The sequence below is a fragment of the Pseudomonas sp. SMN11 genome, assembly GCF_052041945.1.
In the GTDB taxonomy this organism is placed as follows: domain Bacteria; phylum Pseudomonadota; class Gammaproteobacteria; order Pseudomonadales; family Pseudomonadaceae; genus Aquipseudomonas.
In genome coordinates this window covers 57672-113168 of record NZ_JBKGGW010000016.1, presented here as the reverse complement: position 1 = coordinate 113168, position 55497 = coordinate 57672, and the positions used below count along the sequence as shown (strand labels likewise).

Annotated in this window: 53 protein-coding genes (1 of these 53 cut by a window edge); 37 read left to right on the top strand and 16 right to left on the bottom strand. The window is 64.7% G+C overall.

Features of this window, described 5'->3' with window-relative positions:
* Nucleotides 1–35: 35 nt before the first annotated feature.
* Nucleotides 36–1889 (bottom strand): sigma-54-dependent Fis family transcriptional regulator, encoded by a 1854-nt coding sequence (locus tag ACLEJU_RS15745; protein WP_435424816.1) that lies wholly within the window; start codon nucleotides 1887–1889, stop codon nucleotides 36–38.
* Nucleotides 1890–2168: 279 nt separating this feature from the next.
* Here ACLEJU_RS15745 and ACLEJU_RS15740 point away from each other — a divergent pair, with 279 nt between their 5' ends.
* From ACLEJU_RS15740 to ACLEJU_RS15685, 12 genes are all read left to right on the top strand, one after another.
* The gene (locus ACLEJU_RS15740; protein WP_435424817.1) at nucleotides 2169–3224 is read left to right on the top strand and encodes an NAD(+)/NADH kinase; all 1056 of its coding nucleotides are present in this window, start codon (nucleotides 2169–2171) and stop codon (nucleotides 3222–3224) included.
* 22 nt (nucleotides 3225–3246) lie between these two features.
* Nucleotides 3247–4224 carry a thiamine pyrophosphate-dependent dehydrogenase E1 component subunit alpha gene (locus ACLEJU_RS15735; protein WP_435424818.1) on the top strand — a complete coding sequence of 326 codons (978 nt, stop codon included), beginning with the start codon at nucleotides 3247–3249 and terminating at the stop codon, nucleotides 4222–4224.
* Between the two features lie 32 nt (nucleotides 4225–4256).
* The gene (locus ACLEJU_RS15730) at nucleotides 4257–5279 is read left to right on the top strand and encodes an alpha-ketoacid dehydrogenase subunit beta (RefSeq protein ID WP_435424819.1); all 1023 of its coding nucleotides are present in this window, start codon (nucleotides 4257–4259) and stop codon (nucleotides 5277–5279) included.
* Nucleotides 5276–6382 carry an acetoin dehydrogenase dihydrolipoyllysine-residue acetyltransferase subunit gene (locus ACLEJU_RS15725; RefSeq protein WP_435424820.1) on the top strand — a complete coding sequence of 369 codons (1107 nt, stop codon included), beginning with the start codon at nucleotides 5276–5278 and terminating at the stop codon, nucleotides 6380–6382. The genes ACLEJU_RS15730 and ACLEJU_RS15725 overlap by 4 nt, the downstream gene beginning before the upstream one ends.
* A 220-nt stretch (nucleotides 6383–6602) precedes the next feature.
* Nucleotides 6603–7481, top strand: a complete 879-nt coding sequence (prmA, locus tag ACLEJU_RS15720; protein WP_435424821.1) for a 50S ribosomal protein L11 methyltransferase — start codon at nucleotides 6603–6605, stop codon at nucleotides 7479–7481.
* Nucleotides 7482–7523: 42 nt separating this feature from the next.
* Nucleotides 7524–8843 carry a DUF3426 domain-containing protein gene (locus tag ACLEJU_RS15715; protein ID WP_435424822.1) on the top strand — a complete coding sequence of 440 codons (1320 nt, stop codon included), beginning with the start codon at nucleotides 7524–7526 and terminating at the stop codon, nucleotides 8841–8843.
* A gap of 176 nt (nucleotides 8844–9019) precedes the next feature.
* On the top strand, nucleotides 9020–10033 hold the full coding sequence (dusB, locus tag ACLEJU_RS15710) for a tRNA dihydrouridine synthase DusB (RefSeq protein WP_152956933.1): 1014 nt from the start codon (nucleotides 9020–9022) through the stop codon (nucleotides 10031–10033).
* Nucleotides 10030–10350, top strand: a complete 321-nt coding sequence (fis, locus tag ACLEJU_RS15705) for a DNA-binding transcriptional regulator Fis (protein WP_008093076.1) — start codon at nucleotides 10030–10032, stop codon at nucleotides 10348–10350. The genes dusB and fis overlap by 4 nt, the downstream gene beginning before the upstream one ends.
* Nucleotides 10351–10430: 80 nt before the next feature.
* Entirely contained in the window at nucleotides 10431–12038 is a 1608-nt protein-coding gene (gene purH / locus ACLEJU_RS15700; protein ID WP_103445835.1) for a bifunctional phosphoribosylaminoimidazolecarboxamide formyltransferase/IMP cyclohydrolase, read from the top strand.
* Between the two features lie 182 nt (nucleotides 12039–12220).
* Nucleotides 12221–13516 (top strand): phosphoribosylamine--glycine ligase, encoded by a 1296-nt coding sequence (gene purD, locus ACLEJU_RS15695; protein ID WP_159412281.1) that lies wholly within the window; start codon nucleotides 12221–12223, stop codon nucleotides 13514–13516.
* 144 nt (nucleotides 13517–13660) lie between these two features.
* Complete coding sequence (locus ACLEJU_RS15690; protein ID WP_435424823.1) at nucleotides 13661–16438, top strand: response regulator; 2778 nt, start codon at nucleotides 13661–13663, stop codon at nucleotides 16436–16438.
* A gap of 51 nt (nucleotides 16439–16489) precedes the next feature.
* On the top strand, nucleotides 16490–17086 hold the full coding sequence (locus ACLEJU_RS15685) for a MarC family protein (protein ID WP_435424824.1): 597 nt from the start codon (nucleotides 16490–16492) through the stop codon (nucleotides 17084–17086).
* Between the two features lie 9 nt (nucleotides 17087–17095).
* Here ACLEJU_RS15685 and cobJ read toward each other — a convergent pair whose 3' ends face one another.
* From cobJ to cobG, 4 genes are read right to left on the bottom strand one after another with little or no spacing between them, the layout of a single operon-like run.
* Complete coding sequence (gene cobJ, locus ACLEJU_RS15680; RefSeq protein ID WP_435424825.1) at nucleotides 17096–18802, bottom strand: precorrin-3B C(17)-methyltransferase; 1707 nt, start codon at nucleotides 18800–18802, stop codon at nucleotides 17096–17098.
* A complete protein-coding gene (locus tag ACLEJU_RS15675) occupies nucleotides 18790–19518 on the bottom strand; it encodes a precorrin-2 C(20)-methyltransferase (protein ID WP_435424826.1) in 729 nt (242 codons plus the stop codon). Before ACLEJU_RS15675 ends, cobJ begins: the two co-directional genes overlap by 13 nt.
* The gene (locus tag ACLEJU_RS15670) at nucleotides 19518–20144 is read right to left on the bottom strand and encodes a precorrin-8X methylmutase (RefSeq protein ID WP_103445841.1); all 627 of its coding nucleotides are present in this window, start codon (nucleotides 20142–20144) and stop codon (nucleotides 19518–19520) included. The genes ACLEJU_RS15675 and ACLEJU_RS15670 overlap by 1 nt, the downstream gene beginning before the upstream one ends.
* On the bottom strand, nucleotides 20137–21468 hold the full coding sequence (gene cobG / locus ACLEJU_RS15665) for a precorrin-3B synthase (RefSeq protein WP_435424827.1): 1332 nt from the start codon (nucleotides 21466–21468) through the stop codon (nucleotides 20137–20139). The genes ACLEJU_RS15670 and cobG overlap by 8 nt, the downstream gene beginning before the upstream one ends.
* 244 nt (nucleotides 21469–21712) lie before the next feature.
* On the opposite strand from cobG, the gene cbiE reads away from it, so the two are divergent.
* The 17 genes from cbiE (at nucleotide 21713) to ACLEJU_RS15580 (ending at nucleotide 39070) form a co-directional block, all read left to right on the top strand.
* The gene (gene cbiE, locus ACLEJU_RS15660; protein ID WP_435424828.1) at nucleotides 21713–22924 is read left to right on the top strand and encodes a precorrin-6y C5,15-methyltransferase (decarboxylating) subunit CbiE; all 1212 of its coding nucleotides are present in this window, start codon (nucleotides 21713–21715) and stop codon (nucleotides 22922–22924) included.
* Complete coding sequence (locus tag ACLEJU_RS15655) at nucleotides 22917–24011, top strand: cobalt-precorrin-5B (C(1))-methyltransferase (RefSeq protein WP_435424829.1); 1095 nt, start codon at nucleotides 22917–22919, stop codon at nucleotides 24009–24011. The genes cbiE and ACLEJU_RS15655 overlap by 8 nt, the downstream gene beginning before the upstream one ends.
* Nucleotides 24008–24742, top strand: a complete 735-nt coding sequence (locus ACLEJU_RS15650) for a cobalt-precorrin-6A reductase (protein WP_435424830.1) — start codon at nucleotides 24008–24010, stop codon at nucleotides 24740–24742. The genes ACLEJU_RS15655 and ACLEJU_RS15650 overlap by 4 nt, the downstream gene beginning before the upstream one ends.
* A 62-nt stretch (nucleotides 24743–24804) precedes the next feature.
* The gene (locus ACLEJU_RS15645; protein WP_435424831.1) at nucleotides 24805–25242 is read left to right on the top strand and encodes an NfeD family protein; all 438 of its coding nucleotides are present in this window, start codon (nucleotides 24805–24807) and stop codon (nucleotides 25240–25242) included.
* A 27-nt stretch (nucleotides 25243–25269) separates the two neighbouring features.
* The gene (locus ACLEJU_RS15640; RefSeq protein ID WP_110633628.1) at nucleotides 25270–26124 is read left to right on the top strand and encodes an SPFH domain-containing protein; all 855 of its coding nucleotides are present in this window, start codon (nucleotides 25270–25272) and stop codon (nucleotides 26122–26124) included.
* A gap of 121 nt (nucleotides 26125–26245) precedes the next feature.
* Nucleotides 26246–26635, top strand: a complete 390-nt coding sequence (locus ACLEJU_RS15635; protein ID WP_435424832.1) for a DUF2946 domain-containing protein — start codon at nucleotides 26246–26248, stop codon at nucleotides 26633–26635.
* A gap of 46 nt (nucleotides 26636–26681) precedes the next feature.
* Nucleotides 26682–27161, top strand: a complete 480-nt coding sequence (locus ACLEJU_RS15630; protein ID WP_435424833.1) for a copper chaperone PCu(A)C — start codon at nucleotides 26682–26684, stop codon at nucleotides 27159–27161.
* A gap of 25 nt (nucleotides 27162–27186) precedes the next feature.
* Nucleotides 27187–27624, top strand: coding sequence for a DUF2946 domain-containing protein (locus ACLEJU_RS15625; protein WP_435424834.1), 438 nt, complete (start codon nucleotides 27187–27189; stop codon nucleotides 27622–27624).
* 66 nt (nucleotides 27625–27690) lie between these two features.
* On the top strand, nucleotides 27691–29748 hold the full coding sequence (locus ACLEJU_RS15620; protein WP_435424835.1) for a TonB-dependent copper receptor: 2058 nt from the start codon (nucleotides 27691–27693) through the stop codon (nucleotides 29746–29748).
* A gap of 58 nt (nucleotides 29749–29806) precedes the next feature.
* Nucleotides 29807–31174 (top strand): PepSY-associated TM helix domain-containing protein, encoded by a 1368-nt coding sequence (locus ACLEJU_RS15615; RefSeq protein WP_435424836.1) that lies wholly within the window; start codon nucleotides 29807–29809, stop codon nucleotides 31172–31174.
* A gap of 140 nt (nucleotides 31175–31314) precedes the next feature.
* A complete protein-coding gene (gene cycA / locus ACLEJU_RS15610; protein WP_435424837.1) occupies nucleotides 31315–32721 on the top strand; it encodes a D-serine/D-alanine/glycine transporter in 1407 nt (468 codons plus the stop codon).
* A 271-nt stretch (nucleotides 32722–32992) separates the two neighbouring features.
* The gene (gene urtA, locus ACLEJU_RS15605; RefSeq protein ID WP_435425517.1) at nucleotides 32993–34258 is read left to right on the top strand and encodes an urea ABC transporter substrate-binding protein; all 1266 of its coding nucleotides are present in this window, start codon (nucleotides 32993–32995) and stop codon (nucleotides 34256–34258) included.
* A gap of 84 nt (nucleotides 34259–34342) precedes the next feature.
* Nucleotides 34343–35872, top strand: a complete 1530-nt coding sequence (gene urtB, locus ACLEJU_RS15600) for an urea ABC transporter permease subunit UrtB (RefSeq protein WP_435425518.1) — start codon at nucleotides 34343–34345, stop codon at nucleotides 35870–35872.
* Nucleotides 35872–36951: an urea ABC transporter permease subunit UrtC gene (gene urtC / locus ACLEJU_RS15595; protein ID WP_435425519.1), complete on the top strand. Its 1080-nt coding sequence runs from the start codon at nucleotides 35872–35874 to the stop codon at nucleotides 36949–36951. Before urtB ends, urtC begins: the two co-directional genes overlap by 1 nt.
* Nucleotides 36948–37805, top strand: a complete 858-nt coding sequence (gene urtD / locus ACLEJU_RS15590) for an urea ABC transporter ATP-binding protein UrtD (protein WP_435425520.1) — start codon at nucleotides 36948–36950, stop codon at nucleotides 37803–37805. Before urtC ends, urtD begins: the two co-directional genes overlap by 4 nt.
* Before the next feature lie 19 nt (nucleotides 37806–37824).
* On the top strand, nucleotides 37825–38523 hold the full coding sequence (gene urtE / locus ACLEJU_RS15585) for an urea ABC transporter ATP-binding subunit UrtE (RefSeq protein WP_103445856.1): 699 nt from the start codon (nucleotides 37825–37827) through the stop codon (nucleotides 38521–38523).
* 31 nt (nucleotides 38524–38554) lie between these two features.
* On the top strand, nucleotides 38555–39070 hold the full coding sequence (locus ACLEJU_RS15580; protein WP_435425521.1) for an N-acetyltransferase family protein: 516 nt from the start codon (nucleotides 38555–38557) through the stop codon (nucleotides 39068–39070).
* 70 nt (nucleotides 39071–39140) lie between these two features.
* Here ACLEJU_RS15580 and ACLEJU_RS15575 read toward each other — a convergent pair whose 3' ends face one another.
* Together ACLEJU_RS15575 and cbpA are read right to left on the bottom strand one after the other, a co-directional pair.
* Nucleotides 39141–39446: a chaperone modulator CbpM gene (locus ACLEJU_RS15575; protein ID WP_110633593.1), complete on the bottom strand. Its 306-nt coding sequence runs from the start codon at nucleotides 39444–39446 to the stop codon at nucleotides 39141–39143.
* 2 nt (nucleotides 39447–39448) lie between these two features.
* A complete protein-coding gene (gene cbpA / locus ACLEJU_RS15570) occupies nucleotides 39449–40417 on the bottom strand; it encodes a curved DNA-binding protein (RefSeq protein ID WP_435425522.1) in 969 nt (322 codons plus the stop codon).
* A gap of 163 nt (nucleotides 40418–40580) precedes the next feature.
* Between cbpA and ACLEJU_RS15565 the strand changes: the two genes are divergently transcribed.
* A complete protein-coding gene (locus ACLEJU_RS15565; RefSeq protein ID WP_435425523.1) occupies nucleotides 40581–41852 on the top strand; it encodes an Hsp70 family protein in 1272 nt (423 codons plus the stop codon).
* A 121-nt stretch (nucleotides 41853–41973) separates the two neighbouring features.
* Here ACLEJU_RS15565 and ACLEJU_RS15560 read toward each other — a convergent pair whose 3' ends face one another.
* The 3 genes from ACLEJU_RS15560 to ACLEJU_RS15550 all read right to left on the bottom strand — a co-directional run bounded on the left by ACLEJU_RS15560 (nucleotide 41974) and on the right by ACLEJU_RS15550 (nucleotide 44190).
* Nucleotides 41974–42981 carry an AI-2E family transporter gene (locus ACLEJU_RS15560; protein ID WP_435425180.1) on the bottom strand — a complete coding sequence of 336 codons (1008 nt, stop codon included), beginning with the start codon at nucleotides 42979–42981 and terminating at the stop codon, nucleotides 41974–41976.
* A gap of 70 nt (nucleotides 42982–43051) precedes the next feature.
* Entirely contained in the window at nucleotides 43052–43339 is a 288-nt protein-coding gene (locus ACLEJU_RS15555) for a PsiF family protein (protein ID WP_435425181.1), read from the bottom strand.
* A gap of 62 nt (nucleotides 43340–43401) precedes the next feature.
* Nucleotides 43402–44190, bottom strand: coding sequence for an AraC family transcriptional regulator (locus tag ACLEJU_RS15550; protein WP_435425182.1), 789 nt, complete (start codon nucleotides 44188–44190; stop codon nucleotides 43402–43404).
* A 122-nt stretch (nucleotides 44191–44312) separates the two neighbouring features.
* Between ACLEJU_RS15550 and ACLEJU_RS15545 the strand changes: the two genes are divergently transcribed.
* The gene (locus ACLEJU_RS15545) at nucleotides 44313–45185 is read left to right on the top strand and encodes a DMT family transporter (RefSeq protein WP_435425183.1); all 873 of its coding nucleotides are present in this window, start codon (nucleotides 44313–44315) and stop codon (nucleotides 45183–45185) included.
* Here the strand turns inward: ACLEJU_RS15545 and ACLEJU_RS15540 are convergent.
* Nucleotides 45182–46072: an alpha/beta fold hydrolase gene (locus ACLEJU_RS15540; protein ID WP_435425184.1), complete on the bottom strand. Its 891-nt coding sequence runs from the start codon at nucleotides 46070–46072 to the stop codon at nucleotides 45182–45184. The two genes, ACLEJU_RS15545 and ACLEJU_RS15540, sit on opposite strands and share 4 nt — an antisense overlap.
* Before the next feature lie 124 nt (nucleotides 46073–46196).
* Here ACLEJU_RS15540 and osmE point away from each other — a divergent pair, with 124 nt between their 5' ends.
* Together osmE and ACLEJU_RS15530 are read left to right on the top strand one after the other, a co-directional pair.
* Nucleotides 46197–46538 (top strand): osmotically-inducible lipoprotein OsmE, encoded by a 342-nt coding sequence (gene osmE / locus ACLEJU_RS15535; protein ID WP_435425185.1) that lies wholly within the window; start codon nucleotides 46197–46199, stop codon nucleotides 46536–46538.
* Between the two features lie 49 nt (nucleotides 46539–46587).
* Nucleotides 46588–47118: a ferritin-like domain-containing protein gene (locus ACLEJU_RS15530; RefSeq protein WP_085676790.1), complete on the top strand. Its 531-nt coding sequence runs from the start codon at nucleotides 46588–46590 to the stop codon at nucleotides 47116–47118.
* A 114-nt stretch (nucleotides 47119–47232) separates the two neighbouring features.
* Here ACLEJU_RS15530 and ACLEJU_RS15525 read toward each other — a convergent pair whose 3' ends face one another.
* Nucleotides 47233–49299, bottom strand: a complete 2067-nt coding sequence (locus ACLEJU_RS15525) for an AsmA family protein (protein WP_435425186.1) — start codon at nucleotides 49297–49299, stop codon at nucleotides 47233–47235.
* Nucleotides 49300–49639: 340 nt separating this feature from the next.
* Here ACLEJU_RS15525 and ACLEJU_RS15520 point away from each other — a divergent pair, with 340 nt between their 5' ends.
* The 3 genes from ACLEJU_RS15520 (at nucleotide 49640) to ACLEJU_RS15510 (ending at nucleotide 52126) form a co-directional block, all read left to right on the top strand.
* On the top strand, nucleotides 49640–50227 hold the full coding sequence (locus ACLEJU_RS15520; protein ID WP_435425187.1) for a phage infection protein: 588 nt from the start codon (nucleotides 49640–49642) through the stop codon (nucleotides 50225–50227).
* 122 nt (nucleotides 50228–50349) lie between these two features.
* Complete coding sequence (locus ACLEJU_RS15515) at nucleotides 50350–50985, top strand: TetR family transcriptional regulator (RefSeq protein WP_435425188.1); 636 nt, start codon at nucleotides 50350–50352, stop codon at nucleotides 50983–50985.
* Between the two features lie 43 nt (nucleotides 50986–51028).
* On the top strand, nucleotides 51029–52126 hold the full coding sequence (locus ACLEJU_RS15510) for an AGE family epimerase/isomerase (RefSeq protein ID WP_435425189.1): 1098 nt from the start codon (nucleotides 51029–51031) through the stop codon (nucleotides 52124–52126).
* Between the two features lie 147 nt (nucleotides 52127–52273).
* Here ACLEJU_RS15510 and ACLEJU_RS15505 read toward each other — a convergent pair whose 3' ends face one another.
* Nucleotides 52274–53041, bottom strand: coding sequence for an SDR family oxidoreductase (locus tag ACLEJU_RS15505; RefSeq protein WP_294332680.1), 768 nt, complete (start codon nucleotides 53039–53041; stop codon nucleotides 52274–52276).
* 223 nt (nucleotides 53042–53264) lie between these two features.
* Between ACLEJU_RS15505 and ACLEJU_RS15500 the strand changes: the two genes are divergently transcribed.
* Entirely contained in the window at nucleotides 53265–53606 is a 342-nt protein-coding gene (locus tag ACLEJU_RS15500; protein ID WP_435425190.1) for a hypothetical protein, read from the top strand.
* 33 nt (nucleotides 53607–53639) lie between these two features.
* Here ACLEJU_RS15500 and ACLEJU_RS15495 read toward each other — a convergent pair whose 3' ends face one another.
* The 3 genes in view from ACLEJU_RS15495 to livM are tightly spaced (each overlapping or abutting the next) and all read right to left on the bottom strand, a layout consistent with a single transcriptional unit that may run on beyond the window.
* On the bottom strand, nucleotides 53640–54356 hold the full coding sequence (locus ACLEJU_RS15495; RefSeq protein ID WP_103445872.1) for an ABC transporter ATP-binding protein: 717 nt from the start codon (nucleotides 54354–54356) through the stop codon (nucleotides 53640–53642).
* Nucleotides 54353–55228: an ATP-binding cassette domain-containing protein gene (locus tag ACLEJU_RS15490; protein ID WP_435425191.1), complete on the bottom strand. Its 876-nt coding sequence runs from the start codon at nucleotides 55226–55228 to the stop codon at nucleotides 54353–54355. Before ACLEJU_RS15490 ends, ACLEJU_RS15495 begins: the two co-directional genes overlap by 4 nt.
* A protein-coding gene (gene livM, locus ACLEJU_RS15485) for a high-affinity branched-chain amino acid ABC transporter permease LivM (protein WP_152956978.1) crosses the window boundary here: on the bottom strand, nucleotides 55225–55497 show its 3' end. It continues 1029 nt past the right edge of the window; the window shows 273 of its 1302 coding nt (coding positions 1030–1302); the start codon falls outside the window, past its right edge; it ends in the stop codon at nucleotides 55225–55227. The genes ACLEJU_RS15490 and livM overlap by 4 nt, the downstream gene beginning before the upstream one ends.

The window sequence follows — 55497 nt, the reverse complement described above, 5'->3', positions numbered from 1 at the left end:
CCCCCCCCCCCCCCCCCCCCCCCCCCCCCCCGCTCCTACCCCTTCATCCGCGGCATCTCGATCCGGTGCTCATGCACCCGTCGATACAAGGTCGCTCGCGATATCCCCAACGCCCGCGCCGCCTCCGCCGGTTTCCACCGATGACGGATCAGGGCATCGAGCAGCAACTGCCGAGCCGGGCTCGACACGCCAGCCTCAGCCGCAGGCACGGCATCACCCCGCACCTCTTGCGGCAGGTTCTCCAGGCACACTTGCCCGCCCTCGCTGACCGCACAGGCATAGCGCAACACCTGCCGCAGCTGGCGCAAATTCCCCGGCCAGCGGTACACCAGCAGCGCCTGTAGCGCGTCGTCGGCCAGCACCACCTCAACTCCGCAAACCTCTGCCTCCTCAGTCAGCAACTGATGAATCAGGCCCAACCGGTCCTCCCGCTCCCGTAGCGGCGGCAACTCGAAACGGGCATTGGCCAGGCGGAAATACAGGTCCTCACGGAAACGCCCTTCACTCACCATCACCGCCAGGTCGCGGTGGGTCGCACAGATCACCTGGATATCTACCCGCTCCCGCCGCGCAGCGCCCAGCGGCGCCACTTCGCCTTCGGCCAGCACCCGCAGCAGGCGGGTCTGCAGGTGCAGCGGCATGTCGCCTATTTCGTCGAGGAACAAGGTGCCGCCATCCGCCTGCTGCAACAGCCCCTGCATGCCTTTGCTCGACGCACCGGTGAACGCCCCGGCGACATAGCCGAACAGTTCGCTCTCGATCAGGCTCTCGGGGATGGCTGCACAGTTCAGCGTGACGAACGGCCCTTCACGGCGCCGGCTCTGCTGGTGCAGCTGGCGCGCGAAGACTTCCTTGCCGGCACCGGTTTCACCCTGCACCAGCACCGCCAGGTTGCAATCCTTGACCCTTGTGGCCAACCGCAAGTGCTGTTCGATGCGCGCATCCTGCGCATGCTGCAAGGGTTGCGCCCGCCCCCGCCGGTGGGGCGCGCTGACCCGCCCGTACAACCCGCCCCAACCTGGCAAGCGCTGGGCCGAGGCCTCGTTGGCGCGGCGCAGCTGGGCCATGTCGAACAGCTCACCGATGTGTTCAGGCAAACGCCCGTGCCGTGCCAGCAAGCGCTCGCGGGCCAGGCTGTTGATCGCCTGCAGGCGGCCGTCGACATCCCAGGCCAGCAGGTAGTCGGGCTGGCTCTCCACATAGCCCGGCGTGCCATGGGCGCGCATCACCCAGTGGCCCTGGGCGCTGTGCATGAAAAAGGCATTCTCGATCTCGCGCGCGGTCTGCTCCACCAATTGCAGGATCAGGTGCTGGCTGCGACGGTCGTCCGGTGATTGCAGGGCCGACACATCCACCACACCGAGCAGTTCACCCTGTGGGTCGAATACCGGCGCCGCCGTGCAGGTCAGGCCGATGAACGCGGCACGAAAGTGATCGCGCTTGTGCACCGTGACCGGCGCCTTGCTGGTCAGCACCGCCGCCACGCCACAGGTGCCCTCCTCGCCCTCGGACCAGCAGGTGCCCAGGTACAGGCCGGCCTTGCGGCAATCGTTGCGGATGACCGATTCGACCCGGTAATCGATGGTGCGCCCCAAAGCATCGGTCAGCAGCACGCAATAGTCGGCGCCGCGCACCCGCGCATGCAGGCGCGCCACGGCATCGCTGGCAATGCGCAGGAACAGTTCGGCGCGCTCGCGGCATTCGTTGAGCAGGGTTTGGGAAAGGATACGCGGCCCCTGCTGGGACCCGGGGTCAAGACGGTACAGCTCCATGGAACGGCGCCATGAATCGAGGATCAGCGGCGGCACCGGCGCCTGGGGCAGGCGGTCGGCGTTCTTCAACACCCGGCTGACGCAATCGACATGGGCTCGGGAGTTCGCGGCAAGCATGGGGCCTCCGGTTCCTGTTTGTTCTTGTCGTTGTGCGGCCATTAAGCGCCTGCCGGCATGTCCCGACAAGCGCCGCGTGATTACCGGTGGGCTTGAGACGCAGCGTCTCAGCCTCCCGGTAAACGCTCGACGATGCTGGCACGCAGCGTCTCAGGCAATCGCCACTGCAGCCTTGCCCGATAGCCATTTAACCGCTCTGCAACGGCGCTTGCAGGGCACGCGAAGAAAGCTGGCACCCGCCTTGCTCAAGCCTAGGCAAACAAGAACACGAGGTGTGCCATGCCGCAGCCCGCCCCGACCATCGGGATCATTGCCAACCCTGCCTCCGGCCGCGACCTGCGTCGCCTGACCAGCAACGCCGGGCTCTACTCCAGCACCGACAAGGCCTCGGTCATCCAGCGCCTGCTCGGCGCCTTCGGTGCCACGGGCGTCGCAGAAGTGCTGCTGCCCACCGACATGACCGGGATTGCCGCCGCCGTGCTCAAGGCCAGCCTCGGCCCCGTGGCACAGGACCAGCACTGGCCGCGCCTGGTACTGCTCGACCTGCCATTGACCCAGACTGTCAGCGACACCCGCCTGGCCACCCGGCAGATGGTCGAACGCGGCGTGGCAATGATCGCCGTGCTGGGCGGCGACGGCACGCACAAGGCCGTGGCGGCCGAGGCTGGTGACACGCCCCTGCTGACCCTGTCCACCGGCACCAACAATGCCTTCCCGGAGCTGCGCGAAGCCACCAGCGCAGGCCTTGCTGGCGGCTTGCTCGCTGGCGGCCGGGTACCGGCCAGCATCGGCCTGCGCCGCAACAAGCGGCTGCTGGTGAAGGTACCGCAGCAACAGCTGTGTGAGTGGGCGCTGGTCGAAGTGGCGGTGTCGCCGCAACGCTTCATCGGCGCTCGCGCACTGAGCCGCAGCGAAGACCTCAGCGAAATCTTCGCCTGCTTCGCCGAGCCCCACGCCATTGGCCTGTCTGCGCTCTGCGGGCTGTGGCAACCGGTGGCTCGCCATGAACCCCACGGCGCCTGGGTACGGCTCAACCCCGGTGCCGAACAGGCCCTGCTCGCCCCACTGGCCCCCGGCCTGCTGCAAGGCTGTGGCATCACCGCCAGCGGCACGCTCAGCCCGGGCGTGGCCCATCGCCTGAGCCTCACCGCCGGCACCCTGGCCCTGGATGGCGAGCGCGAGATCGAGTTCGCCGAACACGACACCCCGACCATCACCCTCGACCTGCAAGGCCCGTTGACCGTCGACGTCGAGGCCGTGCTGGCACATGCCGCCCGTCATCATCTGTTGGCCGTCCCGCGCGGCCATCGGCTGCACCCTGCAACCCCGTGTTGAGACAACCCTGGAGAACAACAAGATGTCCACTCACCTCAGTTCAGAGCAATTGCTGCATGCCTATGAAGTGATGCGCACCATCCGCGCCTTCGAAGAACGCCTGCACGTGGAGTTCGCCACGGGCGAGATTCCCGGTTTCGTCCACCTGTATGCCGGCGAAGAGGCCTCCGCCGCCGGGGTCATGGCGCACCTGCGCGACAGCGACTGCATCGCCTCGACCCACCGCGGCCATGGCCACTGCATCGCCAAGGGTGTCGACGTGTACGGCATGATGGCCGAGATCTACGGCAAGAAAACCGGCGTGTGCGGCGGCAAGGGGGGGTCGATGCACATCGCCGACCTGGAAAAAGGCATGCTCGGTGCCAACGGCATCGTCGGTGCCGGCGCACCACTGGTGGCCGGCGCCGCCCTGGCGGCCAAGATCAAGGGCAATGACAACGTGGCCGTGGCCTTCTTCGGTGACGGCGCTTCCAACGAGGGCGCGGTGTTCGAGGCAATGAACCTGGCCTCGATCATGAACCTGCCGTGCATCTTCGTCGCCGAAAACAACGGCTACGCCGAAGCCACCGCCTCGACCTGGTCGGTGGCCTGCGACCACATCGCCGACCGCGCCGCCGGTTTCGGCATGCCAGGCGTGACCATCGACGGCTTCGACTTCTTTGCCGTGCACGAGGCCGCCGGCGCCGCCATCGAGCGCGCCCGTTCTGGGCAAGGCCCGTCGCTGATCGAGGTCAAGCTGAGCCGCTACTACGGCCACTTCGAAGGGGACGCACAGACCTACCGCGCCCCTGACGAGGTGAAGAACCTGCGCGAATCCCGCGACTGCCTGCTGCAGTTCCGCAGCAAGACCACCCGTGCCGGCCTGCTGCAGGCAGCGCAACTGGACGCCATCGACGCCCGTGTCGACGACCTGATCGAAGACGCCGTGCGCCGCGCCAAAGCCGACCCCAAGCCGCAGCCCGCCGACCTGCTCAGCGACGTCTACGTCAGCTACCCCTGAGCCCGGACAACAAGAACAACAGGAGAACTACCATGGCTAGAAAAATCAGCTATCAGCAGGCCATCAACGAAGCCCTGGCCCAAGAAATGCGCCGCGACACCAGCGTGTTCATCATTGGCGAAGACGTAGCCGGTGGCGCGGGTGCCCCGGGCGAGGATGACGCCTGGGGTGGCGTGCTCGGCGTCACCAAAGGCCTGTACCACCAGTTCCCGGGGCGCGTGCTCGATGCACCGCTGTCGGAAATCGGCTACGTCGGTGCCGCCGTCGGTGCCGCCACCCAGGGCCTGCGCCCGGTGTGCGAGCTGATGTTCGTCGACTTTGCCGGCTGCTGCCTGGACCAGATCCTCAACCAGGCCGCCAAGTTCCGCTACATGTTCGGCGGCAAGGCGGTCACCCCGCTGGTGATGCGCACCATGTACGGCGCCGGCCTGCGCGCTGCGGCCCAGCACTCGCAGATGCTTACCTCGCTATGGACCCACATCCCCGGCCTCAAGGTGGTCTGCCCGTCTTCACCATATGACGCCAAGGGGCTGCTGATCCAGGCGATACGCGACAACGACCCGGTGATCTTCTGCGAGCACAAGCTGCTCTACAGCATGCAAGGCGAGGTACCGGAAGAGGTGTACACCGTGCCGTTCGGCGAGGCCAACTTTCTGCGCGACGGCGACGACGTGACCCTGGTGACCTACGGGCGCATGGTCCACGTAGCCATGGAAGCGGCCAACAACCTGGCCCGCCAGGGCATCGACTGCGAAGTGCTGGACCTGCGCACCACCAGCCCGCTGGACGAGGACAGCATTCTCGAAAGCGTGGAGAAGACCGGCCGCCTGGTGGTGATCGACGAAGCCAACCCGCGCTGCTCGATGGCCACCGATATCAGCGCACTGGTCGCGCAAAAGGCCTTCGCCGCGCTCAAGGGCCCGATCGAGATGGTCACTGCGCCGCACACCCCGGTGCCGTTCTCCGATGCCCTGGAAGACCTGTACATCCCTGACGCGGCGAAGGTCGAAGCGGCCGTGCGCAAGGTGATCGAAGCCGCAAGGAGTGCCGCATGAGCCAGATCCATACCCTGACCATGCCCAAGTGGGGCTTGTCGATGACCGAAGGCCGGGTGGACGCCTGGCTCAAGCAGGAGGGCGATGAAATCAGCAAGGGCGACGAGGTGCTGGACGTCGAGACCGACAAGATCAGCAGCAGCGTCGAGGCGCCGTTCAGCGGCGTGCTGCGCCGCCAGGTGGCCCGGCCCGACGAAACCTTGCCGGTCGGTGCACTGCTGGCGGTGGTGGTGGAGGGTGAAGCCGAGGAGTCGGAAATCGATGCCGTGGTGCAACGCTTCCAGGCCGAGTTCGTCGCCGAAGGTGGTGCCGACCAGGCCCAGGGGCCACTACCGCAAAAAGCCGAGGTGGCCGGGCGCCTGCTGCGCTGGTTCGAGCTGGGCGAAGGTGGCACGCCGCTGGTGCTGGTGCACGGTTTTGGCGGCGACCTCAACAATTGGCTGTTCAACCACCCGGTATTGGCGGCCGAGCGTCGAGTCATCGCCCTGGACCTGCCGGGGCATGGTGAATCGGCCAAGGCCCTGGCAAAAGGTGATCTGGATGAGTTGAGCGAAACTGTGCTGGCCCTGCTCGATCATCTGGACATTGCCAAGGCCCACCTGGCCGGGCACTCCATGGGCGGCGCGGTCAGCCTGAATGTGGCGCGCCTGGCGCCACAGCGGGTGGCGAGCCTGAGCCTGGTGGCCAGTGCCGGGCTGGGTGAGACGATCAATGGCCAGTACCTGCAAGGTTTCGTCACCGCCGCCAACCGCAATGCGCTGAAACCGCAGATGGTGCAGCTGTTTGCCGACCCTGGGCTGGTGACCCGGCAGATGCTCGAGGACATGCTCAAGTTCAAGCGCCTGGAAGGCGTGGATGACGCCTTGCGCCAGCTGGGGTCGGCACTGGCAGACGGTGACCACCAGCGGCATGACCTGCGTGGGATGCTGGGGCAGCACCCGGCGCTGGTGATCTGGGGGGCCGAGGACGCGATCATTCCGGCGGTGCATGCCGACGGGGTCGAGGCCGAGGTGCTGGTGGTGCCCGGGGTCGGGCATATGGTGCAGATGGAGGCGGCGGAGCAGGTGAACCAGAGGCTGCTGGAGTTCCTTCGCAAGCATTGACCCTCTCGACTGCCTGTCCCGGCCTCTTCGCGGGCAAGCCCGCTCCCACAGGATCTCCAAAGAGCTTGAAAACCCTGGATAACCTGTGGGAGCGGGCTTGCCCGCGAAGAAGGCGACGCGGTCCCCCGCCATACCTCTACAAACCCCCCGCACTCGCGTAAACTGCCAGGCTTCTCGCAGCCTCGGGCTGCCCCTGTCAGATTTACCAAAGGTGCCCGCCATGCCTTGGCTGCAAGTACGCCTGGCCATCAGCCCGGAACAAGCCGAAACCTACGAAGACGCCCTGCTCGAAGTCGGCGCCGTATCGGTCACGTTCATGGACGCCGAAGACCAGCCGATCTTCGAACCCGACCTCAACACCACCCCGCTGTGGTCACACACTCACTTGCTGGCATTGTTCGAAGCCGACGCCGAACCTGAGGCGGTATTCGCCCACCTGCAATTGCTTACCGGCGCCGAATTGCCCGAGCACCAGGCCGAAGTGATCGAAGACCAGGACTGGGAGCGCAGCTGGATGGACGGTTTCCAGCCGATGCGCTTTGGCCAGCGCCTGTGGATCGTGCCGAGCTGGCACGAGGCCCCGGAACAGGACGCGGTCAACCTGCTGCTCGACCCGGGCCTGGCGTTCGGCACCGGCACCCACCCGACCACCGCACTGTGCCTGGAATGGCTCGACGGCCAGCAACTGCAAGACACCCAGGTGCTGGACTTCGGCTGCGGCTCGGGCATCCTCGCCATCGCCGCCCTGCTGCTGGGCGCGCGCGAGGCTGTCGGTACCGACATCGACGTGCAGGCCATCGAAGCCTCCCGTGACAACGCCCAGCGCAACGGCATCGCCGACGAAAAGCTGGCGCTGTTCCTGCCCGAGCACATGCCGGCCATGCAGGCCGACGTGCTGGTCGCCAACATTCTCGCCGGCCCGCTGGTATCGCTGGCACCGCAGCTGTCCGGCCTGGTCCGTCCAGGTGGGCTGCTGGCCCTTTCGGGCATCCTCGCCGAACAGGGTGAGGAAGTGGCTGCCGCCTACGCTGCCGACTTTGATCTGGACCCGATCGTCGTGCGCGACGGCTGGGTGCGCATCAGTGGTCGGCGCCGCTAAGCGGGCCTAGAATAGTTCTCTGCACAGCTCCCGGATTGCCGCATGACCGACAGTTTCGTCACCCAGTGCCCGCATTGCCAGACCAGCTTTCGCGTCACCCATCACCAGTTGAGCGTGGCTCGCGGCGTCGTGCGCTGCGGTCACTGCCTGCAGGTGTTCAATGCGGCCAAGCAGTTGCTGGAGCAGAACCGTGCGAAGGCCGGCATTGCCCCCGAGGCGCAACCCCCTGCGGTGGTCGAACCGGTCGCAGCGCCTGAACAGGTCGCCAGCGAGCCGCCGCCGGTCGAGAAAGAGGACTGGGCCATCACCGCCCAGGCCCTGGATGAACTCGACCTGGACCAGGAGCTCGCCCGCCTCGAACGCCGTAGCGAGCCTGCCGAACCGAGTCCGGATGCCAAGGCCGGCGCCCTGCAGGCCCGGCGCGACGAGCCGGCTACCGATGAGCACGATGATGAACTGTTCGGCACCGCGACCGACGACCGCCATGAACCGCTCGCGGCCCATGACCCGGCGCCGGTGCTGCTGGACGAGCAGCCCCTGGAGCCGGAGCCGGGCGACCGCACCGAGCCGACCCTCGGTGGCAACCTGGACCTGGACCTCGACGACGAACCGCCGGCGCAACACGCTGCCGAGCCAGAGCCCACGCAACGGTTCGACGAGCACGATGACGACGTCATTCACGAAAAGGGCCTGAGCGCCCGTGACGACGATGACACCGACCTCCATTTGTCAGCACGCGATGAAGACCCGCTCGAGCCTTTGCCCGGCGAGCGCCTGGAGCCTGGCTTCGCCGCCAAGCCTGAGCGCCCGTCACGCAAGGAGCCGCTGGTCGACGTGGTCGACGATCCGCTGCAACTGGGTTGGGAAAAACCCCGGCCCAACTGGGGCAAGCGCCTGCTGTGGAGCTTCCTGACCCTGCTGGCCGCTGGCCTGCTGGCATTCCAGTACGTGTGGTTCCACTTCGACGAGCTGGCACGCCAGGACCAGTACCGGCCAATCTTCCAGCAACTGTGCCCGATGTTCGGCTGCCAGGTGCCGACTCGCGTCGATATCGGCAGGATCAAGAGCAGCAACCTGGTGGTGCGCAGCCACCCGGACTTCAAGGGCGCGCTGATCGTCGATGCGATCATCTACAACCGCGCACCGTTCGCCCAGCCGTTCCCGCTGCTGGAGCTGCGTTTCGCCGACCTCAACGGGCAGCTGATCGCCAGCCGTCGGTTCAAGCCCAGCGAGTACCTGTCGGGTGAACTGGCCGGGCGCGGCGAAATGCCCAGCCAGACGCCGATCCACATCGCCCTGGATATTCTCGACCCAGGCCCCAAGGCCGTGAACTACAGTCTCAGCTTCCGCTCCCCGGAGTGACGACCCAAGGCTGGCTGCCGGTTTGTCGGCGCCAGCATGCAGTCGCAAACCCTCGGGCATAAGGCTGCAGTTGTTCAGAATTTATCCAAATCCATCTTTATCCGGTCACCGAGAGCGGGTATCATGCCAACCCTTTTTCGGACTCCCATGATTCGGCCCCACAACAGGGAACACCTATGTCGGCGGTACGCATCGGCCCATACACACTACGCAACAACCTGATCCTCGCGCCCATGGCCGGGGTCACGGACCAGCCTTTCCGTACACTTTGCAAGCGCCTGGGCGCCGGCATGGTGGTGTCGGAAATGGTCAGCAGCGACATGAGCCTGTGGAACAGCCGCAAGTCCAGCCTGCGCCGCATCCATGAAGGTGATCCCGAGCCACGCTCGGTACAGATCGCCGGCGGTGATGCGCAGATGATGGCGGCGGCAGCCCGGGCCAACGTCGAGGCAGGTGCCCAGATCATCGATATCAACATGGGCTGCCCGGCAAAAAAAGTCTGCAACAAAGCTGCAGGCTCTGCTTTATTGAGAGATGAAGCTCTGGTCGCCGAAATCCTCCACGCCGTGGTCGGCGCGGTGGACGTACCGGTGACGCTGAAAATCCGCACCGGCTGGGACCGGGCGAACAAGAACGGCCTGAACGTGGCGAAGATCGCCGAACAGGCCGGTATCCAGGCGCTGGCGGTGCATGGCCGCACACGCGCCGACCTGTACACCGGCGAAGCCGAATACGACACCATCGCTGCCATCAAGCAGGCGGTGTCGATTCCGGTTTTCGCCAATGGCGATATCACTTCGCCAGAAAAGGCCCGGGCGGTGCTGGATGCCACCGGGGTAGACGGCTTGCTGATTGGCCGGGCTGCCCAGGGGCGGCCTTGGATCTTTCGCGAGATCGAACATTTTTTGGGGACTGGCCAGCATTTGCCGGCCCCGCAGTTGGACGAAGTGGAACGCATCCTGCTGGAACACCTGGCCGCGCTGCATGCCTTCTATGGCGATGTGATGGGCGTGCGTATCGCCCGCAAGCACGTGGGCTGGTACCTGGCAACACGACCCGGCGGCAAGGAGTTTCGCTCCCGGTTCAACGCTTTGGAAGACACACAAGCGCAGTGCGCCAACGTTCGCGCGTATTTCAGCGAACGTCGACAGAGCCTTGAGACAGAGGACGGACAAGGGGTGGCCGCATGACGATGATGACCGAGACATTAGTGAGTGGAACAACGCCCGTGAGCGACAACGCCAACCTCAAACAGCACCTCAACACGCCAAGCGAAGAGGGTCAGACCCTTCGTGACAGCGTCGAGAAGGCGCTGCACAACTACTTCGCACACCTGGAAGGCGCGACCGTCACCGACGTGTACAACCTGGTGCTCTCCGAAGTCGAGGCGCCCCTGCTCGAAAGCGTGATGAACTACGTGAAGGGCAACCAGACCAAGGCCAGCGAGATGCTCGGGCTCAACCGTGGCACCCTGCGCAAGAAGCTCAAGCAATACGATTTGCTGTAAGCCAGAATCCCAATCAGAAAAGGCGGCCTCTGCGAAGAGACGCCTTTTTTGCTGACTCCACCGCGTTATTGGAACCCGAAATGACCGACCAGACTACCCGCCTGCCAGTCCGCCGCGCCCTGATCAGCGTCTCCGACAAGACCGGTATCCTCGAATTCGCCCGTGAGCTGCAACAGCTTGGGGTCGAGATCCTGTCCACCGGCGGCACCTACAAGCTGCTCAAGGACAACGGTGTGAACGCGGTGGAAGTGGCCGACTACACTGGCTTCGCCGAAATGATGGATGGCCGGGTCAAGACCCTGCACCCGAAGATCCACGGTGGCATTCTCGGCCGCCGCGGCACTGACGACGCCATCATGAACGAGCACGGCATCAAGCCGATCGACCTGGTTGCAGTCAACCTGTACCCGTTCGAAGCCACCATTTCCAAGCCTGGCTGTGACCTGCCGACCGCCATCGAGAACATCGATATCGGCGGCCCGACCATGGTCCGTTCGGCAGCCAAGAACCACAAGGATGTCGCCATCGTGGTCAACGCCAGCGACTACGCCGGCGTGCTGGAAGGCCTCAAGGCCGGCGGCCTGACCTACGCCCAGCGCTTCGACCTGATGCTCAAGGCGTTCGAGCACACTGCCGCCTACGACGGCATGATCGCCAACTACATGGGCACCATCGACCAGGCCAAAGAGACCCTGAGCACCGAAGCGCGCAGCGAGTTTCCGCGCACCTTCAACAGCCAGTTCGTCAAGGCCCAGGAAATGCGCTACGGCGAGAACCCGCACCAGAGCGCGGCGTTCTACGTTGAAGCCAAGAAAGGCGAAGCCAGCATCTCCACTGCCGTGCAGCTGCAGGGCAAGGAACTGTCGTTCAACAACGTGGCCGACACCGACGCCGCGCTGGAGTGCGTGAAGAGCTTCGTCAAGCCAGCCTGCGTCATCGTCAAGCACGCCAACCCATGCGGCGTGGCCGTGGTACCTGAAGACGAAGGCGGTATCCGCAAGGCCTACGACCTGGCCTACGCCACCGACACCGAGTCGGCGTTCGGCGGCATTATCGCCTTCAACCGCGAACTGGACGGCGAAACCGCCCAAGCCATCGTCGACCGTCAGTTCGTCGAAGTGATCATCGCGCCGAAAATCTCCCAGGCTGCCCGCGACGTGGTGGCTGCCAAGCAGAACGTGCGTCTGCTGGAATGCGGCGAGTGGCCAGCCGAGCGTGCTGCCGGTTGGGACTTCAAGCGCGTCAACGGTGGCCTGCTGGTGCAGAGCCGCGATATCGGCATGATCACCGCCGATGACCTGAAGATCGTCACCAAACGCGCACCGACCGAGCAAGAGATCCACGACCTGGTCTTCGCCTGGAAAGTGGCCAAGTTCGTCAAGTCCAACGCCATCGTCTACGCCAAGCAGCGCCAGACCATCGGTGTCGGCGCCGGCCAGATGAGCCGCGTCAACTCCGCCCGCATCGCCGCCATCAAGGCCGAGCATGCCGGGCTGCAGGTGCAGGGTGCGGTCATGGCATCGGACGCGTTCTTCCCGTTCCGTGACGGCATCGACAATGCGGCTAAAGTGGGTATCAGCGCCGTGATCCAGCCGGGTGGTTCGATGCGCGATGCCGAAGTCATCGCTGCCGCTGACGAAGCCGGTATCGCCATGGTGTTCACCGGCATGCGCCACTTCCGCCACTGATTTACGGCAATCGGCCGCACTGAAGCAGGCATCTGCTGAGTTGGGGCCGGTTCCGCTGATGCTCATTGCCAGAAGGCAACTCCGCTCATCGGAACCGGCCCCGCCTTGCATCTACCTGCTTCATTGCGACCTCGTACAGCGAGAGGCCATGCCTCTCGTTCGACAGATTTCGAGGTTTTGACATGAAAGTTTTGATCATCGGCAGCGGCGGCCGTGAGCACGCCCTGGCCTGGAAAGTCGCCCAGGACCCACGCGTCGAGAAGGTCTTCGTTGCCCCGGGCAACGCCGGCACCGCCATCGAGCCAAAATGCGAGAACGTCGCCATCGACGTCTGCGCGCTGGAGCAACTGGCCGACTTCGCCGAGAAGAACGTCGACCTGACAATCGTCGGCCCGGAAGCGCCGCTGGTGATCGGCGTGGTCGACCTGTTCCGCAGCCGTGGCCTGGACTGCTTTGGCCCGACCAAGGGTGCGGCCCAGCTGGAAGGCTCCAAGGCCTTCACCAAGGACTTCCTGGCACGCCACAAGATCCCGACCGCCGACTACCAGAACTTCACCGAGATCGAGCCGGCCCTGGCTTACCTGCAGGAAAAAGGCGCACCGATCGTGATCAAGGCCGACGGCCTGGCCGCAGGCAAGGGCGTGATCGTCGCCATGACCCTGGAAGAAGCCGAAGCCGCCGTGCGTGACATGCTGGCTGGCAACGCTTTCGGCGAGGCCGGTTCGCGTGTGGTCATCGAAGAGTTCCTCGACGGCGAGGAAGCCAGCTTCATCGTCATGGTCGACGGCCACAACGTGCTGCCAATGGCCACCAGCCAGGACCACAAGCGCGTCGGCGACCAGGACACCGGCCCGAACACCGGCGGCATGGGCGCCTACTCCCCTGCCCCGGTGGTTACCCCGGACGTGCACCAGCGCGTGATGGACCAGGTGATCTGGCCGACCGTGCGCGGCATGGCCGAGGAAGGCAACGTCTACACTGGCTTCCTGTATGCCGGCCTGATGATCGACAAGGCGGGCAACCCCAAGGTCATCGAGTTCAACTGCCGCTTCGGCGACCCTGAGACCCAGCCCGTCATGCTGCGCCTGGAGTCGAGCCTGGTGCTGCTGGTCGAAGCTGCCTTTGCCAAAGCGCTGGACAAGGTCGAAGCACAGTGGGACCCGCGTCCGAGCCTGGGCGTGGTGCTGGCTGCCGGCGGTTACCCGGGCGACTATGCCAAGGGCGACGTGATCAATGGCCTGGATGCCGCGGCCAAGATCGAAGGCAAGGTGTTCCATGCCGGGACTTCGCTGAAGGACGGCCAGGTTGTCACCAACGGCGGCCGTGTGCTCTGCGCCACCGCCATGGGTGCCAGCGTTGCCGATGCCCAGCAGCAGGCCTACCGCCTGGCCAAGGAAGTGAGCTGGAACGGCAGCTTCTACCGCACCGACATCGGCTACCGGGCCATCGCCCGCGAGCGCGGTGAGCACCAGCAGTAAGTTGTACCGGTTTGCCGCAGCGCGCCACAGCACCTCGCGCCTGCGGTATCCGGCTCGTCGACAGGGCCCCGAGGGGCCTTGCCTTCGACTTGGCGCGCCGCGCATAGTTAGTATCTGGCACATCGGCTAGGAAGGGATCTCGTAGTGCGTCGGCTTCGGATTGCCACAGCTCTGATCGTCAGCTTGCTGACCTTGTTCTGCCTGTTGCCGGCTTCGGCCGAACAGGGCGGAGGCTGGTCCGCTCTGCTCGATGAACAGGCCAACCTGCAATTGAGCGACGTGCGCTCCGATCGCTATCGCAGCCAGTTCAGCCCGACCACCCTTGGCGAGCTCGATGCAGCACCGGCCGAACAGGCCTTGTGGTTGCACTATCGCCTGGAGCCGGGTGACCAGGAGCAGCTGCTGCGCATCTTCGCCCCCGACCTGTCCCGCCTCGATCTGTACGCCCTTGATGGCGACAGGCTGCTGCGCCAGCTGCACCATGGCCGCCAGGCCGGCAATGGCAATGGCAGCCCGACCCTGCGCGGCAGCGACCATGTATTACCCTTGCCCAACAGCCAGCACTCGCTGGACATCTACCTGCGTCTGGTCTCGGAGCACCAACTGCGCCCGGCGATAAGCCTGGAGCCTGCAGCGGTAGCCGCCTCCGACCATAGCCAACCGTTGCTGTTCGGCATGCTGTTCGGCGGTCTGGTGATGCTCATCCTGCACAACCTGATCCGCTTCCTCTATACCCGTTCAAGCACCACGCTGTATCTCGCCCTTTACCACGGGCTGATGATGCTCAGCGGCCTGATTCTGCTTAACCTCAGCGGCCCGTGGTGGCACCTGTGGCACAGCGCGCAAACTCCCGCCGCCTATCTGACCCTGGTGTTGGCCGGGCTGTCAGGGCTGTATTTCACGCAACATTTCTTCGCACCCCGCAACTCACCGCGGCTTAACCGCCTGCTGCAGGGCGAAATGCTGGTCGCTGCGGTCAGCGGCCTGATCCTGCTGTTCGTCGACACCTTGCCGCTCAACCTGATGACCTATGCCCTTTTGGCCATCGGTAGTGTGACCATGCTGCTGGCCAGCAGCTACCACTGGTACAAGGGCTATGCCCCCGCACGGCTGTTCAGCATCGCCATGCTGGTGTTCAACCTTGGCGGCCTGGTGCTGCTGCCGGCCCTGCTCGGCCTGACCCGCACCTCGACACCCTGGCTGCTGTGCATCCTGCTGGGCATGACGGTGGTCAGCGGCCTGCTGCTCAACCTGGCCGTCAGCGAGCGCCTGCGGCGCATCAGCGAAGAACGCTTCAGTGCCAGCCGTGCACTGGCGGCCAGCGATGCCGAGATCAATGCGAAAGCGGAGTTCCTGGCCAAGATCAGCCACGAAATCCGCACCCCCATGAACGGTGTGCTGGGCATGACCGAGCTGTTGCTCGGCACGCCGTTGTCGGTCAAGCAGCGCGACTATGTGCAGACCATCCATAGCGCCGGCAACGAGCTGCTGACGCTGATCAACGAGATTCTCGACATTTCCAAGCTGGAGTCGCGGCAGATCGAACTGGATGACGTGCAGTTCGACCTGAACGCCTTGATCGAAGACTGCCTGAACATTTTCCGCGCCAAGGCCGAGCAGCAGAACATCGAGCTGATCAGCTTCACCCAGCCGCAGGTACCGCGGGTCATCAGTGGTGACCCGACACGCCTGCGCCAGGCGCTGTCGAGCCTGCTGGAAAATGCCCTGAAGAACACTTCCCAGGGCGAGATCCTGCTGGTGGTGGCACTGGACCAGCGCGGCGAAATCCCGCGCCTGCGCATTGCCGTGCAGGACAGTGGCGAGCCGCTGCCTGCTGCCGAGCGCGAAGCCCTGCTGCAGGCCGAGCTGCACAGCCACCACTTCCTCTCCAGCAACAAGCTTGGCGGCCACCTCGGGCTGGTTATCGCCAAGCAGCTGATCGGCCTGATGCAAGGCGAGTTCGGCATCAAGAGCAGCACCAGCATGGGCAACACCCTGTGGCTGACCTTGCCACTCGACCCGTCACGCCTGGAGCAGCCACCGGCAGACCTCGACGGCCCGTTGCGCGACGCCCGGGTCCTGGTGGTGGACGACAACGACACCTGCCGCAAGGTGCTGGTGCAACAGTGCAGCGCCTGGGGCATGAATGTCAGCGCGGTGCCGTCCGGCAAGGAGGCGTTGGCCCTGCTGCGAACCAAGGCGCACCTGCGCGACTACTTCGACGCCGTGTTGCTGGACCAGAACATGCCAGGCATGACCGGCATGCAGCTGGCGGCCAAGATCAAGGAAGACCCGAGCCTGAACCACGACATCCTGGTGGTGATGCTCACCGGTATCAGCAACGCGCCCAGCAAGGTCATCGCGCGCAATGCCGGGGTCAAGCGCATCCTCGCCAAACCGGTTGCCGGCTATACGCTGAAGACCACCCTGGCCGAAGAACTGGCCCAGCGCGGGCGCGAGCAGGCCGTCCCGTCTCCGCTACCCGGTACGCAAAGTACGCTTGAGCTGCCGAGCGACTTCCGTGTGCTGGTGGCCGAAGACAACAGCATCTCGACCAAGGTCATCCGCGGCATGCTCGGCAAGCTCAACCTGGAGCCCGATACCGCCAGCAACGGCGAGGAGGCCTTGCAGGCAATGAAGGCACAGCGTTACGACCTGGTGCTGATGGACTGCGAAATGCCAGTGCTGGACGGTTTCTCCGCGACCCAGCAGTTGCGCGCCTGGGAAACCACCCACCAGCGCCAGCGCACCCCGGTGGTGGCGTTGACCGCGCATATACTGGCAGAGCACAAGGAACGCGCGCGGCTGGCCGGCATGGATGGGCACATGGCCAAGCCAGTGGAGCTGTCGCAGTTGCGCGAGTTGATCCAGTACTGGGCCAATCAGCGCGAAGCCAAGGCTGACCCAGCGCATACTTCTTGACCACGCCGAACGCGCTCCTGCACACCACGCTTCTCACTCAAGGACCATCCCATGCTCCACGAGTTGTTCAGTGTCTACCTGAAGATGCTGGTGCTCTATAGCCCGTTCTTCGTGCTGTCGTGCTTCATCAGCCTGACCCGCGGCCACTCCAGCAAAGAGCGCAAACAGCTGGCCTGGAAAGTCGCCTTTGCCGCACTGGTAGCCAGCGTGCTGCTGTACCTGTTCGGCCGGGTGATTTTCGGTATTTTCGGCATCACCGCCGACGCCTTTCGCATCGGTGCCGGCAGCGTGCTGTTCATTTCGGCGTTAAGCATGGCCCAGGGCAAACCGGCCGTGCAGGCCGACAACGTGCAGCAGGACGTGACCATCGTGCCGCTGACCATCCCGCTCACTGTCGGCCCCGGCACCATCGGTGCACTGCTGGTGATGGGGGTGGGCCAACCGCACTGGGACGACAAGCTGCTGGCCATCGTCAGCATCGCCCTGGCCAGCTTCACCGTAGGCCTGGTGCTGTACCTGTCGCACGGCATCGAAAAGCTGCTCGGGGACCAGGGCCTGCAGATCGTCAGCCGCTTGATGGGACTGTTCGTCTGCGCCCTGGCGGCGCAGATCATCTTCACCGGGATCAAGGGCTACCTGGTCGGTTAGCCCTCGGACTCAGCGCGCGACCGGGTACCAGCGCGGGGTGTAGACCCACTGCCCACCGTCAACGCGAGCAAAGGTGCAGGTGGTCGACGAACCCACCAGCACCATCGTGCGCATGTCGACCATCTCGGGCGTCAGCTCGGCCAGCGTCACCACCCTCAGGGTCTGCCCCGGCCTGCCGATATCACGGCCCAGCACAACGGGCGTCTGCCCGTCGCGGTGCCGGCGCACGACCTCCAGCGCTACACCGAGTTGATGAGGTCTGGATTTGGAGATCGGGTTGTAGAAGGCCAGCACCAGATCCGCCTGGGAAGCCAGGTCCAGGCGTTTTTCGATGATCGACCAGGGCTTGAGGTTATCCGACAGCGACATCACGCAGAAGTCGTGCCCCAATGGCGCGCCGGCTTGTGCGGCGGTTGCCAGCGAAGCCGATACGCCTGGCAGGATCTCCAGGTCCACCCGATGCCAGGCGGGGTCCGTGGAGGCATGCAGGGCTTCCAGCACCGCGGCGGCCATGGCGAACACACCCGGGTCGCCCGAGGACACCACCACCACCGAACGCCCCTGGGCCGCCAGCTCGAAGGCATGGCGGGCACGCTGCATCTCTTCACGGTTATCGGTGCAGTGCTGCACCTGATCGTCACGGAACGGCCCGGCCATGCGCACGTAGGTCTCGTAGCCGAGGATGTCCTCGGCACGCGCCAGCTCGGCTTTCACCGCCGGCACCATCAGCTCGGCCGCACCTGGGCCCAAGCCGATCACCGCCAGGCGACCACGCTTGCGACCCAGGCGCGCCGTGTCGACCGGCAGTGCGGCCGATGCGATCACCAGGCCCGACTGTTCGATAAGGCGAGCCTCGGGCAACGCCTCGGCCGCCATGCTGGCCAACGTGCCGTTCATTGCCGCGAAGCGCAGCACGACACCCAGTTCTGCAGCCGCCTCGTGCAAGGAAGGCTCGGCCATCGCCTGCTCGGCGACCAACAGGCAAGCCAGGGAGGGCTCGGCAATGCCGGCCTCACGCAAAGCGCCACGCACCTGCTCGGCCAGGCCAGGCCCGCCTGCGGCGAGCGCCACCACCACGGAGCGTGGGTGGATCAGCAGTTCGTCACGGCTGGCCACGCGCGCGTCACAGCCAACATGGATGGTTCGCCGGGCCGTGTCACTGGCTGGCAATTGCGCCTGCGCAAGCCAGGGTGCATCCCCCTCGACACGCACGCTCTCGCCGGCCAGCAGGTCGGAGACAAAGCGCTTACCCTGCTCCAGGTCTGCCAGGGCATAGCCCTCGGGCGGGTTGAGCAGACAGGTGCCGAAGCGTAGTTCGCCACTGGTGGTGATTGCGGCCGCCACACCCAGCGCCTCGCCGAGTTCACGGGCCATGACATTGACCCCGCTCAGGCCACCCAGCAGCGGCACCACCGCGCTACCGTCCTCGGCCACGGCCAACACTGGCGGTTCCGCACCTTTCTCGTCGAGCAGGCTGGCCAGGCTGCGGATGACGATACCGGCGGCGCACAGCGCGATGATCGGGACGGCCTGCTGGTACAGCGCGCGCAAGGTATCGCCGAAGCCGTCGTAATACTGATCGGCGCCCTCGACCCGGCCACGCAAACCATGAATGCTCGCCTGTGGATAACGTTGCTGGATGCGCTGCGCCGTAGTCAGGCTGCCGCCGCCAAGAATGACGATGGCCGGCGCCTGTTGCCTGTTCAGCCCTGCCATTTTTCCCCCGGCACGATGATCAGCGAGAAGTACGGCGAGGACTGTGGGTCCACTTCATCCAGCGGCACGATCTTCTGGTTGGCCATGGTCGCCCGCTCGACATACAGCGCGCGCCCTTCCAGGCCCAGTTCGCCCAGCACCTGGCGCACCTTGGGGAAGTTGCGGCCAAGCTTCATGATCACCGCCGCGTCGGCATCTGCCAGCCGGCGCTTGAGCTCTTCGGCGGGCAGTACGCCCGACAGCACTGACAGGCTCTGGTTGCGATACACCAGCGGCGCACCCAGTACCGAGGCACCACCGAGCATCGAACATACGCCAGGGACCACCTCGGCCTCATGCTGCTGGGCCAGGCGGTCGTGCAGGTACATGTAGGAGCCGTAGAAGAACGGGTCACCCTCACAGATCACGGCCACATCGCGACCGGCATCCAGGTGCTCGGCCACCTGTACGGCAGCTTCATCGTAGAAATCGCTGATCACCTGTTCGTAGGACAGCGGCGCGGGCAGAGCCTCGGTGGTCACCGGGTATACCAGCGGCAGCAAGGTCTGCTCGGCTTGCAGGTGCGCCTCGATGATGCCGAAGGCGTTGCCGCGCTTGCCCTTGGCCACGAAATACGCCACCACTGGCGCCTCGCGCAGAAGGCGCAGCGCCTTGACGGTGATCAGTTCAGGGTCGCCAGGGCCTACACCCAGGCCCAGCAGTCGTCCGCGCGCCATCACTCCACCTCCGTGGCCAGGGCGTTGACCGCGGCAGCGGCCATCGCGCTACCGCCCAGGCGGCCTTGCATGATGACGAACGGCACGCCGCGGCTGTCGGCAGCGAGCATTGCCTTGGACTCGGCAGCACCGACGAAGCCGACCGGGAAACCGAGGATCAGGGCGGGCTTGGGCGCACCGGCATCGATCATCTCCAACAGGTAGAACAGCGCGGTCGGGGCGTTTCCGATCACCACCACACTGCCTTCCAGGTGGGGGCGCCACAGCTCCAGGGCCACGGCGGAGCGGGTATTGCCGGCGTCCTTGGCCAGGCCTGGCACGCTCGGGTCGCGCAGGGTGCAGATCACCGGGTTGTTGGCGGGCAGGCGCGCGCGGGTGATGCCTTCTGCAACCATGTGCGCATCGCAGAGGATCGGCGCGCCATTGGCCAGGGCTTCACGACCGGCGCGGCCGGCACCTTCGGAGAACTGCAGGCCGTCGATGGCATCGACCATGCCGCAGGCATGGATCACGCGCACGGCGAGCTTTTCCAGGTCGGCGGGGATCCGCTCGAGCCGGGCTTCCTCGCGGATGATCCGAAAGGAATTGCGATAGATCTCCTGACCATCGCGGATGTAGTCAATCATCAAGGTGCTCCGTCGGCAGGGCGAGCATGGCGCCTGCTTCATTCAAGGTAAGGCCGGTGGCGCGCAGGGCACCCAGGCCCGGCAGGTGCGCGTCACGCAAATAGAGGTCATAGCGGCCCGGTGCACGGGCCAGCAAGGTGGCCGGGGCGACATGGGCCACGGCACAGGAACGGGGGCAGCCGGACAGATGCACGCTGCCGGGCAAGCCACTGCCCAGCAGCGCCGCCAGCTCAACAGCATCGGCCTTGGTGTCGGCCAGGCCCTTGGCGCAGCCACTGCTGCCGGTGCAGGCAACCACGCGCGCCAAGGGCTCCTCGGCCTGGCAGAGCAGGCCCAGTGCTGACAACTCGACGCGGGCATGTTCCAGGTCGGCTGCGGCGATGTTGGTGAGCATCAGGCTTTGCCACGGGCTCAGGCGCAAGCTGCCGTCACCCCATTGGCGGGCCACACGGGCAACGCCGCGCAACATGGCCGGTGACAAGCGGCCCAGCGGTGGTGCGACACCCAACGCCATGCCCTGCTGTTGTGTCACGGCTCCCAGCCAAGGGTTTTGCGCGCCTTCGCGCCGCCACTCGAGCACGGCCGCATCACGGCGGACTTGCAAGCCGAGACCGGCGATGAAGACCTCGACCGGGCAACCTTGCAGCAGCTGGCGCATGCGTGACTGCTCCGGGCTGGCCAGGTCGAGGAAGCGATCGAGTACCGCGCGCACCAGCGCCAGCCCCTGCTCCAGCGGCACCGCGCCCAGTACCGGGCCATCGGCCGGGCAGCTCGCCAGGCCAAATGCCAGCCAGTCGCGCTGCTCCAGGCGCAGTGCCGAGAGCCACAGGTCGTGAGGGTGATCGAGCATCGCCACGCCTTCACCCCCATCGAGCTGCACGGCGAACTTGGCCGACAACTGATGGAAGCGCGGCGTACCTTGCAGCAGGTCGAGGATCTGCCCGGCCAGGGGGCGTACATCGAGCAGCATCGACGGGTCATGGCCCGCCAGGGGGCTGAGCATCAGGTTGCGCACGTCATCGCTGGCCGCGTCACGCGGACCGAGACCGGCGGCCAGCAGGCTTGCGACCAGCCCGGCATGATCGCTGCCGATACCGCGGATCTGCAGATTGCCGCGGTTGGTGGCCTCGATCACCCCGCCCGCGAATCGCTCGGCCGCCGCCGCCACCGCCTCGGCTTGGTCGGCCAGCAGCAGGCCGCCGGGCAGCTTGATGCGGCAGATGCCACCGTCACGAGCGCTGACGATGCGCCACAACCCCGGGCAGGCCGAGGGACGGGGTGATGCTACGGGCATGTTGGCTGGCGTCAAAGGGGCGTCCGGCAATCGCTGAAAATGCGCTTGAGTGTAGAAGGCGCGGTATTATGCCTGCTTTGTCCGGCGGCATGAAAAGCCGGTGGTCGAGCTTCAACAGCGATTGAGCAGAATTTCAGGACCGCGTAGCCCTTTTCGCGGGCAAGCCCGCTCCCACAGGTACTGCACAGCATTCGAGGGCTGTGCTGTTCCTGTGGGAGTGGGCTTGCCCGCGAAGGGACGCGAAGCGGCCCCAAAAAATGGCGGAACGAAACACATGACCCCCTGGCTGACAGTAGTAGGCATCGGCGAAGACGGCTTCAGCGGCCTGGGCAAGCAGGCCCGGCGCGCCCTGCTGGGCGCCACGCGGATCATCGGCAGCCCGCGCCAGCTGGCCCTGCTGCCGCGTTGCATCAGCGCCGAGCGGCAAGGCTGGCCAATACCCTTCTCCCTCGCCCCGCTACTGGCACTGCGCGGTGAGCCGACCTGCGTACTGGCCAGCGGCGACCCGATGTTCTATGGCGTCGGCGCCAGTTTGGCGCGGCAGGTGGCGGCCGAAGAGATGCAGGTGCTGTCGATGCCCTCCTCTTGTGCTCTGGCCGCCGCCCGCCTGGGCTGGCCACTGCAGGACGTGCAGGTGGTATCGGTAGTGGCACGGCCGTTGGCGGCGCTCAATGCACACCTGTACAGCGGCCAGCGCCTGCTGGTGCTGAGCAACGACGGCGATAGCCCTGTGGCCATCGCTGCACTGCTGCGCGAGCGCGGCTTCGGGCCCAGCCGCCTGCACGTGCTGGAGCACCTCGGTGGTGCGGCCGAGCAGCATCTCTGCGGTACAGCCGAGGACTGGCCGCACAGCGAAGTTGCCGCCCTCAACCTGGTCGCCATCGAGTGCCTGGCCAGCCCGGATGCCGTGCGCATGTCGCGTGTACCCGGGCTGCCAGACAGCGCCTTCCGTCATGACGGCCAGCTGACCAAGCGCGACGTGCGCGCCATCACCCTGGCGCGCCTGGCGCCGCAGCCCGGCGAGTTGCTTTGGGATGTCGGCGCCGGTTGCGGCTCGATCGGCATCGAGTGGATGCGCGCTCACCCGGCCTGCCGCACCCTGGCCATCGAAGCCGACGAAGGCCGGCAGGGCTTCATCGAATACAACCGCGATGGCCTCGGCGTGCCGGGCCTTCAGCTGGTTCGCGGCAAGGCACCCGACGCCCTGGCCGAACTGGAACGCCCGGATGCCATTTTCATTGGTGGCGGTGTCACTCGCGAAGGCGTGTTGCCGCTGTGCTGGGAACGCTTGCGCCCCGGTGGGCGACTGGTGGCCAATGCGGTGACCCTGCAAAGCGAACTGGCCCTGGCGCACTTCCGTGAACAGCACGGTGGCGAACTGACCCGTATCCACGTCGCCCAGGCTCAGCCATTGGGCGCCTTCGACACCTGGCGCCAGGCGTTGCCGATCACCTTGCTCGATGTGGTGAAACCCCTCGATGCGTGAAGAATCCCGCGAGCAACCCGCGCCCCTGCGCAGCGGCCTGACCACCGGCAGCTGCGCCACCGCCACCAGCCTTGCCGCCGCCAAGTTGCTGCTGACCGGACAGTGCGACGACGCGGTGAGCATCACCCTGCCCAAGGGCAAGGTCGTGCAGATGCGCCTGGAATTCTGCCGCCTGGTCGGCGAGCGCGCCGAAGCGGGCACGCTGAAAGATGCCGGCGACGATCCTGACGTCACCCACGGCGCCCTGCTCTACAGCCAGATCCGCCTGCAGGCACAACCTGGCATACGCTTCGTTGCAGGCACTGGCGTCGGTACCGTCACCCGCCCCGGCCTGGTGCTGGCAGTGGGTGAGCCGGCCATCAATCCGGTGCCACGACGGATGATCAGCGAGCACTTGCTGCAGCTGGCCGACGACTGCGGCTATCCGGGCGGCTTCGAGGTCACGGTCAATGTGCAAGGCGGTGAGGCGCTGGCACTGAAGACCATGAACCCGCGCCTGGGCATCCTCGGCGGGCTGTCGATCCTCGGCACCAGCGGTATCGTCCGGCCCTTCTCCTGCTCGGCGTACATCGCCTCGATCCACCAGGGCATCGACGTCGCCCACACCAATGGCTACACCCATATCGCTGCCTGCACCGGCAATGCCAGCGAAGACACCATGCGCCGGGTCTACAACCTGCCCGAGATCGCCTTGATCGAAATGGGCGACTTCGTCGGCGCAGTGCTCAAGCACGTGCGCAAAGTGCCGGTGCCACGCCTGACCCTGTGCGGCGGTTTCGGCAAGATCAGCAAGCTGGCCGCCGGGCACATGGACCTGCACAGCCGCCACTCGAGCATCGACCTGCCGCGGTTGGCTGGCTGGGCAGCGGACATCGGCGCCGACGCCGAGCTGAAGGCGGCCATCATTGCCGCCAACACCAGCCAGCAGGCCCTGGCCTTGGCGCACGCCGCGGGCATCGCTCTGGGCGACGCGGTATGCGCCCATGCCCTGGCCTTCGCCCGTAGTGTGGTGCCGGCTCAGGTGCAGGTCGAAGTGTTCGCCATCGACCGCCAGGGCGGCATCGTCGGCAAGGCAGGTGTGCAATGAGCCACCGTATCCTGCTGCTCGGCGGCGTCACCGAAGCCTTGGCCATCGCCCGCCAGCTCGGTCCCGAGCACGTCTACAGCCTGGCCGGCATCGGCCGCGTGCCGCAGGACCTGGCCTGCCAGGTTCGGGTCGGCGGCTATGGAGGCGCCGAGGGCCTGGCGACTTACCTGCGTGAAGACGGCATCACCCTTTTGATCGATGCCACCCACCCCTATGCCGCGCAGATCAGCCGTAACGCTGCCCGCGCCGCACAAGCTGCCGGCATCCCCTGCTGGGCCTTGCGCCGCCCGGCCTGGCAGGCGCAACCGGGGGACGACTGGCGCGAGGTGGAAGACTGGGCTGGCCTGATCGAGGCGCTCAAGCCGTTCCGGCGGCCGCTGTTCACCCTTGGTCGCGAGCCACTGCAACATCTTGAGGAGATTCCGCCGGAGCAGTTCTGGACCTTGCGGGCGCTGGAAGCCTGCGCGGGCAATGAGCGCTGTGAGGTCATCGGCGCACGTGGGCCGTTTCAGATCGACGACGAGCGGGCATTGTTCGAGCGGCGCCGCATCGATGTGCTGGTGAGCAAGAACAGCGGCAGCGTGGCGACCGAACCAAAGCTCGACGTGGCGCGGGAACGCGGGGTGCCGGTGCTGATACTGAAACGCCCTGTATTACCTGTGGTGGATCGGGAGTTCACATCCTCAGCTCAATTGACTACGGCACTTTCAGACTTTTCCTGCCGTCCGTGAAGTGGCCTAGTGCCGCTCCACTGCCTTAAACTTCGGCCTCCCCTCCGGAAGGCGTCGTTCATATGGAAATGCAATGGTGGATCTGGCTGGTCTTCGGCATCGGCCTGATCCTGCTCGAACTGGTCCTGCCTACGTTCTTCATCATCTGGTTCGGCATCGGTGCCGTGCTGGTCTCGCTTATCGCCCTGGCCGCCCCCGCCCTGCAGCTGGATATGCAGGTGCTGCTTTGGGTGCTGTTCTCCTCGGTGACCACCTTCCTCTGGTTCAAGTTGTTCAAGCGCAAGCAACCGGACGTGCGCTGGACCGCCGACAGCGTGATCGGTGAAGTCGGGTTGCTGACCAGCAGCGTCTCGCAATTTCAGAAAGGCCGCGTGCGATTCCAGAAGCCACTGCTCGGCAACGAGGAATGGACCTGCATCGCCGACGGCGACATCCCCGCCGGCGAGCGTGTGCGCCTCATCGCCATCGAAGGCAATACCGCCCGGGTCGTCCGGGCCTGAATTGGCATTTAAAAGGAAGTTTGCATCATGACCAGTCTTATCGTCGTCGGCGCTCTCGCCCTGTTCGTCCTGATCACCGTGTTCAAGGGGGTGCGTATCGTGCCCCAGGGCGAGGAATGGATCGTCGAGCGCCTGGGCCGCTACCACAACACCCTCAAGCCGGGCCTGAACATCGTCATCCCGTACATGGACGTGGTCGCCTATCGCCTGCCGACCAAGGACATCATCCTCGACGTGCAGGAGCAGGAAATCATCACCAAGGACAACGCGGTGATCGTGGCCAACGCCCTGTGCTTCGCCAAGGTGGTCGACCCACAGAAGGCCTCCTATGGCGTGCAGAACTTCTCGTTCGCCGTCACCAGCCTGACCATGACCTCGCTGCGCGCCATCGTCGGCGCAATGGACCTGGACGAAGCGCTGTCGAGCCGCGAACAGATCAAGGCGCGCCTGCGTGAGGCGATGTCCGAGCAGACCGAAGACTGGGGCGTGACCGTGCGCTCGGTGGAGATCCAGGACATCAAGCCGTCGGAGAACATGCAGCTGGCCATGGAACGCCAGGCGGCCGCCGAGCGTGAGCGTAAGGCCGACGTGACCCGCGCCGAAGGTGCCAAGCAGGCGGCGATCCTCGAAGCCGAAGCGCGCCTGCAGTCGGCCAAGCTGGACGCCGAAGCGCAGATCAACCTCGCCGAGGCTTCGGCGCGGGCAATCTCGCTGGTCAAGGAAGCCGTGGGCAACGAGACCGTACCGGCCATGTACCTGCTGGGTGAGCGTTATGTAGGGGCCATGGAGAACCTGGCCAGCAGCAACAATGCCAAGGTTGTGGTGCTGCCAGCGGACCTGCAGGAAACCGTGCGCGGCCTGATGGGCCGCAACAAGGCCTGAGCATGCCGGGGGGCGCTTTGCGCCCCTTTCCACACCTACCTGCGTCACTTCACCGCACCCCACCATTTTTACCTATACTCCGCCTTACAATACCGCCCACGATTCCTGACCGGATCTCTCCATGCCCCCACGTCGGCACATTGCCTGGATAGCCTGCCTTGCAGTGCTGTTCAACCTGCTGGCCATGCCGCTGTCTTCTGCCGCGCCCAAAGGCCCGGCCGAGCAGCTGCTGTGGGGGGCTTTCTGTTCCAGCCTGGCCGGTAAGGCCAAGGTCGATGTCCAGGCCTTGGCCAAGATCGACCTCGGCAGCCAAAGCGACCAGCACTCCAACATGCAGCACTGCTCGTGCTGTTCGGGCGCCGCACCTCTGCTCGCCCTGCCGGGTTATCCGCCGCAACTGCACAACCCGCCGACGCTGTTGGCCGGGCGCGAGCCGCCACCCGCCAGTTACCAACCCACGCCGCGCCAGCTATGGCCCGCGCTCAATCCCCGTGCCTCTCCGCTGGCCTGAGTTCATCACGCTGTCTGCCTGAACCTGAACAGATCGGAGACTCACCATGCTCAAGCAAGCTCTTGTACTGGCTGCCCTGCTGCTGCCCGGCGCCTACGCCAACGCCCATGAATACACCGTGGGCGACCTGCACATCGCCCACCCGTGGTCGCTGCAACTACCGCCCAACGCCCCCAACGTCGCCGCCTACTTCGTCGTGCACAACAACGGCAAGGCCGATGACCGCCTGCTCAGCGTCGACAGCCCGATCAGCGATGACGCGCAGTTGCATGAGCACACCATGAGCGCCAGTGGCGCCATGAAGATGCAGCAGGTGCAGAGCGTGGTGGTGCCCGCGGGCAAGGACCTGACCTTCGCCCCCAACGCCTACCACGTGATGCTGATGCAGCCCAAGGACCGCAGCCTGCTCACTGACGGCAAGCGCTTCCCGATGACCCTGCATTTCGAGAAGGCCGGCGACATCACGGTCGACGTGGCCGTACAGAAGCAGGCGCCATCGGACCAGGCTCACGAACACGCGCACTGACGCCCGCTGACAGGCGCTCGCCACCATGAGCCTGCCGCGCAACAGCCTCAGCCGTACCACCCGCCCTGAACGCAGGCGCGTCGGTGGCGGCTGGCTGAGCCTGTTCGCCATGTGGATGATCTTCATCGGCCCGCTGGTTTCCCAGTCGATGCCGATGGACCACCACGCTGGCATGAGCATGCCAATGGACATGTCGATGTCCATGCCGGCCGAGCACGCCCACGGTAGCGATAGCCATCATGGCCACGGCAACGATGATCAGCTGCATGTGATGTGGGAAAAGTGTGGCTACTGCAGCCTGCTGTTCAACTGTCCCGCCCTGCCACAGACCCTCAGCCCGCTCAGCGTCGCCAGCGCCGTTCCGCCCACCCTCACCCCCGCCCCCACGCACCAGGGCCATGCCCGGCAGGCCGTATTCCCCGGTGCGCGCAGCCGCGCGCCGCCCCTTTCGATCAGCGTCTGACACCCCCGTTATCGCACGGAGCCAGGAGGCTTCGCGCACACTCATGACTGATCGACTGGAATCACTATGTCCGGCTGCACCCCTGTTTTAGCTTCGTCCCTGCGAGGGACATTTGCCGCGCTGTGCGGCTCGCTGCTCGCGCCCATGGCCCTGGCTGCCGACCCTGGCCATGAAGGCCCTGAGGCCGAGCTGAGCCCGACGGTGATCACCGCGCTTGCGCCGAGTTCGCCACTGACCGTGGTCACCAACCCCAAGGACCCGCGCCAACCGGTGCCGGCCAGCGATGGGGCCGACTACCTGAAGACCATCCCTGGCTTTTCCGCCATCCGCGCCGGCGGGACGAATGGCGACCCGGTGCTGCGCGGGATGTTCGGCTCGCGCCTGAACATTCTCACCAACGGCGGCGTGATGCTCGGCGCCTGCCCCAACCGCATGGATGCCCCGACCTCCTACATCGCGCCGGAAACCTACGACCGCCTGACCGTGATCAAAGGCCCGCAAAGCGTGATCTGGGGGCCAGGCGGCTCGGCGGGTACCATCCTCTTCGAGCGTGAGCCGGAAAAGTTCGGCACCCTCGGCAGCCGGGTCAACGCCAGCCTGCTGGCCGGTTCCAACGGCCGCTTCGACAAGGTGCTCGATGCGGCGGCCGGCAACAGCCAGGGCTATGCGCGCTTCGTCGGCAACCAGTCGCACTCGGACGATTACGAGGATGGCAACGGCGACACCGTGCCTTCGCGCTGGGAAAAGTGGAACGGCGACGTGGCCTTGGGCTGGACGCCCGACCAAGACACCCTGCTCGAACTCACCGCCGGCAAGGGTGACGGCGAGGCACGCTACGCCGGCCGTGGCATGGACGGCTCACAGTTCAAGCGTGAGAGCCTGGGCCTACGCTTTGAAAAGTCCAACCTCGGCGAGGTGCTCGACAAGGTCGAGGCGCAGGTCTACTACAACTACGCCGACCACGTGATGGACAACTACAGCCTGCGCACGCCATCAGGCACCGGCATGATGGGCATGCCCATGGTCAGCAACGTTGACCGCCGCACGCTGGGTGCTCGCCTCAAGGCCACCTGGCGCTGGGCCGACGTGCAGCTGATTGGCGGCATCGACGCGCAGACCAACGAACACCGCCAGCGCGGCGGCATGGGCGTCGATGCACACAAGGGCCAGCCTTGGACCAAGGACGCCGACTTCCACAACTATGGTGCTTTCGGCGAGCTCACCTGGTACGCCACCGGCGAAGACCGGCTGATCACCGGTGCCCGCCTGGACCGTGCCTCGGCCCGGGACTTCCGCCAGAGCAGCGCCACTCAAGGCGACACCCGCGCCGACACGCTGCCCAGCGGCTTCGTGCGTTACGAGCATGACCTGGCGGCGATCCCCGCCACCACCTACATCGGCCTCGGCCACGCCGAGCGCTTCCCGGACTACTGGGAGCTGTTCTCGCCCAAACTGGCGCCACCCGGTGCGGCCAACGCGTTCGACGGCATCAAGCCAGAGAAGACCACCCAGCTCGACTTCGGCATCCAGTACCGCGACGAGCGCCTGGAGGCCTGGGCCTCGGGTTATGTCGGGCAGATCCGTGACTACATCCTGTTCGACTACCGCCCCGGGATGATGGGCATGAGCACCTCCCAGGCACAGAACATCGACGCCCGCATCATGGGCGGCGAACTGGGCGCGGCCTACAAGCTCACCGAGCGCTGGAAGGCCGATGCCACCCTGGCCTACGCCTGGGGCAAGAACAGCAGCGACGGCAAGGCACTGCCACAGATGCCGCCGCTGGAAAGTCGCCTGGGCCTGACCTACAGCCGCGACAGCTGGAGCGCCGGCGCCCTCTGGCGCCTGGTGGCGGCGCAGAACCGCATCGCCGAGAACCAGGGCAACGTGGTCGGCAAGGACTACGACAAGAGCGCCGGTTTCGGTGTGTTCTCGCTCAACGGCGCCTACAAGGTGAACCACAACCTCAAGCTCAGCGCAGGGGTCGACAACCTGTTCGACAAGGCCTACGCCGAGCACCTGAACCTGGCCGGGAATGCCGGGTTCGGCTACCCGGCCAATGATCCACAGCCGGTGAACGAGCCAGGCAGGACCTTCTGGACCAAGGTCGATTTCAACTTCTGACAACAACAACGGGCGCGGCTTCGGGCGTGCCCATCAGCTGGTCAAACAGGAGGTTCCCATGAGAGGAACACGCATCAACTTCTATAACCTGGCCTGGCGTTGGCATTTCTATGCGGGGCTGTTCGTGGCCCCGTTCATGATCCTGCTGGCGATCACCGGGACCATCTACCTGTTCAAGCCGCAGCTCGACCCGCTGCTGTACCGTGACCTGATGGTGGTCGAAGCTGGCCACCATCGACAGGGCGCCGACACACTGCTGGCCGAAGTGCGCCAGGCCTACCCGAAAGGCCATGTCGGCCAGTACCTGCCGCCGATCAATGCCGAGCGCAGCGCACAGTTCGTGGTGCATGACGGTGGCCGCGAGCTGAACGTGTTTGTCGACCCGTACAGCGGCAAGATCCTTGGCGAGCAGGATGGCAAGCAGAACCTGCAGGCCATCGCCCGCGCCCTGCACGGCGAACTGATGGTCGGTACGGTCGGCGACCGCCTGGTTGAGTTGGCCGCCGGTTGGGGCATCGTGCTGGTGGTGTCCGGCCTGTACCTGTGGTGGCCACGCGGGCGTAACGGTGCCGGCGTGCTGTGGCCACGGTTCGCGGCGAAAGGTCGATTGTTCTGGCGCGACCTGCACGCGGTGACCGGGTTCTGGGGTTCAGCCCTGCTGTTGCTGATGCTGGTCAGCGGCATGACCTGGACCGGCATGTGGGGCAAGCAGTACGCCGATCTGTGGAACCGCTTCCCGGCGGCCATGTGGAATGACGTGCCCAAGTCGGACCAGCAAGCGCGCGAACTCAACAGCGCGCACCGCCAGACCGTGCCGTGGGCGATGGAGAACACGCCGATGCCGCAATCCGGCGCCCATGCCGAGCATGCCGGGCATCACATGATGGACAGTGCACCGGCTGCGCCTCAGGTGAGCCTGCAGCAGGTGGAAGACATCGCCACTTCGCGCCAGGTCGAACCTGGCTACAGCATCACCGCGCCGACCACGGCCGAAGGCGTGTACACCATCGCCGTGTTCGCCGACGACCCGCGCAACGATGCGACCCTGCATGTCGACCAGTACACCGGCAAGGTGCTGGCGGATGTGCGCTGGCAGGATTACAGCCCGGTGGCTCGCGCGACCGAGCTGGGCGTGATGCTGCACGAGGGCAAGATGTTCGGGCCGTTGAACCAGATAATCATCCTGCTGGTGTGCCTGATGATCCTGCTGGGTTCGGTAAGCGGCCTGGTGATGTGGTGGAAGCGCCGGCCCGAGGGTGGCCTGGGCGTGCCGCCGCTGCGCCATGACCTGCCGCGCTGGAAGACGGCTGTGGGGGTGATGCTGGTGCTGGGCGTGATGTTCCCGCTGGTGGGAGTGTCGATGGTGGTGATGTGGGTGGTGGATAGCCTGGTGGTGAGACGCCGCCGGCTGCTGGCCAACGCTTGAGATCGCCGGGGGCGCTTTGCGGCCCCCCGGCTGCTACCCAAAAGTCGAGTCGATCTGTCGCGCCCCGATCTGGCACGAGCGTGTTAGCCTAACCGGCTACCTCCGACAAGAAGACCGACCTTCCAAGGGAATGCAGCTTGATGACGCAAACTTCTCCCAACACGCCAGATGAACAACATCTGCAGCGCAACCTGACCAACCGCCACATCCAGCTGATCGCCATCGGCGGCGCCATCGGCACCGGCCTGTTCATGGGCTCGGGCAAGACCATCAGCTTGGCGGGGCCGTCGATCATCTTCGTCTACATGATCATCGGCTTCATGCTGTTCTTCGTCATGCGCGCCATGGGCGAACTGCTGCTGTCGAACCTCAACTACAAGTCGTTCATCGACTTCTCCGCCGACCTGCTCGGCCCCTGGGCTGGCTACTTCACCGGCTGGACCTACTGGTTCTGCTGGGTGGTCACCGGCATCGCCGACGTGGTCGCCATCGCCGCCTACACGCAGTTCTGGTTCCCGGACCTGCCGCAGTGGATACCGGCGCTGACCTGCGTGGCGGTGCTGCTGTCACTGAATCTGGTAACGGTAAAGATGTTCGGTGAGCTGGAATTCTGGTTCGCCCTGATCAAGATCGTTGCCATTCTCGGCCTGGTCGCCACCGGCCTGTACATGGTCATCACCGGCTTCACTTCGCCGAGCGGGCGCACCGCGCAGCTGACCAACCTGTGGAACGACGGCGGCATGTTCCCCAATGGCCTGATGGGCTTCTTCGCCGGCTTCCAGATCGCCGTGTTCGCGTTCGTCGGCATCGAGCTGGTGGGCACCACGGCTGCTGAAGCGAAGAACCCCGAACGCACCCTGCCGCGGGCGATCAATTCGATCCCGGTGCGGATCATCGTGTTCTACGTCCTGGCACTGATCGCGATCATGGCGGTGACCCCATGGCGCGACGTGGTACCAGGCAAGAGTCCGTTCGTGGAACTGTTCGTGCTGGCCGGCCTGCCGGCGGCGGCGAGCATCATCAACTTCGTGGTATTGACCTCGGCGGCCTCGTCGGCCAACAGCGGCGTGTTCTCCACCAGCCGCATGCTTTACGGCCTGTCCCAGGAAGGCGATGCGCCCAAGGCGTTCGAGAAACTGTCGAGCCGCTCGGTGCCGGCTAACGGCCTGTTCTTCTCCTGCACCTGCCTGCTGCTGGGTGCGGTGCTGATCTACCTGGTGCCGAACGTGATCGAGGCGTTCACCCTGGTGACGACCGTGTCGGCGGTGCTGTTCATGTTCGTCTGGACGCTGATCTTGCTGTCCTACCTGAAGTACCGCAAGCACCGCGACGCGTTGCACCAGGCGTCGAACTACAAGATGCCGGGCGGGCGCTTCATGTGCTACGTGTGCCTGGCGTTCTTTGCCTTCATTCTGGTGCTGCTGAGCCTGGAAGCGGACACCCGCTCGGCGCTGGTGGTGACGCCGATCTGGTTCCTGCTGCTGGCCGTGACGTACCAGGGGGTGCGCAGCCGCCGTCATCCACGCTCGGCTGTGCGTAACGGTTGATGGCCTGGGGCTGCTTTGCAGCCCTTTCGCGACACAAGGCCGCTCCTACAGGAATACGCGTACTTCTGTCGGAGCGGCCTTGTGTCGCGAAAGGGCCGCAGAGCGGCCCCAATCCTGTGCACACCAATAGCCCAGGCACCAACCTGGAACTGCAAAACGCCCCAACACCTCGCACAACCCCTCTATTACGCACATTCCAGCGTTAGGCACACCCCTTGCAAAGCCCTCCCCGCTTGGCCAACACCATAAAAAAACTCAGCGGAGAGAGCACATGAAGCGTCGCAGTCTGATCAAGGCCTTTACCCTCAGCGCATCGCTTGCGGCGATGGGCCTGAGCTGGAGTATCCAGGCCGCCGAGACCATCAAGGTCGGCATCCTGCATTCGCTGTCCGGGACCATGGCGATTTCCGAGACCTCGCTCAAGGACATGGCGCTGATGACCATCGACGAGATCAACGCCAAGGGCGGTGTGAATGGCAAGATGCTCGAACCCGTGGTGGTCGACCCCGCCTCCAACTGGCCACTGTTCGCTGAAAAGAGCCGCCAGCTGCTGACCCAGGACAAGGTCGCAGTGGTGTTCGGCTGCTGGACTTCGGTGTCGCGCAAGTCGGTGCTGCCGGTGTTCGAAGAACTCAACGGACTGCTGTTCTACCCGGTGCAGTACGAGGGTGAAGAGATGTCGCCGAACGTGTTCTACACCGGCGCCGCGCCCAACCAGCAGGCCATTCCGGCCGTGGAATACCTGATGAGCGAGGATGGCGGTAGCGCCAAGCGCTTCTTCCTGTTGGGCACCGACTACGTCTACCCGCGCACCACCAACAAGATCCTGCGTGCCTTCCTGCACAGCAAGGGTGTGGCCGACAAGGACATCGAAGAGGTCTACACGCCGTTCGGCCACGCCGATTACCAGACCATCGTCGCCAACATCAAGAAGTTCTCCGCCGGCGGCAAGACGGCAGTCATCTCCACCGTCAACGGCGACTCCAACGTGCCGTTCTACAAGGAACTGGCCAACCAGGGCCTGAAGGCCACCGACGTGCCGGTGGTGGCGTTCTCGGTGGGTGAAGAAGAGCTGCGCGGCATCGATACCAAGCCACTGGTGGGCCACCTGGCCGCGTGGAACTACTTCGAGTCGGTGGATAACCCGGTCAACCAGAAGTTCGTCGCCGACTGGAAGGCCTACGCCAAGGCCAAGGGCCTGCCGGGTGCCGACAAGGCGGTGACCAACGACCCGATGGAAGCCACCTACGTGGGCATCCACATGTGGGCCCAGGCCGCCGAGAAGGCCAAGTCCACCGATGTCGACAAGGTCCGCGAGGCCCTGGCCGGGCAGACCTTCAAGGCACCGTCGGGCTTTACCCTGACCATGGACAAGACCAACCACCACCTGCACAAGCCGGTGATGATCGGCGAGATCCAGGATGACGGGCAGTTCAGCGTGGTGTGGGAGACCGAGCAGCCATTGCGGGCGCAGCCATGGAGCCCGTTCATTCCGGGTAACGACAAGCGCCCTGATTACGCGGTGAAAGGTAACTGAGTGCACTTGGGCTGCTCTGCAGCCCATTCGCGGGCTCGCCCGCTCCCACAGGACCGCGCCGGTTTCAGACCTGTGGGAGCGGGCATGCCCGCGAAGAATCCACCGCCGATTTCCAGGATTGCCCGCATGCTCAGATTCCTGCTCACACTGATTCTGCTAATCCCCCTGGCAACCCAGGCCAGCGAGGGCGAATTCTTCCTCACCGCCAAGCCCGCCGAGCAGGCCCGACTGCTCGAAGGCTGGGCGGCACAACCTGATGCCACGCGCCTGCCGCTGCTGGACAACCTGCGCCAGGGCCGCATCGCCACCGATGACACGCGCAAGGTACGCCTGAACAACCGCCTGCGCGGCCTGATCGACAACGCCCTGGCCAGCCACCAGCTGCTCAGCGACAGCAGCGCCACGCGCCTAGCCGCCGCCCAACAACTGCAAAAGAGCGCGCAACCGGCGCAGATGGCCTTCCTCGACCGGCGCTTCGCCCTCGAAGTGGACCCCGCCGTGCACGCCGCCCTCGGCCTGGCCCTGGCCAACCTGCAACTGGGCGCCAGCGAGCCAGCCGTGCGCCTGGCTGCGGTACGCCTGCTCGGCGAAACCGGTGACCCGCTGGCCCGCACCCGCCTCGAAGCCCTGCTGCAACCGGGTGCAGAAAGCGACCCAGGCATACGCACCGCCGCCGAAACCAGCCTGGCCCAGGTCAAGCGCAAGCTGCTGGTCGGCGAACTGCTCGGCCAAGCCTTCAGCGGCCTGTCGCTGGGCTCGATCCTACTGCTGGCCGCGCTGGGCCTGGCGATCACCTTCGGCCTGCTCGGGGTGATCAACATGGCCCATGGCGAGATGCTCATGCTCGGCGCCTACAGCACCTACATGGTCCAGGTGCTGCTGCAGCGCTACGCCCCCGGTGCCATCGAGTTCTACCCGCTGATCGCCCTGCCGGTGGCCTTCGCGGTCAGCGCCGGGGTCGGCATGGCCTTGGAACGCACGGTGATCCGCCACCTCTACGGGCGTCCGCTGGAAACGCTGCTGGCGACCTGGGGCATCAGCCTGATCCTGATCCAGGCCATACGCCTGTTGTTCGGCGCGCAGAACGTCGAGGTCAGCAACCCGGCCTGGCTGTCCGGCGGCATCCAGCTGCTGCCCAACCTGGTGCTGCCGTACAACCGGCTGGTGATCATCGGTTTCGCGCTCGCCGTGGTGCTGCTCACCTGGCTGCTGCTCAACCGCACGCGCCTGGGCCTGAACGTGCGCGCTGTCACCCAGAACCGCAACATGGCGTCCTGCTGCGGCGTTTCCACCGGGCGCGTCGACATGCTCGCCTTCGGCCTCGGCTCGGGCATCGCCGGCCTGGGCGGCGTGGCCCTGAGCCAGGTCGGCAACGTCGGCCCGGATCTGGGCCAGAGCTACATCATCGACTCGTTCCTGGTGGTGGTGCTCGGCGGTGTCGGGCAACTGGCCGGCAGCCTCTGGGCAGCGTTCGGCCTAGGGATAGCCAACAAGCTGCTGGAGCCGCAGATCGGTGCGGTGCTCGGCAAGATCCTCATCCTTGCGTTGATCATTCTGTTCATCCAGAAGCGCCCGCAAGGCCTGTTCGCCCTCAAGGGACGGGTAATCGACTGATGAACCAGCCACTGCTTGTCACCGCTACGCAAAAGGCCGGGCCACGGCTGTCGCTGGCCATCGGCGCGGTCGTCGTCCTGCTGCTGGTAGCCCTGCCGCTGCTGTCGCTGCTACCGGCCGATCACGCCCTGCAGGTCTCGGCCTATACCCTCACCCTGGTCGGCAAGATCCTCTGCTACGCCATCGTCGCCCTGGCCCTGGACCTGGTCTGGGGCTACGCCGGGTTGCTGTCGCTGGGCCACGGCCTGTTCTTCGCCCTCGGCGGCTACGCCATGGGCATGTACCTGATGCGCCAGGCGGCCGGCGACGGCCTGCCCGGGTTCATGACTTTCCTGTCGTGGAGCGAACTGCCGTGGTACTGGGCCGGCACCCAGCACTTCGCCTGGGCCCTGTGCCTGGTGGTGCTGGCGCCCGGGCTGCTGGCACTGGTGTTCGGCTGGTTCGCCTTCCGCTCGCGGATCAAGGGCGTGTACTTCTCGATCATGACCCAGGCCCTGACCTTCGCCGGCATGTTGCTGTTCTTCCGTAACGAAACGGGCTTTGGCGGCAATAACGGCTTCACCAGCTTCCGCACCATCCTCGGCTTCGACATCGCCGCCCAGGGCACCCGCGCGGTGCTGTTCCTGCTCACCGTCTGCCTGCTGCTGGCCAGCCTGTACCTGTGCTGGCGCCTGACCCAAAGCAAGTTCGGCCGCCTGCTCACCGCCGTGCGCGATGCCGAAAACCGCCTGATGTTCTGCGGCTACGACCCGCGCGGTTTCAAACTGCTGGTGTGGGTGCTCAGCGCCGTGCTGTGCGGCCTGGCCGGTGCGCTGTACGTGCCGCAGGTGGGCATCATCAACCCCAGCGAAATGTCGCCGACCAACTCCATCGAAGCCGCCGTGTGGGTGGCCCTGGGTGGGCGTGGCACGCTGATCGGCCCGTTGCTCGGTGCCGGCCTGGTCAATGGCATGAAGAGCTGGTTCACCGTGGCCTTCCCGGAGTTCTGGCTGTTCTTCCTCGGTGCGCTGTTCATCCTCGTGACGCTGTACCTGCCCAAGGGCGTGGTCGGCCTGTTGAAGAAAAGGAGCCAGCCATGAGAGGCGTGCCCCCGGTCCACCCGGAATTCATGCTGGAACCTGTGTTCGACAACCTCGGCAGCGGCCGCGAGGCGATCGGCCTGGGCCACAGCCGCAAGGCCGGCCTCGACACTCGCCACGGCACGGTGCTGAGCCTTGAGGACATCAGCGTCAGCTTCGACTGTTTCAAGGCGCTCAACGCGCTGAACCTGTACATCGGCGTCGGCGAACTGCGCTGCATCATCGGCCCCAACGGCGCCGGCAAGACCACGATGATGGACGTGATCACCGGCAAGACCCGCCCCGACACGGGCAGCGCGTTCTTCGGCGACACCCTCGACCTGACCCGGATGAGCGAGTACCAGATCGCCCAGGCCGGCATCGGCCGCAAGTTCCAGAAGCCCACTGTGTTCGAGGCACTGACCGTGTTCGAAAACCTGGAGCTGGCGTTGAAGACCGACAAGTCGGTATGGGCCAGCCTGGCTGCGCGCCTGAGCGGCGACCAGCGCCAGCGCATCGAGGAAGTGCTCACCACCCTGCGCCTGCTGCCCCTGGCCCAGCGCCAGGCCGGCCTGCTGTCGCACGGGCAGAAGCAGTTCCTCGAGATCGGCATGCTGCTGGTGCAGGAGCCACAACTGCTGTTGCTCGACGAGCCGGTGGCGGGCATGACCGATGCCGAGACCGAGTTCACCGCCGAGCTGTTCAAGGGCCTGGCCGGTAAGCACTCGCTGATGGTGGTGGAACATGACATGGGCTTCGTCGGCAGCATCGCCGACCATGTGACCGTGCTGCACCAGGGCAGCGTGCTGGCGGAAGGGTCGCTGGAACAGGTGCAGGCGGATGAGCGGGTGGTCGAGGTTTACCTAGGTCGCTGATCAATACCAAGGACAAGACATGCTGAAAATCGACACCCTGCACCAGTACTACGGCGGCAGCCACATCCTGCGCGGCCTGTCCTTTGAAGCCAAGGTCGGTGAAGTCACCTGCCTGCTAGGGCGCAATGGGGTAGGCAAGACCACCCTGCTGCGCTGCCTGATGGGCCTTGTGCCTGCCCGCGAGGGCAATATCGAGTGGGAAGGCAAACCGATCACCACACTCAAGCCCCAGCAGCGAGTCCACGCCGGGATCGCCTACGTGCCCCAGGGGCGGGAGATTTTCCCGCGCCTGACCGTCGAAGAAAACCTGCTGATGGGCCTGTCGCGCTTCCCCGCCCGCGAAGCACGTGAAGTACCCGCGTTCATCTACGAACTGTTCCCCGTGCTGGAGCAGATGAAGCAACGCCGTGGCGGCGACCTGTCCGGTGGCCAACAGCAACAGCTGGCCATCGGCCGCGCCCTGGCCAGCCGACCGCGGTTGCTGATCCTCGATGAACCAACCGAAGGCATCCAGCCCTCGGTGATCAAGGAGATCGGTGCGGTGATCCGCCGCCTGGCCGAGCGTGGTGACATGGCAATCCTGCTGGTGGAACAGTTCTACGACTTCGCCGAAGAGTTGGCCGACCAGTACCTGGTCATGGCCCGTGGCGAGATCATCCAGCGCGGCCGCGGTGAAAACATGCAAGCCGAAGGTGTGCGCGGGCTGGTAACCATTTAATCTGCAATCAATGACCCTGCGAGACGCTGTCATGAGTTACGAAATCCGCGACGCCCTGCCCACCGACGTGCCGGGCATCCTCGACATCTACAACGACGCCGTTCGCAACACCACGGCAATCTGGAACGAAACCCCGGTGGACCTGGCCAACCGCCAGGCCTGGTTCGAGGCACGGGCGCAGCAGGGCTACCCGATCCTGGTGGCCGTGGATGAGACCGGTGTGCTGGGGTATGCGTCGTTCGGTGACTGGCGGCCGTTCGAAGGTTTCCGCCTGACTGTGGAGCACTCGGTGTATGTGCGTGGCGACCAGCGTGGCAAGGGCCTGGGGCCGGTGCTGATGGCGGCGCTGATCGAGCGGGCGCGTGGCTGCGGCAAGCATGCGATGGTCGCAGCCATCGAAAGTGGCAATGCCGCGTCGGTGCGGCTGCATGAGAGGCTGGGCTTCGTGGTGACCGGGCAGATGCCGCAGGTGGGGGTGAAGTTCGGGCGGTGGCTGGATTTGACCTTCATGCAGCTGGTGCTGAACCCTGGTGCCGAACCAAGCTGAAATGCGATCTCTTGTGGGAGCGGCCTTTCGCGACACAAGGCCGCTCCCACATGGGGCAAATCAGAGAGGTTTACATTTGAGTGAACCTGCCCAGCCGCTGCTTCAGCATGCTGTTCTCACTGCGCAGCTGCTGCACTTCCTGCAGCAGCTCCAGCGCCAGCGCCACCCCTTCCCACTCAAGTTCCAGCTCCTGATGCAGCTTCGCCGCGCGCTTGGCCAAAAGCGGCGCCTGGTCGTCGAACAACCAGTCCTCCGGCGTTCGCCCCGAAGGTTCGACAATGCCGTGCTCGACGATTTCGATCACGTAGTCAGCCGTGATATCGGCTTCCTGACACAGGGTACGCATGTCCAGTTGAACGATCAGGGTGCTGCTCATGATCACTTACTCCATTGTGTCCTCGGGTCGAACGCCGCTTTCTCGGAAAGCTGGGTCCACAGTTCGCGGGTAGCTGCGTCTGAAGCCGGCGGCATCACCACTTTCAGCTGCGCGTAGAGGTTGCCGCGCTCGCCGTTCTTGTTGGCAAGGCCCTTGCCCGGCACGCGCAGGCGCTGGCCGCTCTGGCTGTCGGGGCGGATGGTCAGGTTGATCTTGCCATCCAGGGTCGGCACCGCCACTTTGGTGCCCAGGGCAGCCTCCCAAGGTGCCAGCGGCACGGTGATGATCAGGTCATGACCTTCGACATCGAACAGCGGGTGCGGTGCCATGCGCACGGTCAGGAACAGGTCGCCATTGGCACCGCCGCCGACGCCCGGCGCGCCCTGACCCTTGAGGCGAATACGCTCGCCGTCGGTGACCCCGGCAGGGATCTTCACGTTCAGGGTTTTGGTGGTGAACCCGGTGCGCTGGCCGGCCGCGTTGGTTTGCGGCACCTGGAAGCTGATCTGCTTGGATTCCTTGCTCAGGGTTTCTTCCAGGAAGATCGCCAGTTCCAGTTCCACGTCCTGCCCTCGCCTGCCGGCGCTACGTTGTTGTTGCCGGCCGCCACCACCGAACGGGTTACCGCCACGGGCACCGAAGATCGAGCTGAAGAAGTCGGAGAAGTCGCCGCCCTCGAAACCACCGCCAGCGCCACCCGCGCCGCCACGGCTCTGCCAGCCCGGTGGTGCCTGGAATGGCCGGCCATGCTGGCCGCCGTACTTGCGAATCTCGTCGAATTCAGCGCGTTTCTGCGCGTCACCAAGCACCTCGTAGGCCTCGTTGGCCTCCTTGAACTTGTCCTCGGCGTCACGCTCCTTGCTCACGTCAGGGTGATACTTGCGCGCCAGCTTGCGGTACGCGGCCTTGATCGCCTTGTCGTCCGCCGTGGGCTCTACGCCGAGTATCTTGTAATAGTCTTTGAAGTCCATCTGTGGATCACCAATGTGAATTTGCGTGTTGCATCTGAAGATAAGGGTCAAGCATAGCCTTTCAAGGTTCGCTTGGGGTTGCCTAAAGGCAGACGATCGGTCTTGATTCTGTAGCCAACTGGCATACACTGCGCGGCCGTTTTGCCTCCGGAAGCTTTTTCCCATGTCTGACGTATCGCCGGCCCGCGCCCTGGGCATCGACTTCGGCACCTCCAACTCCACGGTCGGCTGGCACCGCCCAGGCGTCGAATCGTTGATCGCCCTGGAAGACGGCAAAATCACCCTGCCGTCGGTGGTGTTCTTCAACATCGAAGAGCGTCGCCCGGTGTATGGCCGCCTGGCGCTGCATGAGTACCTGGAAGGCTACGAAGGCCGCCTGATGCGCTCGCTCAAGAGCCTGCTGGGCTCCAAGCTGATCAAGCACGACACCAGCGTGCTGGGCAGCGCCCTGCCGTTCAAGGACCTGCTGGGCATGTTCATCGGCGAGCTGAAAAAGCGTGCCGAGGCTGCCGCCGGTCGTGATTTCGAGCAAGTGGTGCTGGGCCGCCCGGTGTTCTTCGTCGACGAAGACCCGGCCGCCGATCAGGAGGCCGAGGACACCCTGGCCGAGGTGGCGCGCAAGATCGGCTTCAAGGACGTGTCGTTCCAGTATGAGCCGATTGCCGCAGCGTTCGACTACGAGTCGGGCATCAGCCGTGAAGAGCTGGTGCTCATCGTCGATATCGGCGGTGGTACGTCGGACTTTACCCTGATCCGCCTGTCGCCCGAACGCCACCTGGTGGCCGAGCGCCAGAGCGACATCCTCGCCACCGGCGGCGTGCACATCGGCGGTACCGACTTTGACAAGCAGCTGAGCCTGCAGGGCGTGATGCCACTGTTCGGCTACGGCAGCCGGATGAAGAGCGGCGCGCTGATGCCGACCAGCTACCACCTGAACCTGGCGACCTGGCACACCATCAACGCCCTGTACTCGCAGAAGTCGCAGCTGGCGCTGGGCAGCATGCGCTACGACATCGAAGACACGCTGGGCATCGATCGCCTGTTCAAGCTGATCGAAGAGCGCGCCGGGCACTGGCTGGCGATGGAAGTGGAAGCCAGCAAGATCGAGCTGACCGAGCAGGTCAGCCGCCGCGTCGACCTCAGCCGTGTCGAGCGCGAGCTGGGCGTGGACCTGACCCGGGTGCTGTTCGAGGAGGCCATCGAAGGGCTGCTGGAGCGGGTGCGCGGCAGTGTCACCGAGTTGCTGACCAAGGCTGGCGTGAGCGCGGGCCAGGTCGACACGGTGTTCTTCACCGGTGGTTCGAGCGGAATTCCGGCACTGCGCAACAGCGTGTCGGCGATGCTGCCGAATGCGCGGCATGTGGAAGGCAATATCTTTGGCAGCATCGGTAGCGGCTTGGCGATCGAGGCCCGCAAGCGCTACGGCGCTGCCTGAGCCATTCTGGGGCTGCTATGCAGCCCTTTCGCGACACAAGGCCGCTCCTACAGGTAACCGCGTCCCCTTGTAGGAACGGCCTTGTGTCGCGAAAGGGCCGCAACGCGGCCCCAGCAATCTGTCAAACCAGCTCCGCCCGCCGCAGCTCACTCTTCAGGTAGGCGTAATAGACCGGCCCCGCCACTACCCCCGGCAAGCCGAACGCCGCCTCGAACACCAGCATCGCCAGCAACAGCTCCCAGGCCTTGGCACTGATCTGCCCACCGACGATCTTGGCGTTGAGGAAGTACTCGACCTTGTGGATCACGATCAGATAACCCAGCGCCGCCGCCGCCACCCAGATCGACAGTGACATGCCGACGATGGTGATCAGGGTGTTGGACATCAGGTTGCCGATCACCGGCAACAGCCCAAGCAGGAAGGTCAGCACGATCAGCGTCTTGGTCAACGGCAGGTGCACGCCGAACAACGGCATCACCACGGCGAGGAAAATACCGGTGAACGCGGTGTTGAGCATCGAGATCTTGATCTGCGCGAAGACGATGTTGCGAAACGCCTGCACCAGCAGGTTCAGCCGCTCGAACAGGGCCGCAGCCAATGGCTTGCGCCGGGAAACGTCGGGGATGCGCTGCAGGGCGATGATGGCACCGAGGATCATGCCGATCAGCAGGGTCACGAACATGTGCGCCATGCCCTTGCCCACCAGCTGCAGGTCGCTCAGGTGGCTCTTGATCCAGTCACCGATGGCCACCTTGAACTCCGCCGCGCTGGCGGGCAGGTAGGCTTCGATGAACGGCGGCAGCTGGCTGCGAGCACGCTCGACCAAGGTCATGAACTTGTCCAGCGAGGCACCGGGGTTCTCTGCTTCGTGCAGCAGGAAGCTGAAGGCACCGGCTATCAGCAGGGTCAGCACGCTGACCACCAGCACACCCAGCAGCGCCACCGCCAACCAACGCGCACGCTGCCCGGCGATCAGCGGCTGCAGGCGCGGGGTGAGCATGTTCACCAGCTCGAACACCAGCAGCCCGGCCAGCAGGCTGGGCAGCAATTTCAGGGGCAAAGCCAGCAGCAGACCGGCCATGACAATGAACAGGCTGGCCAGGGTGATCTGGCGGGGGGTGAAAGTCATACAGCCTCGACGGCAGACGGCGGGAATGCCCGCAGTCTGCCAGCCTTCGGGGCACAGGCATAGGCGCAGGTCACTTCTTCTTCAGGCAGTCGCTCATGTACGCCTTGCGCTCGTCCCCCTTGAGCGCCTTGGTGGTGGCGTCGGCGTTGCAGGTCTTCATCTTTTCCTGCTGAGACTGCGGCACGTCCTTTTTCAGGCAAGTACTCATGAACGCCTTGCGTTCATCGCCCTTGAGGGCCTTGGTCGTGGCGTCGGCGTTACAGGTTTTCATCTTTTCCTGTTGTGCCGTGTTGGCGGCAAATCCTTGCGCACTGAACAGCACAGCCAGCGCCAGCAGTGGCACGTGCAACATCTTCATGGAGTGGTCTCCTTGTCTCCGCGCCCGGTGCACGGGGTCAGGCTGAGTGTAGACAAGAATTCTTACACACCATGCCGGGCCTGGCGCCGGTACTGCTCAGGTGTACAGCGGGCCTGGCGCTGGAACATGGCAATGAATGCCGAAGCGCTGCTGTAGCCCAGGTCGAAGGCAATCGCCTGGATCGGCAGCCCGGCCTCCAGGGCCTCAATGGCGCGCAGAAAGCGCAAGCGCAGGCGCCATTCGCCGAAGCTGATGCCCAGTTCGCGCAGGAACTGGCGGGCCAGGGTACGCTCGCTGACATGCACCCGAGCAGCCCAGTCGGCCAACGGCCGGTTGTCGCCGGGTTCGGCGGTGAGGGCGTCCAGCACCTTGCGCAGGCCCTCGTTGTGGGAGAAGGGCAAGTAGCAGGTCTGGGTCGGCGCCTGGTGCAGTTGGTCGAGCAATACCTGCACCAGGCGCTGGTCGCGTTCATCCTGCGCCACCCGCAGGTCGCGGCGGGCGAAGTCACCGAGGATGGCCTTGAGGATGTCGCTGATGATCAGACTGCAGGGCTGCGATGGCAGCTCAGCGCACAGGCTGCGGTCGAGATAGACCGAACGATAGACGATGGTCTGGGGGTTGTAGCAGCCATGCTCGGTACCTGGCGGCACCCACACCGCATAGTGGGGGGGCGAGAGGAAGCGCTGGCCGGCGACATCCAGATGCATCACCCCGTGGGCGGTGTAGTTGAGCTGGCCCCAGGCATGGCGATGGGGAGCACTGTGGGTGTCGGCGCCGAACTCGTCATGGCGGAAGTACACCGGAGCCGGGAGTTGGGCGAACTGTGGGATGTCGAGGTATTTGCGCGGCATGCTGTCAGCTTCGTGGGGCAGGTTGTCTGGATGGAAGTATAGGCTTATGAACAGACAACCGATAATGAGCGTCCATGGGGCCTGCCTTTCGGCCCCAGCCAAGCCAGACGAGTAACCGCTTCATGAACTACCTCTTCCCTCTGGTCGCCATCCTCATCTGGGCCGGTAATACCGTGGTCACCAAGATGTCGGCCGGCGCGATCTACCCTGCCGAAATCGGCTTCTACCGCTGGCTGCTGGCCGGCGCGCTGTTCACTCCGCTCCTGCTGCCCGCGGTGTGGCGCAACCGTGCGGCTATCCGCCCGCACCTGGGCAAGGTGGCCGTCCTCGGCGTGTTGGGCATGGCCGTGTACCAGAGCCTGGCGTATTTCGCCGCCGGCATCACCAGCGCCACCAACATGGGCATCATCCTCTCGCTGATGCCGCTGATGTCACTGGCGCTGTCCATCGCCTGGCTAGGCCAGCGCCTGAGCTACGGGGCCCTCGCAGGTGCCGTGGTGTCGTTCGTCGGTGTGCTCGAAGTGGTCTCCGCCGGCCAGCCCGGCATCTTGCTGGAACAAGGCTTGAACAGCGGCGACCTGCTGATGCTGGTAGCGACCCTGGCCTACGCGCTGTACAGCTTCCTGCTGAAGAAATGGCAATTGCGCCTGCCACCGTTGCAGCTGCTGTACCTGCAAGTGCTGGTCGCCATCCTGGTGTTGCTGCCGCTGTTCCTGCTTTCGGACAAGACCGGCCTAAACGGCCACAACATCGGCCTGGTGCTGTATGCCTGCGTGCTCGCCTCGATGATCGCCCCGCTGGTGTGGATGCAGGCCGTGCATCGCCTGGGGCCAAGCCGTACCACGTTGTTCTTCAACCTGCTGCCGGTGGTGACCGCGCTGATCGCTGCGGGGGTCCTCGACGAACGACTGGCCAGCTATCACCTGATCGGTGGTTTGCTGACCTTGGTCGGAGTCATTCTGGCCGAGCGCTGGACCACGCCGGTACGCCGCTAGAGCCCGGCTGCCTTGAGCCGTGCCGCATGTTCGGTGAACAGCCGCAGCGGCTCGGCGCCCTTGCCCACGGCGCCCAGCTGCTGGTTAACGATGTCCAGGTGGTCGAGCGGGTAGTCATCGCCGATCACCTGCCCCAGGTGCGAGCTGAAACGCCCGACCATGCCGTCGCAATGGCCCTTTTCCCTGACGAAACTGCGCGCGAACAACCGGCAGAAGCGGTTGCTGCCGTCGAAGCGGTTGCGCCCCTGGTCGGTCAACCCCGGCTGCAAGGTGCCGGACCAGGAGTAGTAGCGCACGCCGTTGACCTCATACGCCCCCTCCCCGCCCCAGGTATCCGGCAGCCCTTGTGGATAAGCCTGGTTGAACAGGGCCACCCCGGCGCTGGTCAGGGCCTGGTGCGAGGCATGCACGTCGACCGGCAGCGGGTCGCGCCGCCAGCCGGTTTCCAGCCATACCAGCAATACCGCCAGGCCATGCAGGATGGCCTTGAGCATGCGCCCCTGGGGTGAATCACCTGGCGCCGTGCGCTCAAGGTGATCGGCCAGCTCCGAACCGTGATTAGGCCCCGCCACCGAAGTGACCGAAGCCACCCGATCCGGCCGTTTGGCTGCCGCATAACGAGCGTTCAGCGCCCCCTGGCTATGGCCGATGAGGTTGACTTTTGCCGCGCCAGTGCGCTGGCAGATGTCTTCGATGATCGCCAGCAACTGCTCACCCCGTACCTCGTTGGAATGCAGCGGCGAGACCTGCACCGGGAACACCTGCGCGCCGCCCTTGCGCAACGCCGGCACGATGCCGAACCAGTACGGATAGAGCAGCACCCGGACAAAGCCGAGCATGCCCGGCACCAGCACCAACGGGTATCGCGTGGCCAACTCCTGCTGCATGGCTTGAGCCCTTTTCCGTGGACGATCGGCCAACACTAGCGCCGCTTCGATGACCATCGCAATCGAACTCCCGACGCGCCGTGTGGTTCCAATCCAGAACAGACCCTTTGCAAGGAGCGGGACCATGTACAAGCAGACCCTGGCAATCCTTCTGGCAGGCGCCACCCTGGCCGCCTGCAGCAGCCGCCCGGAAAACCCGGTGGACTACGTCACCTACCGCGACGAGCCGTTGGTCAAGCAGGTGGAAAACGGCATGACCATGCAGAGGGTCATTGCCATCGGCGGCAGCCCGTCGAACGCGATCGACCTGCCGCACGGGGGTACCTGCAACGACTACATCCTCAACCGCGACGGCCACCAGCAGCCGTACTACGTGCGCTTCGACGCCACCGGCCATGTCGATGCCAAGGGCTTCAAGACCTGCAAGCAACGAGAAGAGGACAGCAAGGCCGCCCACGGCGCCTGAGCCTCCCGTCCACCTTTGACCCACCGTCCTGATCTGTTTGGAGACAACCATGAGCAACGTTGAACTGACCGATGTGCAAACCCTGCGCGAGCGTGCCCGTCAGCACGTCGAGCAAGGCGCGGTGACCGAGGGTTACCACGCCGACCGCCAGGAAATCCTGCGGTTGCTCAATGAGTCGCTGGCCACCGAACTGGTCTGCGTGCTGCGCTACAAGCGCCATTACTTCATGGCCAGCGGCATCAAGGCCAGTGTGGCGGCCAGCGAGTTCCTGGAGCATGCGAACCAGGAAGCGGAGCATGCCGACAAGCTGGCCGAGCGCATCGTGCAGTTGGGCGGTGAGCCGGACTTCAATCCCGACAACCTCACCAAGAATTCCCATGCGCAGTATGTGGCAGGCAGTTCCCTGAAGGAGATGGTGCTGGAGGATCTAGTGGCGGAGCGGATTGCGATCGACAGTTATCGCGAGATCATTCAGTACATCGGCGATAAAGACCCGACTACACGGCGGATCTTCGAAGACATCCTGGCCCAGGAAGAAGAGCACGCGGACGACATGTCCGATCTGCTTCAGGGGCTGTAATTGCTGGGGGCGCTTTGCGCCCCTTTCGCGACACAAGGCCGCTCCTACAGGGGATCGCGTAATCCTGTGTAGGAGCGGCCTTGTGTCGCGAAAGGGCTGCAAAGCAGCCCCCAGCTATTTCTGCTTTTTCACCGCAGCTGGCGCCTTGCCGGCTTTCATCTGCTGCAGCAACGGCGTGCACTGGTTGGGCTCATCACCGCTGCTGGGCGCCACCAGCGCCAGCAATCCCGCTGCCGGCCCGGCAACCACACCCAACGCCACCATCCCCGCCCCGCGCAAGGCCAGCGGCACCGCCTGCACCCCGGCACTGGGCTTGGCAAACGGCCCGCGCACATACAACGGCGAACGCAGCGAGAACAACCGCAGCCCCTTGGACTCCGGGGTGACCTTCAAATCCAGCTGCTCACTGGCAAAGTTGGCCGTGCCGTTGATGTAGATGATTGCGTTCTCGGTATCGAAGATGAACAAGCGCGTGGTCGCCAGCCCGTCCTTGATACCGATGTCCGCTGCCGCACAATTGATCTTCACGTCTTCGTCGCCGAACAGCTTGCCAACCACATAGTTGCCGACATTGAGCCCGGCAATCTCCATCAGGCTGCGGCTGATGGCGCCATCATTGATCAGCATGCGCAGGTTGCCATTGGCAGTGCCCAGCAACGCCGCCACCGAGTTGCCACTGCCCCTGATGTCGGCATCGCCGTTGAGCTCGCCGAAGCTGGTCTGCATCGGCGCGAAGCTGGGGAACAGCTGCTTGAGCTTGAAGCCACGCGCCGTCAGCTGGGCGCGCCCCTGCAACGGCACGTTGCGGCCGTCCAGGCGGATGTTGGACGCCAGGCTGCCACCGGCCACGCCAAAGCGTAGCGGCTCCAGGCGCAGCAGGCCGTCGTCGAGGATCACGTGGGCGGACAGGTCGTTGAAGGGCAGTTTTTCACTGTGGACGATGCGTTTGCCGGCAAAGGTGACATCGGCGTCCATGGCCCGCCAGCGTTCGGTACGGAATTCTTCCACCGGCAGCACCTTGTCGGCCGGCTGCTTGCTGGCGCCGCCGCGGGCTTTCTGCTCGGCGTTGGAGTCGGCGCCGATCAGCGGGGCCAGGTCCTTGAACAGCAGCTGGTTGGATATCAGGTTGCCGGAGAGCTTGGGCCGTGGCTGGCTGGCGACGAAGGCCAGGTCGCCATGGATATCGCTGTCGCCGATCTTGCCGTTGAAGCCCTGGTAATTGAAGGTCGCGCCTTCGGCTGCATGCAGGTTGGCGCGGAGCCGGCCGTCGGTGGAATAGGCCGGGGTGTCGGGCAGCGTCACGCCGGTCAACGGGTAGAGGTTGCCCAGGCTGGCACCGGACAGGCGCAGGCGCAGGTCCAGCGCGCCGAGGTTACGTGGGTCGGTCAGGGTACCAGCGAGCACCACATGGGTATCGGCAATGCTCACGTCTGCCTGCAGCGGAAACGGCTGGCTGGCGTCCTGCAGCGCCAGCAGGCCGCCGATCTTGCCGGTACCGGACACCGGCTGACCTTTGTAGCGGCCCTGGGCCTTGAGCCCGAACGCATAATCCTGGGCGCCTCCAACCTTTTCGGCGCCGGCCTTGCCGACGATTTCACTGAAGGGGATCGGTTTGCCCAGTGGGTCGATCTGCACCTTCATGCTGGTTTTCAAGGTCTGGTCGTCGAAGCTGACATTGCCTTGGTCGAAGCCGATGGCACCGATGTCCAGCTGCCACTTGGACGGTTCCTCGTTCTCGTCCTTTGGCCCGAAGTCGAAAGTCCAGTTGGCGCGGCCATCGGCCAGGCGCGTGAGGCTGGCGGTGGGTCTGGTCAGGTCGATGCGCGGGATGCTGATCTGCTGGAACAGCAGCGGCAGCGGCGCCAGGCGGAACTCCACGCGCTCCAGGCCGACCATCTGCGGTTCCTTGAGCCAGTCAGGGTTGCCCAGGGTCAGGTCTTCGGCAATGAAGTGCGGCCAGGGCACCCAGGCGCGCCATCCGCCTTCTTCCGGCTCGGTGCGCCAATGCACGGCGAGGTTGCCATTGATCGCGAATGGCCGATGCAGAGCCTCGGAAACTTTCTCGTTGAGCAGTGGCTTGACGCGGTTCCAGTCAAAGGTGGCGATGATCACCACCAGGATCGCCAGCAAGGTCAACAGGGTGGTTAAGGTCCAGACGAGGATTCTGGCGGGACGCGTCATTGCGTGATTCTCCTGACGGCATGGCACAAAGCAGGCGTAACGATGGCACTCAATATCTCGGACTGATGAAAACCCGCTGGGTTTTATCGGAGAAGGCCATGATAGCGAGTTTTTTCGGGTTTCCTGGTCGGCTTTTGGCCGTGCAGCGGCACCGGTGTTACCACTACGCATTACTGGCAAAAAGCCGCAAACCATGCCGAAACAGCTGGAATAGAGCCTTCCGGCAACGCTATCAATACCGTCGATTGTTACCATTACCCGTATGAACTTCTCTCTGGCGTCACCGGGCGTAGCATTGGCTTCGTACCCACTTTCCAGCCCCCGAGAGGAGCACCGAATCATGAAACGCACCTTGCTGACCCTGACCCTGTCGATCCTTGCTGCAAACGCTTTCGCTCTGCCAGCTGCCGACCAGCACCTGACCGCCGAAGCACGCTCCAGCGCTGCTGAAATCGCCCAACCGCTGAAAACTGTTGCCGAAGGTGGTTCGGATCGTCTGATCGAACGTTCTGGCCGTGTTGCCGAAGGTGGTTCGGACCGCCTGATCGAACGTTCTGGCCGCGTTGCCGAAGGTGGCTCGGACCGCCTGATCGAACGTTCTGGCCGTGTTGCCGAAGGTGGCTCGGACCGCCTGATCGAACGCTCTGGCCGCGTTGCCGAAGGTGGCTCGGACCGCCTGATCGAACGTTCTGGCCGTGTTGCCGAAGGTGGCTCGGATCGCCTGATCGAACGCTCTGGTCGTGTTGCCGAAGGTGGCTCGGATCGCCTGATCGAACGCTCTGGCCGTGTTGCCGAAGGTGGTTCGGACCGCCTGATCGAACGCTCTGGCCGTGTTGCCGAAGGTGGTTCGGACCGCCTGATCGAACGCAGTGGCCGCGTAGCTGAAGGTGGCTCGGATCGCTTGGTTGCAATCAGCCACGTGAGCTGATCGCCATGGCCGAAAAGAACAACCTCTGTTACAAGGCTTGCTCCCCTCCCAGCCCGGTCCATTGACCGGGCTTCGTTTTTTTATCTAGAGTGCCCAGCCTCACCGTCACAGAAGCCCGCCCCATGCTGCCGCGCGCCGAACAGAAGCTACAGACCCGCCAGGCCCTGCTGGACGCCGCCTGCCAGCTAATGGAGAGCGGCCGTGGCTTTGGCAGCGTGAGCCTGCGCGAAGTGGCCAAGGCGGCAGGCATCGTACCTACCGGCTTCTATCGGCACTTTTCCGACATGGACGCCCTGGGCTTGGCGCTGGTGGCAGAGGTCGATGCCACGTTCCGCCAGACTATCCGCCTGGTGCGGCAAAACGAATTTGAACTTGGCGGCATCACCGATGCTTCGGTGCGCATCTTCCTCGACGTGGTTGCCGCCCACCGCGCCCAGTTCCTGTTCCTCGCCCGCGAACAGTACGGCGGCTCGCAAGCCGTGCGTCAGGCCATCGCCCGCCTGCGCCAGGACATCAGCGACGACTTGGCCACCGACCTTGCACGGATGAAGCGTTGGCAGCACCTGGACAACGCAGCGCTGGCGGTGATGGCCGACCTGGTGGTGAAGACCGTGTTCGCGACCCTGCCGGAACTGATCGACAGCCCTGAGCCGGGTTATCCACAGGTGCTGAGCGCCCAGGAAAAGATCACCCAGCAACTGCGCTTCATCTTCGTCGGCGCGCGCCACTGGCAAGGCCTGGGCAACCCACAACCCTAGTTCTGCTACCATGGCGCCCTGCCCGAAAGCGACGAGCGCCAACATGCCCAACCCCCGCCCCACCCTGCCCGAACTGGCCCGCTTCAACCAGCACTTCGCCGAACGCATCGTGCCGCTGTGGCAAGGGCCGGGCTGGAACGCCGACATGGCCCTGCCCTACGAGGCCCTGGACGCCCAGCACCGCCCGTTGCCGGTGCAGCGCTACCGGGCCATGGCCTGTGCTCGCCAGCTTTACCTGTTCAGCAGCCGCATCGAGCAACCGGGCGCAGCCGAACGGGCGGCGGCGCTGTTCCGTTCGTTGCAAAAGCACTTCCACGATGCCGAGCATGGCGGCTGGTTCTATAGCATCGACGCCGAGGGCAAGCCGCTGGACCGGCGCAAAGACCTCTACACCCACGCCTTCATCGTGTTCGCTTGCGCGCACTACTGGGGCAAGGTCGGCGAAGGGCTGGTGGAAGCCACCCTCAATGCCGCCCTGGAAGTGGTCGACGAGCGATTCGCCCGGGATGATGGCCTGTACGAAGCCAGCCTCGGCGAAGACTGGGCTGACCTCGACAGCGGCCCGCTGCAGAACCCGCAGATGCACCTGGCCGAGGCCTTTCTGCAAGTGCTGGCAGTGCGTGATGACGAACACGTGCAGCGATCTCTGCTGCAGTTATGCACAGCACTGCAAGAACACTTCATCGAGCCGCAGCATGGGCTGATGCTGGAGAAGCCACGCGGCGCTGTGGATAACTGGTTCGAGCCGGGGCATCAGTTCGAATGGTTCTACCTGCTGGAAACCTCGCCGCTGCTGCGCGGGACCGCGCTGCATGCCTCCATCGAGCGGGCCTTCGGCTATGCCGAGTTGTGCGGGGTGAACAATGCGGCAGTGCTGGCCATGCTCGATGTGGAAGGCAACGTGCTCGATGCTACCCAGCGAATCTGGGCGCAGGCGGAATACTTGCGGGCACTGGTGTTGCGCTCGGGCAACGAGGCGAAGCTGCTGGTCCAGCTGAAGGCGATGGAACAGCAGTTCCTGCATGCCGGTGGCTGGTATGAGTGCCGCGATGGTGAAGGGGCGGTGAGCCGGCATGACATGCCTTCGACTACGCCCTATCACTTGGCGACTTGCCTGGAAGGCCTGCATCGCCTGGCCTGACGCATTTCCTGTAGGAACGGCCTTGTGTCGCGAAAGGGCAGCGCAGCAACCCCAGGGTTTCAGCGCAAATGCGAAAATTGCCGGTGCTGCTTTGCCGCCCTTTCGCGACACAAGGCCGCTCCTACAAGCCGGCGGCAGGCCTTCAGATCAGCCCTTGGCCGAACGGTCGATCGAGAACCCTGCCCAGTCCTGGCTCACCGGCATCAGCTCGAGGCTGTTGATGTTGATGTGCGCCGGCTGGTTGAGGATCCAGAAGATGGTCTCGGCGATGTCCTGCGGCTGGATCGGCTCGGCACCGGCGTAGGTGGCATCGTACTTGGCCTGGTCACCGCCGAAGCGCACCAGCGAGAACTCGCTCTCGCAAAGGCCCGGCTCTATGTTGCTCACCCGCACGCCGGTGCCGCGCAAGTCGCAGCGCAGGCTCAGCGAAAACTGGCCGACGAAGGCCTTGGTGCCGCCATACACGTTGCTGCCGGGGTACGGGTAGTTGCCCGCCACCGAACCCACGTTGAGGATCGACGCGCCACGGCCGTGGGCGATCAGGCGTGGCAGCAGCAGGCGGGTGGTGTACATCAGGCCTTTGATGTTGGTGTCGACCATGGTCTCCCAATCGTCCAGGCTGCAGTTCTGCGCCGCATCCACACCGAGCGCCAGGCCTGCATTGTTGACCAGGCCGCGAATCTTCTCGAAGCCGGCCGGCAGGCTGGCAATGGCCTGCTCCATGGCCTTGCGGTCACGCACGTCGATAACCAGGCCGTGCACTTCGGTTTTGGCCGACAGTTCGGCGCACAGGGCATCCAGGCGATCCTTGCGACGGCCGGTGAGTACCAGCTTCCAGCCGGCTTCGGCAAAGCGGCGAGCGGTGGCCTCGCCAAAACCGGATGTCGCGCCAGTGATGAATACGGTGGATGTCATGCTCTGTTCCTCACGGTAGGTTGTCATCGACAGCTTTGCAGCATGCCCGCGCCGGGCATTGGCAGCAAGCCGTTCAGGCCGCTGTTCATTTTTTGTTCATATGCGCCAAACCCTTATAGCAGAGGGCTCGCCGCCAGCTATGCGCATGTTATCCACAAGGCTTTCAACACGGATTGGGGGCAACTTGTCCACTGAGCGGAACCCTTTCAGCGAAATGTGGTCGGTGGATATCTTATTGATGATGGCGCAACGCTTTCAAGCATGCCGCCTGCAGCGGTCTGTCCAAGGCTTTCTCACAGACTTATCCACAGAGACTGGAGCACCTTTCGCAGCGGTTGACCTGCACAGAAAAATGCTTGTGAAATCATCCACAAAGGGCAACTGGTCAAATTTTAATCAGAGCCTTGCAGCCTTTGAAAATAAAGGGCTAGAGCGAGGTGCCACCATGTTTTCCACAGGCGGTTCCACATTAATCGTGGAAAAGATTCAACCTGTGGAAACAAGGGCTTGCGAGGGAATTGTCGAGTGGGTCGCGAAAGATATGCGACAAGTTGTCCACATTTGAACCGGGGGCTGCCTGGCAACCCCCGGATGCAACTTAGTGCCCTCCCAGATAGGCGTTGCGCACCTCTTCGTTGACCAGCAGCTCCTGCCCGGTCCCGCTCATGCGAATCTGTCCGTTGACCATCACGTAAGCTCGGTCCGACAACTTCAGCGCATGGTTGGCGTTCTGCTCCACCAGGAAGATGGTCATCCCGCTCTTGGCCAGTTCACGCAGGGTCGCGAAGATCTGCTTGACCACGATCGGCGCCAGCCCCAGCGATGGTTCGTCCAGCAGCAACAGCTTCGGCCGGCTCATCAGCGCCCGGGCAATGGCCAGCATCTGCTGCTCGCCACCGGACATGGTCATGGCCCGCTGGTTGCGCCGCTCCTTCAGGCGCGGGAACAGCTCGAACATGCGCTGCATGTCTTCAGTCGCGTATTTGTCACCGATGGGGATGGTCCCCATCATCAGGTTCTCCTCGACCGTCATGTCGGGGAACACCCGGCGCCCTTCTGGTGACTGAGCGATGCCATTGGAGGCGATGTAGTGCGACGACTTGCGAGTGATGTCGGTGCCCCGGTAGACGATATGCCCGGACGCCGCCCGCGGCTGGCCGAAGATCGACATCAGCAGGGTCGACTTGCCGGCGCCGTTGGCACCGATCAGGCTCACCGTTTCGCCTTCGTTGATGTGCATCGACACCTTTTTCAACGCCTGGATCGGCCCGTAGAACACGTCCAGTTCTTTCAGTTCGAGAATGGGTGCACTCATACCAGTTCCTCTTCGTCGGCACCCAGGTAGGCGGCGATCACCGTCGGGTTGTGGCGGATTTCCTGCGGCGCGCCCTCGGCGATCACGTTGCCGTGGTCGAGCACCACGATATGGTCGGAAATGCTCATGACCATGCCCATGTCGTGTTCGATCAGCACCACGGTGATGTCGTGCTCGTCACGCAACACACGGATCATCCGGCTCAGGGCCTCGGTCTCCTGCGGGTTGAGGCCGGCAGCCGGCTCGTCCAGGCAGATGATCTTAGGCCGCGTGCACATGGCCCGGGCGATTTCCAGCCGACGCTGCTGCCCGTAGGACAGCTCACCCGCCAGGCGGTTGGCGCAGTCGACCAGGTCGACCACTTCCAGCCAGTAGAACGCGTGGTCCAGGGCGTCGCTCTCGGCCTTGCGGTAGGCCTTGGTGTTCAGCACCCCAGCCAGCAGGTTGCGGTTGACCCACATGTGCTGGGCCACCAGCAGGTTTTCCACCACCGACATTTCCTTGAACAGGCGAATGTTCTGGAAGGTCCGCGCCAGGCCTGCGCGGTTGACCAGGTGGGTACCGCCGAACATCTTGTAGTACAGACGGTTGGCAAAGCGCGCAGGCGACACGAAATCCGCCGCCTGGAAGCGCTCGCCAAGCAGCTGGATGACATTGGTGTGGCTGCCGCGCACGTTCAGCTCGATGCGCCCGCCACTGGCCTTGTAGAAGCCGGTCAGGCAGTTGAACACGGTGGTCTTGCCGGCGCCGTTGGGGCCGATCAGGGCGAAGATCTGGTTGCGCTTGACCTTCAGGCTGACGTCGCTGAGCGCCTTGATGCCGCCGAACTGCATCATCAGTTTGTCGACCGAGAGAATGATTTCGTCGCTCATGGCGCCACTCCTTTACGCGGGGTCACACCGGTACGGCTGATGCGGATCAGCCCACGCGGTCGCCAGATCATCATCAGCACCATCAGCACACCAAACAGCAGCACGCGGTATTCCGAGAAGCTGCGCAGCAGCTCTGGCGCCACGGTCAGCACGAACGCCGCGATCACCACGCCGACGGTCGAGCCCATGCCGCCGAGCACGACGATGGCGAGAATCAGCGCCGACTCGAAGAAGGTGAACGACGACGGGTTGACGAAGCCCTGGTAGGT

Excerpts from the sequence above, each read along its gene's own strand:
- ACLEJU_RS15560 (WP_435425180.1), bottom strand. The coding sequence starts at position 42,981 with ATGACTTTCACCCCCCGCCAGATCACCCTGGCCAGCCTGTTCATTGTC.
- ACLEJU_RS15545 (WP_435425183.1), top strand. The coding sequence starts at position 44,313 with ATGAACTACCTCTTCCCTCTGGTCGCCATCCTCATCTGGGCCGGTAAT.
- ACLEJU_RS15670 (WP_103445841.1), bottom strand. The coding sequence starts at position 20,144 with ATGATTGACTACATCCGCGATGGTCAGGAGATCTATCGCAATTCCTTT.
- ACLEJU_RS15510 (WP_435425189.1), top strand. The coding sequence starts at position 51,029 with ATGCCCAACCCCCGCCCCACCCTGCCCGAACTGGCCCGCTTCAACCAG.
- ACLEJU_RS15745 (WP_435424816.1), bottom strand. The coding sequence starts at position 1,889 with ATGCTTGCCGCGAACTCCCGAGCCCATGTCGATTGCGTCAGCCGGGTG.
- ACLEJU_RS15645 (WP_435424831.1), top strand. The coding sequence starts at position 24,805 with ATGGAAATGCAATGGTGGATCTGGCTGGTCTTCGGCATCGGCCTGATC.
- ACLEJU_RS15655 (WP_435424829.1), top strand. The coding sequence starts at position 22,917 with ATGCGTGAAGAATCCCGCGAGCAACCCGCGCCCCTGCGCAGCGGCCTG.
- ACLEJU_RS15675 (WP_435424826.1), bottom strand. The coding sequence starts at position 19,518 with ATGGCGCGCGGACGACTGCTGGGCCTGGGTGTAGGCCCTGGCGACCCT.
- ACLEJU_RS15615 (WP_435424836.1), top strand. The coding sequence starts at position 29,807 with ATGAGAGGAACACGCATCAACTTCTATAACCTGGCCTGGCGTTGGCAT.
- ACLEJU_RS15525 (WP_435425186.1), bottom strand. The coding sequence starts at position 49,299 with ATGACGCGTCCCGCCAGAATCCTCGTCTGGACCTTAACCACCCTGTTG.
- urtC (WP_435425519.1), top strand. The coding sequence starts at position 35,872 with ATGAACCAGCCACTGCTTGTCACCGCTACGCAAAAGGCCGGGCCACGG.
- urtA (WP_435425517.1), top strand. The coding sequence starts at position 32,993 with ATGAAGCGTCGCAGTCTGATCAAGGCCTTTACCCTCAGCGCATCGCTT.
- ACLEJU_RS15565 (WP_435425523.1), top strand. The coding sequence starts at position 40,581 with ATGTCTGACGTATCGCCGGCCCGCGCCCTGGGCATCGACTTCGGCACC.
- cbpA (WP_435425522.1), bottom strand. The coding sequence starts at position 40,417 with ATGGACTTCAAAGACTATTACAAGATACTCGGCGTAGAGCCCACGGCG.
- ACLEJU_RS15575 (WP_110633593.1), bottom strand. The coding sequence starts at position 39,446 with ATGAGCAGCACCCTGATCGTTCAACTGGACATGCGTACCCTGTGTCAG.
- cobJ (WP_435424825.1), bottom strand. The coding sequence starts at position 18,802 with ATGGCAGGGCTGAACAGGCAACAGGCGCCGGCCATCGTCATTCTTGGC.
- ACLEJU_RS15520 (WP_435425187.1), top strand. The coding sequence starts at position 49,640 with ATGAAACGCACCTTGCTGACCCTGACCCTGTCGATCCTTGCTGCAAAC.
- ACLEJU_RS15740 (WP_435424817.1), top strand. The coding sequence starts at position 2,169 with ATGCCGCAGCCCGCCCCGACCATCGGGATCATTGCCAACCCTGCCTCC.
- ACLEJU_RS15550 (WP_435425182.1), bottom strand. The coding sequence starts at position 44,190 with ATGCCGCGCAAATACCTCGACATCCCACAGTTCGCCCAACTCCCGGCT.
- osmE (WP_435425185.1), top strand. The coding sequence starts at position 46,197 with ATGTACAAGCAGACCCTGGCAATCCTTCTGGCAGGCGCCACCCTGGCC.
- ACLEJU_RS15515 (WP_435425188.1), top strand. The coding sequence starts at position 50,350 with ATGCTGCCGCGCGCCGAACAGAAGCTACAGACCCGCCAGGCCCTGCTG.
- ACLEJU_RS15635 (WP_435424832.1), top strand. The coding sequence starts at position 26,246 with ATGCCCCCACGTCGGCACATTGCCTGGATAGCCTGCCTTGCAGTGCTG.
- ACLEJU_RS15555 (WP_435425181.1), bottom strand. The coding sequence starts at position 43,339 with ATGAAGATGTTGCACGTGCCACTGCTGGCGCTGGCTGTGCTGTTCAGT.
- ACLEJU_RS15540 (WP_435425184.1), bottom strand. The coding sequence starts at position 46,072 with ATGCAGCAGGAGTTGGCCACGCGATACCCGTTGGTGCTGGTGCCGGGC.
- purD (WP_159412281.1), top strand. The coding sequence starts at position 12,221 with ATGAAAGTTTTGATCATCGGCAGCGGCGGCCGTGAGCACGCCCTGGCC.
- ACLEJU_RS15685 (WP_435424824.1), top strand. The coding sequence starts at position 16,490 with ATGCTCCACGAGTTGTTCAGTGTCTACCTGAAGATGCTGGTGCTCTAT.
- ACLEJU_RS15530 (WP_085676790.1), top strand. The coding sequence starts at position 46,588 with ATGAGCAACGTTGAACTGACCGATGTGCAAACCCTGCGCGAGCGTGCC.
- ACLEJU_RS15640 (WP_110633628.1), top strand. The coding sequence starts at position 25,270 with ATGACCAGTCTTATCGTCGTCGGCGCTCTCGCCCTGTTCGTCCTGATC.
- ACLEJU_RS15505 (WP_294332680.1), bottom strand. The coding sequence starts at position 53,041 with ATGACATCCACCGTATTCATCACTGGCGCGACATCCGGTTTTGGCGAG.
- ACLEJU_RS15580 (WP_435425521.1), top strand. The coding sequence starts at position 38,555 with ATGAGTTACGAAATCCGCGACGCCCTGCCCACCGACGTGCCGGGCATC.
- urtB (WP_435425518.1), top strand. The coding sequence starts at position 34,343 with ATGCCCGCGAAGAATCCACCGCCGATTTCCAGGATTGCCCGCATGCTC.
- ACLEJU_RS15490 (WP_435425191.1), bottom strand. The coding sequence starts at position 55,228 with ATGAGCGACGAAATCATTCTCTCGGTCGACAAACTGATGATGCAGTTC.
- ACLEJU_RS15495 (WP_103445872.1), bottom strand. The coding sequence starts at position 54,356 with ATGAGTGCACCCATTCTCGAACTGAAAGAACTGGACGTGTTCTACGGG.
- purH (WP_103445835.1), top strand. The coding sequence starts at position 10,431 with ATGACCGACCAGACTACCCGCCTGCCAGTCCGCCGCGCCCTGATCAGC.
- ACLEJU_RS15625 (WP_435424834.1), top strand. The coding sequence starts at position 27,187 with ATGAGCCTGCCGCGCAACAGCCTCAGCCGTACCACCCGCCCTGAACGC.
- ACLEJU_RS15735 (WP_435424818.1), top strand. The coding sequence starts at position 3,247 with ATGTCCACTCACCTCAGTTCAGAGCAATTGCTGCATGCCTATGAAGTG.
- ACLEJU_RS15620 (WP_435424835.1), top strand. The coding sequence starts at position 27,691 with ATGTCCGGCTGCACCCCTGTTTTAGCTTCGTCCCTGCGAGGGACATTT.
- cbiE (WP_435424828.1), top strand. The coding sequence starts at position 21,713 with ATGACCCCCTGGCTGACAGTAGTAGGCATCGGCGAAGACGGCTTCAGC.
- urtE (WP_103445856.1), top strand. The coding sequence starts at position 37,825 with ATGCTGAAAATCGACACCCTGCACCAGTACTACGGCGGCAGCCACATC.
- ACLEJU_RS15725 (WP_435424820.1), top strand. The coding sequence starts at position 5,276 with ATGAGCCAGATCCATACCCTGACCATGCCCAAGTGGGGCTTGTCGATG.
- ACLEJU_RS15715 (WP_435424822.1), top strand. The coding sequence starts at position 7,524 with ATGACCGACAGTTTCGTCACCCAGTGCCCGCATTGCCAGACCAGCTTT.
- dusB (WP_152956933.1), top strand. The coding sequence starts at position 9,020 with ATGTCGGCGGTACGCATCGGCCCATACACACTACGCAACAACCTGATC.
- cycA (WP_435424837.1), top strand. The coding sequence starts at position 31,315 with ATGACGCAAACTTCTCCCAACACGCCAGATGAACAACATCTGCAGCGC.
- urtD (WP_435425520.1), top strand. The coding sequence starts at position 36,948 with ATGAGAGGCGTGCCCCCGGTCCACCCGGAATTCATGCTGGAACCTGTG.
- ACLEJU_RS15730 (WP_435424819.1), top strand. The coding sequence starts at position 4,257 with ATGGCTAGAAAAATCAGCTATCAGCAGGCCATCAACGAAGCCCTGGCC.
- prmA (WP_435424821.1), top strand. The coding sequence starts at position 6,603 with ATGCCTTGGCTGCAAGTACGCCTGGCCATCAGCCCGGAACAAGCCGAA.
- ACLEJU_RS15650 (WP_435424830.1), top strand. The coding sequence starts at position 24,008 with ATGAGCCACCGTATCCTGCTGCTCGGCGGCGTCACCGAAGCCTTGGCC.
- ACLEJU_RS15630 (WP_435424833.1), top strand. The coding sequence starts at position 26,682 with ATGCTCAAGCAAGCTCTTGTACTGGCTGCCCTGCTGCTGCCCGGCGCC.
- fis (WP_008093076.1), top strand. The coding sequence starts at position 10,030 with ATGACGATGATGACCGAGACATTAGTGAGTGGAACAACGCCCGTGAGC.